The organism is Actinoplanes sp. NPDC049599 (assembly GCF_044465625.1).
GTDB lineage: Bacteria > Actinomycetota > Actinomycetes > Mycobacteriales > Micromonosporaceae > Actinoplanes.
This window is the reverse complement of sequence record NZ_JBITLX010000003.1, coordinates 1-55,595: the sequence shown is the minus strand read 5'-3', so window position 1 is coordinate 55,595 and position 55,595 is coordinate 1. Positions and strand designations below refer to the sequence as shown.

General features: G+C 72.1%; 55 protein-coding genes, 2 tRNA genes and 1 pseudogene (1 of these 58 running past the window's edge). 30 read left to right on the top strand and 28 right to left on the bottom strand.

All coding sequences use genetic code 11. The features are described from left to right. The 4 genes from ACIBQZ_RS06410 to ACIBQZ_RS06395 all read left to right on the top strand — a co-directional run. On the top strand, nt 1-193 hold the 3' portion of the coding sequence (locus ACIBQZ_RS06410; protein WP_396087421.1) for a PDZ domain-containing protein. It extends 836 nt beyond the left edge of the window; the window shows 193 of its 1,029 coding nt (coding positions 837-1,029); its start codon lies off the left edge, out of view; its stop codon occupies nt 191-193. 107 nt (nt 194-300) lie between these two features. Then, entirely contained in the window at nt 301-3,267 is a 2,967-nt protein-coding gene (locus tag ACIBQZ_RS06405; RefSeq protein WP_396087420.1) for a UPF0182 family protein, read from the top strand. Between the two features lie 117 nt (nt 3,268-3,384). Next, a tRNA-Met gene (locus ACIBQZ_RS06400) sits at nt 3,385-3,458 on the top strand. Between the two features lie 16 nt (nt 3,459-3,474). Continuing rightward, nucleotides 3,475-3,810 (top strand): hypothetical protein, encoded by a 336-nt coding sequence (locus tag ACIBQZ_RS06395; protein WP_396087419.1) that lies wholly within the window; start codon nt 3,475-3,477, stop codon nt 3,808-3,810. On the opposite strand, the gene ACIBQZ_RS06390 is transcribed toward ACIBQZ_RS06395, so the two are convergent. From ACIBQZ_RS06390 to ACIBQZ_RS06375, 4 genes are all read right to left on the bottom strand, one after another. After that, the gene (locus tag ACIBQZ_RS06390; RefSeq protein ID WP_396087418.1) at nt 3,807-4,700 is read right to left on the bottom strand and encodes an alpha/beta fold hydrolase; all 894 of its coding nucleotides are present in this window, start codon (nt 4,698-4,700) and stop codon (nt 3,807-3,809) included. The two genes, ACIBQZ_RS06395 and ACIBQZ_RS06390, sit on opposite strands and share 4 nt — an antisense overlap. 76 nt (nt 4,701-4,776) lie before the next feature. Next, a tRNA-Met gene (locus ACIBQZ_RS06385) sits at nt 4,777-4,850 on the bottom strand. Nucleotides 4,851-4,882: 32 nt separating this feature from the next. After that, complete coding sequence (locus ACIBQZ_RS06380) at nt 4,883-5,773, bottom strand: DUF2199 domain-containing protein (RefSeq protein WP_396087417.1); 891 nt, start codon at nt 5,771-5,773, stop codon at nt 4,883-4,885. A 67-nt stretch (nt 5,774-5,840) separates the two neighbouring features. After that, nucleotides 5,841-6,941 (bottom strand): lamin tail domain-containing protein, encoded by a 1,101-nt coding sequence (locus ACIBQZ_RS06375; RefSeq protein ID WP_396087416.1) that lies wholly within the window; start codon nt 6,939-6,941, stop codon nt 5,841-5,843. A gap of 211 nt (nt 6,942-7,152) precedes the next feature. On the opposite strand from ACIBQZ_RS06375, the gene ACIBQZ_RS06370 reads away from it, so the two are divergent. After that, nucleotides 7,153-7,947 (top strand): pentapeptide repeat-containing protein, encoded by a 795-nt coding sequence (locus ACIBQZ_RS06370; RefSeq protein ID WP_396087415.1) that lies wholly within the window; start codon nt 7,153-7,155, stop codon nt 7,945-7,947. 47 nt (nt 7,948-7,994) lie between these two features. Beyond that, nucleotides 7,995-8,975, top strand: a pseudogene (locus ACIBQZ_RS06365) (TerC family protein); the annotation flags it as partial. Between the two features lie 304 nt (nt 8,976-9,279). On the opposite strand, the gene ACIBQZ_RS06360 reads toward ACIBQZ_RS06365, so the two are convergent. Further along, complete coding sequence (locus ACIBQZ_RS06360) at nt 9,280-10,389, bottom strand: translation initiation factor 2 (protein WP_396087414.1); 1,110 nt, start codon at nt 10,387-10,389, stop codon at nt 9,280-9,282. Nucleotides 10,390-10,516: 127 nt separating this feature from the next. Next, nucleotides 10,517-11,368, bottom strand: a complete 852-nt coding sequence (locus tag ACIBQZ_RS06355) for a spermidine synthase (protein WP_396087413.1) — start codon at nt 11,366-11,368, stop codon at nt 10,517-10,519. Between the two features lie 81 nt (nt 11,369-11,449). Between ACIBQZ_RS06355 and ACIBQZ_RS06350 the strand changes: the two genes are divergently transcribed. Next, nucleotides 11,450-12,889 carry a DUF1800 domain-containing protein gene (locus tag ACIBQZ_RS06350; RefSeq protein ID WP_396087412.1) on the top strand — a complete coding sequence of 480 codons (1,440 nt, stop codon included), beginning with the start codon at nt 11,450-11,452 and terminating at the stop codon, nt 12,887-12,889. Nucleotides 12,890-12,891: 2 nt separating this feature from the next. Beyond that, the gene (locus ACIBQZ_RS06345) at nt 12,892-14,148 is read left to right on the top strand and encodes a DUF1501 domain-containing protein (RefSeq protein ID WP_396087411.1); all 1,257 of its coding nucleotides are present in this window, start codon (nt 12,892-12,894) and stop codon (nt 14,146-14,148) included. A 10-nt stretch (nt 14,149-14,158) separates the two neighbouring features. On the opposite strand, the gene ACIBQZ_RS06340 is transcribed toward ACIBQZ_RS06345, so the two are convergent. Then, on the bottom strand, nt 14,159-17,275 hold the full coding sequence (locus tag ACIBQZ_RS06340) for a KR domain-containing protein (protein ID WP_396087410.1): 3,117 nt from the start codon (nt 17,273-17,275) through the stop codon (nt 14,159-14,161). Nucleotides 17,276-17,365: 90 nt separating this feature from the next. Further along, on the bottom strand, nt 17,366-18,319 hold the full coding sequence (locus ACIBQZ_RS06335; protein ID WP_396087409.1) for an anti-sigma factor RsbA family regulatory protein: 954 nt from the start codon (nt 18,317-18,319) through the stop codon (nt 17,366-17,368). A 180-nt stretch (nt 18,320-18,499) separates the two neighbouring features. On the opposite strand from ACIBQZ_RS06335, the gene ACIBQZ_RS06330 reads away from it, so the two are divergent. After that, a complete protein-coding gene (locus tag ACIBQZ_RS06330) occupies nt 18,500-18,886 on the top strand; it encodes a hypothetical protein (protein ID WP_396087408.1) in 387 nt (128 codons plus the stop codon). 28 nt (nt 18,887-18,914) lie between these two features. On the opposite strand, the gene ACIBQZ_RS06325 is transcribed toward ACIBQZ_RS06330, so the two are convergent. The 3 genes from ACIBQZ_RS06325 to malQ are packed head-to-tail and all read right to left on the bottom strand — an operon-like array spanning nt 18,915 to nt 21,269. Then, nucleotides 18,915-19,094 (bottom strand): antitoxin, encoded by a 180-nt coding sequence (locus ACIBQZ_RS06325; protein WP_396087407.1) that lies wholly within the window; start codon nt 19,092-19,094, stop codon nt 18,915-18,917. Nucleotides 19,095-19,149: 55 nt separating this feature from the next. Continuing rightward, nucleotides 19,150-19,329 carry an antitoxin gene (locus ACIBQZ_RS06320; RefSeq protein ID WP_396087406.1) on the bottom strand — a complete coding sequence of 60 codons (180 nt, stop codon included), beginning with the start codon at nt 19,327-19,329 and terminating at the stop codon, nt 19,150-19,152. Continuing rightward, a complete protein-coding gene (gene malQ / locus ACIBQZ_RS06315) occupies nt 19,326-21,269 on the bottom strand; it encodes a 4-alpha-glucanotransferase (protein WP_396087405.1) in 1,944 nt (647 codons plus the stop codon). The genes ACIBQZ_RS06320 and malQ overlap by 4 nt, the downstream gene beginning before the upstream one ends. Before the next feature lie 94 nt (nt 21,270-21,363). Between malQ and ACIBQZ_RS06310 the strand changes: the two genes are divergently transcribed. Next, nucleotides 21,364-21,618, top strand: a complete 255-nt coding sequence (locus ACIBQZ_RS06310) for a hypothetical protein (protein ID WP_396087404.1) — start codon at nt 21,364-21,366, stop codon at nt 21,616-21,618. A 23-nt stretch (nt 21,619-21,641) separates the two neighbouring features. Continuing rightward, entirely contained in the window at nt 21,642-22,865 is a 1,224-nt protein-coding gene (locus tag ACIBQZ_RS06305) for a chitosanase (protein ID WP_396087403.1), read from the top strand. Here the strand turns inward: ACIBQZ_RS06305 and ACIBQZ_RS06300 are convergent, their stop codons facing one another. From ACIBQZ_RS06300 to ACIBQZ_RS06285, 4 genes are all read right to left on the bottom strand, one after another. Then, complete coding sequence (locus tag ACIBQZ_RS06300; RefSeq protein WP_396087402.1) at nt 22,866-25,226, bottom strand: transglycosylase domain-containing protein; 2,361 nt, start codon at nt 25,224-25,226, stop codon at nt 22,866-22,868. Between the two features lie 92 nt (nt 25,227-25,318). Then, nucleotides 25,319-26,560, bottom strand: coding sequence for a family 16 glycosylhydrolase (locus ACIBQZ_RS06295; RefSeq protein ID WP_396087401.1), 1,242 nt, complete (start codon nt 26,558-26,560; stop codon nt 25,319-25,321). Between the two features lie 108 nt (nt 26,561-26,668). Beyond that, nucleotides 26,669-27,745, bottom strand: a complete 1,077-nt coding sequence (locus ACIBQZ_RS06290; protein WP_396087400.1) for a carbohydrate-binding protein — start codon at nt 27,743-27,745, stop codon at nt 26,669-26,671. A gap of 99 nt (nt 27,746-27,844) precedes the next feature. Beyond that, complete coding sequence (locus ACIBQZ_RS06285) at nt 27,845-28,213, bottom strand: ATP-binding protein (RefSeq protein ID WP_396087399.1); 369 nt, start codon at nt 28,211-28,213, stop codon at nt 27,845-27,847. Nucleotides 28,214-28,290: 77 nt separating this feature from the next. Between ACIBQZ_RS06285 and macS the strand changes: the two genes are divergently transcribed. Further along, nucleotides 28,291-29,421, top strand: coding sequence for a MacS family sensor histidine kinase (gene macS / locus ACIBQZ_RS06280; RefSeq protein WP_396087398.1), 1,131 nt, complete (start codon nt 28,291-28,293; stop codon nt 29,419-29,421). 31 nt (nt 29,422-29,452) lie between these two features. Further along, nucleotides 29,453-30,082, top strand: coding sequence for a response regulator (locus tag ACIBQZ_RS06275; protein WP_396087912.1), 630 nt, complete (start codon nt 29,453-29,455; stop codon nt 30,080-30,082). On the opposite strand, the gene ACIBQZ_RS06270 is transcribed toward ACIBQZ_RS06275, so the two are convergent. The 6 genes from ACIBQZ_RS06270 to aroA all read right to left on the bottom strand — a co-directional run bounded on the left by ACIBQZ_RS06270 (nt 30,079) and on the right by aroA (nt 35,878). Next, complete coding sequence (locus tag ACIBQZ_RS06270) at nt 30,079-30,636, bottom strand: DUF5709 domain-containing protein (protein WP_396087397.1); 558 nt, start codon at nt 30,634-30,636, stop codon at nt 30,079-30,081. The genes ACIBQZ_RS06275 and ACIBQZ_RS06270 overlap by 4 nt on opposite strands. Nucleotides 30,637-30,646: 10 nt before the next feature. Next, the gene (locus ACIBQZ_RS06265; RefSeq protein WP_396087396.1) at nt 30,647-31,429 is read right to left on the bottom strand and encodes an ATP-binding protein; all 783 of its coding nucleotides are present in this window, start codon (nt 31,427-31,429) and stop codon (nt 30,647-30,649) included. 142 nt (nt 31,430-31,571) lie between these two features. Beyond that, on the bottom strand, nt 31,572-32,438 hold the full coding sequence (locus ACIBQZ_RS06260) for a hypothetical protein (RefSeq protein WP_396087911.1): 867 nt from the start codon (nt 32,436-32,438) through the stop codon (nt 31,572-31,574). Between the two features lie 70 nt (nt 32,439-32,508). Continuing rightward, the gene (gene hisN, locus ACIBQZ_RS06255; protein ID WP_396087395.1) at nt 32,509-33,324 is read right to left on the bottom strand and encodes a histidinol-phosphatase; all 816 of its coding nucleotides are present in this window, start codon (nt 33,322-33,324) and stop codon (nt 32,509-32,511) included. A 206-nt stretch (nt 33,325-33,530) separates the two neighbouring features. Beyond that, on the bottom strand, nt 33,531-34,583 hold the full coding sequence (gene rsgA, locus ACIBQZ_RS06250) for a ribosome small subunit-dependent GTPase A (protein ID WP_396087910.1): 1,053 nt from the start codon (nt 34,581-34,583) through the stop codon (nt 33,531-33,533). 2 nt (nt 34,584-34,585) lie between these two features. After that, nucleotides 34,586-35,878: a 3-phosphoshikimate 1-carboxyvinyltransferase gene (aroA, locus tag ACIBQZ_RS06245; RefSeq protein ID WP_396087394.1), complete on the bottom strand. Its 1,293-nt coding sequence runs from the start codon at nt 35,876-35,878 to the stop codon at nt 34,586-34,588. A gap of 68 nt (nt 35,879-35,946) precedes the next feature. On the opposite strand from aroA, the gene ACIBQZ_RS06240 reads away from it, so the two are divergent. From ACIBQZ_RS06240 to rsrA, 5 genes are all read left to right on the top strand, one after another. Further along, a complete protein-coding gene (locus tag ACIBQZ_RS06240) occupies nt 35,947-36,636 on the top strand; it encodes an SOS response-associated peptidase (RefSeq protein ID WP_396087393.1) in 690 nt (229 codons plus the stop codon). A gap of 230 nt (nt 36,637-36,866) precedes the next feature. Next, entirely contained in the window at nt 36,867-37,262 is a 396-nt protein-coding gene (locus ACIBQZ_RS06235; protein ID WP_396087392.1) for a WhiB family transcriptional regulator, read from the top strand. 11 nt (nt 37,263-37,273) lie between these two features. After that, the gene (locus ACIBQZ_RS06230; protein ID WP_396087391.1) at nt 37,274-37,873 is read left to right on the top strand and encodes an alpha/beta family hydrolase; all 600 of its coding nucleotides are present in this window, start codon (nt 37,274-37,276) and stop codon (nt 37,871-37,873) included. A 70-nt stretch (nt 37,874-37,943) separates the two neighbouring features. Further along, nucleotides 37,944-38,777 carry a sigma-70 family RNA polymerase sigma factor gene (locus ACIBQZ_RS06225; RefSeq protein WP_396087390.1) on the top strand — a complete coding sequence of 278 codons (834 nt, stop codon included), beginning with the start codon at nt 37,944-37,946 and terminating at the stop codon, nt 38,775-38,777. Continuing rightward, nucleotides 38,774-39,061: a mycothiol system anti-sigma-R factor gene (gene rsrA, locus ACIBQZ_RS06220; protein ID WP_396087389.1), complete on the top strand. Its 288-nt coding sequence runs from the start codon at nt 38,774-38,776 to the stop codon at nt 39,059-39,061. Before ACIBQZ_RS06225 ends, rsrA begins: the two co-directional genes overlap by 4 nt. A 66-nt stretch (nt 39,062-39,127) precedes the next feature. Here the strand turns inward: rsrA and ACIBQZ_RS06215 are convergent, their stop codons facing one another. Next, entirely contained in the window at nt 39,128-39,202 is a 75-nt protein-coding gene (locus tag ACIBQZ_RS06215; protein WP_369814844.1) for a 50S ribosomal protein bL37, read from the bottom strand. Nucleotides 39,203-39,344: 142 nt separating this feature from the next. Here ACIBQZ_RS06215 and ACIBQZ_RS06210 point away from each other — a divergent pair, with 142 nt between their 5' ends. Further along, on the top strand, nt 39,345-39,560 hold the full coding sequence (locus ACIBQZ_RS06210; RefSeq protein ID WP_396087388.1) for a biotin/lipoyl-binding carrier protein: 216 nt from the start codon (nt 39,345-39,347) through the stop codon (nt 39,558-39,560). Here ACIBQZ_RS06210 and ACIBQZ_RS06205 read toward each other — a convergent pair. Further along, the gene (locus ACIBQZ_RS06205; RefSeq protein WP_396087387.1) at nt 39,550-41,178 is read right to left on the bottom strand and encodes a tetratricopeptide repeat protein; all 1,629 of its coding nucleotides are present in this window, start codon (nt 41,176-41,178) and stop codon (nt 39,550-39,552) included. The genes ACIBQZ_RS06210 and ACIBQZ_RS06205 overlap by 11 nt on opposite strands. 196 nt (nt 41,179-41,374) lie before the next feature. Between ACIBQZ_RS06205 and ACIBQZ_RS06200 the strand changes: the two genes are divergently transcribed. From ACIBQZ_RS06200 to ACIBQZ_RS06175, 6 genes are all read left to right on the top strand, one after another. Next, nucleotides 41,375-42,409 (top strand): SIS domain-containing protein, encoded by a 1,035-nt coding sequence (locus ACIBQZ_RS06200; protein WP_396087909.1) that lies wholly within the window; start codon nt 41,375-41,377, stop codon nt 42,407-42,409. A 39-nt stretch (nt 42,410-42,448) separates the two neighbouring features. Continuing rightward, complete coding sequence (locus ACIBQZ_RS06195; RefSeq protein ID WP_396087386.1) at nt 42,449-43,996, top strand: sensor histidine kinase; 1,548 nt, start codon at nt 42,449-42,451, stop codon at nt 43,994-43,996. A gap of 37 nt (nt 43,997-44,033) precedes the next feature. Continuing rightward, on the top strand, nt 44,034-44,354 hold the full coding sequence (locus ACIBQZ_RS06190; RefSeq protein ID WP_396087385.1) for a hypothetical protein: 321 nt from the start codon (nt 44,034-44,036) through the stop codon (nt 44,352-44,354). A gap of 296 nt (nt 44,355-44,650) precedes the next feature. Continuing rightward, a complete protein-coding gene (locus tag ACIBQZ_RS06185) occupies nt 44,651-46,345 on the top strand; it encodes a nitrite/sulfite reductase (protein WP_396087384.1) in 1,695 nt (564 codons plus the stop codon). A 151-nt stretch (nt 46,346-46,496) separates the two neighbouring features. Further along, complete coding sequence (locus tag ACIBQZ_RS06180) at nt 46,497-47,252, top strand: phosphoadenylyl-sulfate reductase (protein ID WP_396087383.1); 756 nt, start codon at nt 46,497-46,499, stop codon at nt 47,250-47,252. Next, nucleotides 47,234-48,055: a sirohydrochlorin chelatase gene (locus ACIBQZ_RS06175; protein WP_396087382.1), complete on the top strand. Its 822-nt coding sequence runs from the start codon at nt 47,234-47,236 to the stop codon at nt 48,053-48,055. The genes ACIBQZ_RS06180 and ACIBQZ_RS06175 overlap by 19 nt, the downstream gene beginning before the upstream one ends. Before the next feature lie 317 nt (nt 48,056-48,372). Here ACIBQZ_RS06175 and ACIBQZ_RS06170 read toward each other — a convergent pair whose 3' ends face one another. Further along, complete coding sequence (locus ACIBQZ_RS06170; protein ID WP_023562201.1) at nt 48,373-48,627, bottom strand: WhiB family transcriptional regulator; 255 nt, start codon at nt 48,625-48,627, stop codon at nt 48,373-48,375. A gap of 407 nt (nt 48,628-49,034) precedes the next feature. After that, complete coding sequence (locus ACIBQZ_RS06165) at nt 49,035-49,985, bottom strand: diacylglycerol/lipid kinase family protein (protein WP_396087381.1); 951 nt, start codon at nt 49,983-49,985, stop codon at nt 49,035-49,037. A gap of 53 nt (nt 49,986-50,038) precedes the next feature. On the opposite strand from ACIBQZ_RS06165, the gene ACIBQZ_RS06160 reads away from it, so the two are divergent. Both ACIBQZ_RS06160 and ACIBQZ_RS06155 read left to right on the top strand, forming a co-directional pair. Continuing rightward, entirely contained in the window at nt 50,039-50,428 is a 390-nt protein-coding gene (locus tag ACIBQZ_RS06160) for a hypothetical protein (protein WP_396087380.1), read from the top strand. A 65-nt stretch (nt 50,429-50,493) separates the two neighbouring features. Then, nucleotides 50,494-51,189, top strand: a complete 696-nt coding sequence (locus tag ACIBQZ_RS06155) for a FadR/GntR family transcriptional regulator (RefSeq protein WP_396087379.1) — start codon at nt 50,494-50,496, stop codon at nt 51,187-51,189. A gap of 4 nt (nt 51,190-51,193) precedes the next feature. Here the strand turns inward: ACIBQZ_RS06155 and ACIBQZ_RS06150 are convergent, their stop codons facing one another. The 3 genes from ACIBQZ_RS06150 to sodN are packed head-to-tail and all read right to left on the bottom strand — an operon-like array spanning nt 51,194 to nt 52,537. After that, complete coding sequence (locus tag ACIBQZ_RS06150) at nt 51,194-51,607, bottom strand: ATP-binding protein (RefSeq protein WP_396087378.1); 414 nt, start codon at nt 51,605-51,607, stop codon at nt 51,194-51,196. A gap of 28 nt (nt 51,608-51,635) precedes the next feature. Next, nucleotides 51,636-52,079 (bottom strand): GNAT family N-acetyltransferase, encoded by a 444-nt coding sequence (locus ACIBQZ_RS06145; RefSeq protein WP_396087907.1) that lies wholly within the window; start codon nt 52,077-52,079, stop codon nt 51,636-51,638. A 53-nt stretch (nt 52,080-52,132) separates the two neighbouring features. Beyond that, on the bottom strand, nt 52,133-52,537 hold the full coding sequence (gene sodN / locus ACIBQZ_RS06140) for a superoxide dismutase, Ni (RefSeq protein WP_396087377.1): 405 nt from the start codon (nt 52,535-52,537) through the stop codon (nt 52,133-52,135). An 84-nt stretch (nt 52,538-52,621) separates the two neighbouring features. On the opposite strand from sodN, the gene ACIBQZ_RS06135 reads away from it, so the two are divergent. From ACIBQZ_RS06135 to ACIBQZ_RS06125, 3 genes are all read left to right on the top strand, one after another. Beyond that, nucleotides 52,622-52,930, top strand: coding sequence for a S26 family signal peptidase (locus ACIBQZ_RS06135; RefSeq protein ID WP_396087376.1), 309 nt, complete (start codon nt 52,622-52,624; stop codon nt 52,928-52,930). A gap of 134 nt (nt 52,931-53,064) precedes the next feature. After that, entirely contained in the window at nt 53,065-54,315 is a 1,251-nt protein-coding gene (locus ACIBQZ_RS06130) for an NADP-dependent malic enzyme (RefSeq protein ID WP_396087375.1), read from the top strand. Between the two features lie 238 nt (nt 54,316-54,553). After that, on the top strand, nt 54,554-55,504 hold the full coding sequence (locus tag ACIBQZ_RS06125; RefSeq protein WP_396087374.1) for a zinc-binding dehydrogenase: 951 nt from the start codon (nt 54,554-54,556) through the stop codon (nt 55,502-55,504). Nucleotides 55,505-55,595 lie beyond the last annotated feature (91 nt).

Genomic DNA, 55,595 nt, shown 5'->3' with positions numbered 1-55,595 from the left:
CCCGCAGAAGCTGGTCGGCGCGAAGGACGCGGGCGCCACGCTCTTCCTGGTGCCCGCCGACAACTGCGCCGAGGCCCTGCGCAACGCCGTGCCCGGGCTGACCATGGCGGAGGTGGCCACGGTGGACGACGCGCTCACCGCGCTGCAGACCTTCACCGGCGGCGGCACCCCGAAACCCTGCACCGCGAAATAACAATCGGCGCAGGTGCCCCAGACGGAACAGCGCAACACCGTAATGTGAAATACCGGTCCGACTTTGTGGGGTTCCCGTTGGTCATGCGTAACAGTCCTCTACCGAGGATGAGCCGGCGCGGTCGCGTGACCGTCGGCGTCCTGGTAGGGGTCTTCCTTCTGTTCACTCTGCTCGGCTGGGGCATCGACGCGTACACCGACTACCTGTGGTTCGACGAGGTCAACTTCACGGGTGTCTACACCGGCGTACTGGTGACCCGGCTGCTGCTCTTCCTCGCCATCGGGCTCGCGATGGCGCTGGTGATCGCAGCGAACCTCTACCTGGCCTATCGGCTCCGGCCGCTGCTCCGTCCGCACTCGGCCGAGCAGGCCACGCTCGAGCGCTACCGGATGGTCATCCAGCCCCGGCTGGGCACCTGGATCACCATCGTCTCGGTGGTCATCGGCTTCTTCGCCGGCCTGTCCGCGCAGAGCCGCTGGAAGGACTGGATGCTCTTCCAGAACTCCCAGTCGTTCGGCGTCAAGGACCCGCAGTTCAACGTGGACGTGGGCTTCTACATCTTCGACTACCCGCTGTGGCGCTACCTGCTCGGCGTGGGCTTCACCACCATCGTGCTGTCGGTGATCGGCGCGCTCGCCGTGCACTACATCTTCGGCGGCGTGCGGCTGCAGGGCGTCGGCGATCGGATGACCGCCGCTGCGCGGGCCCACCTGACCACTCTGGTGGCGTTCTTCGTGCTGCTCAAGGCGGTCGCCTACATCCTGGACCGGCGGGCCCTGCTGCTCGAGCAGCACGTCTCCCCGGGCCTGTACGGCGCCGGCTACACCGACGTCAACGCGCTGCTGCCGGCCAAGGAGATCCTGGCCTACATCTCCATCGTGGTGGCGATCGCGATCATCGTGTTCTCCAACGCGGTGATGCGAAACCTGGTGTGGCCCGGCGTCTCGCTGGCCCTGCTGGCGATCTCGGCGGTCGCGATCGGCGGCATCTACCCGCTCGCGGTGCAGAACTTCCAGGTCCAGCCGAGCCTGGCGGACAAGGAGGCGCCGTACATAGCCCGGTCGATCGAGGCCACCAGGGCGGCGTTCGGCCTGGCCGCGACCGAGGTACGGCCGTACGCGGCCTCGGTGACCGTGCCGCCGGCGACGCTGGCCTCCGACACCAGCGCCCAGAACGTGCGCCTGATCGACCCGCAGCTGGTCTCCGAGGCGTACACCCAGCAGCAGCAGGTCCGGGGCTTCTACGACTTCGGCCCCAAGCTGGACGTGGACAGGTACACGCTGGCCGACGACAAGCCGCAGGACTACGTGGTCGGCGTCCGCGAGATCAACGACAACGCGCTGACCACCCAGCAGCAGAACTGGCTGAACCGGCACACGGTCTTCACCCACGGCTACGGCATGGTGGCGGCTCCCGCCAACCAGGTCGTCTGCGGCGGTCTGCCGTACTTCGTCTCCGGCTTCCTCGGCGACGACCAGCAGCCCGGCTGTGCCTCGGAGACCGAGGAGATCAAGGTCGACCAGCCGCGGATCTACTTCGGCGAGCAGTCGACGGAGTACGCCATCGTCGGGCAGACCGACGAGAACAAGCGGACCGAGTTCGACCGCCCGCAGCCGAACGACAAAAACGCCGAGGAGCGTTACACGTACGCCGGCAGCGGCGGCGTGCCGATCGGCTCGTTCTTCCGCCGGCTGGTCTTCGCGATCAAGAACACCGAGAGCAACTTCCTGCTCTCCGACGCGGTCAACAACAAGTCGCGGCTGATGTACGTGCGTGACCCCCGCTCCCGCGTGGAGAAGGTGGCGCCGTTCCTGACCATCGACGGCGACCCGTACCCGGCCGTGGTCGACGGGCGGATCAAGTGGATCCTCGACGGGTACACGACCGCGGCGACGTACCCGTACGCGCAGCGGATCAACCTGCAGGAGGAGACGACCGACGAGCTCACCAACCGGGGCACGGTCGCGCTCGCCCGGGACAACATCAACTACATGCGCAACTCGGTGAAGGCGACCGTGGACGCGTACGACGGCACGGTGACGCTCTACGAGTTCGACGAGGGCGACCCGGTCCTCAAGGCCTGGAACCAGGCGTTCGGCGGCAAGCTCATCACGCCGAAGGCCCAGACGCCGGCGTCGCTGGCCGCGCACTTCCGCTACCCGGCGGACATGTTCAAGGTGCAGCGCAACCTGCTGGCCCGGTTCCACGTCACCACGCCGAGCGAGTACTTCAGCGGCCAGGACTTCTGGCAGGTGCCGAACGTGCCCGACGACCCGGACAGCGGCGTCAAGCAACCGCCGTTCTACCTGAACGTGGAGCTGCCGGGGCAGAAGGGCACCCGCTTCCAGCTCACCTCGGCGGTCACCCCGAACAACCGGGACAACCTGGCGGCGCTGATCTCCGGGTCGTACGTCGACAACAAGCCGGTCCTGGAGGTGCTGGAGCTGCCGGACCAGACCGCGATCCAGGGCCCGGTCCAGGTGCACCAGCGGATGACCAACAACACCACGGTCCGGTCCGAGCTGACCCTGCTGTCCAACAGCAACCAGTCCCAGGTGCTGTTCGGCAATCTGATCTCGCTGCCGGTCGGCCTCGGCATGCTGTACGTCGAGCCGGTGTACGTCAAGAGCGGGCAGCAGGACGCCGTACCGCTGTTGCAGAAGGTCCTGATGTCCTACGGCGACGGCGGCACGTACGTGGTGCTGGCGAACAGCCTCAAGGAGGGCCTGGACAAGCTGGTCGCCCAGGGCAAGAGCAACCAGCCCCCGACGACCACGCCGCCGGGAGGCACCACCCCGCCGGCCGGCACGGACCAGCCGCCGGCGCTGACCGGCCAGCTGGCCCAGGCGGCGGCGGCCCTGGACAAGGCCATCGCGGACGTGAAGACGGCCCAGGCGTCGGGCGACTTCGTGAAGTACGGCCAGGCCCTGCAGGCCCTGGAAACGGCGATGAACAACTTCCAGGCGGCGCAGAAGGCGGCGGGCACGGCGACACCGACGACGGGTCCCTCGGTCCCGCCATCGCAGGCGCCGTCCACGGCACCATCGGCGCCGGCCCCGACACCAAGCGGCTGACCTGGTGACACGGTGCGCGGCCCGTCGGGTTACCGGCGGGCCGCGCGCACGTGTGGGGGAGGTTACGGGGGGCCGTTTTGCATGTGGGGCAAGCCCCAGGCTAGGGTTGAGCTACGACGCGGGGTGGAGCAGCTCGGTAGCTCGCTGGGCTCATAACCCAGAGGTCGCAGGTTCAAATCCTGTCCCCGCTACGAGTCGAAGAGGTCCTTGTCCGCGGAAAGCGCGGACTGGGGCCTCTTCGCATTTCTGCCTGGGGGCCGAGCCCCCAGACCCCCACGGTGCGGTGGTTGCGGCGCTGCTGCTGTCGCGCTGCTCGCGCTGCCGCTGCCGCTGCCGCTGTCGCTGCCGTTGCCGTTGCCGCTGTCGCTGTCGCTGTCGCTGCCGTTGCCGCTGTCGCTGCCGCTGTCGTTGCCGCTGTCGCTGTCGCTGTCGCTGTCGTTGCCGCTCGCGCTGTCGCGCTGTCGCTGCTCGTTCTCGTGCTGCTCGTTTTCGTTTTTTTGTGATAGTTGTGCTTGCTTTTTGGTTTTTGCCCTTTTTGGTTAGGTGAGGGTTTTTTTGATGTGTTTGATTATTGCTTCTCTTGCGGGGCGGGCTTCTGGGACTGGGAGGAGGGGGTAGTCGTGGATTGCTTCCGGTTCTTCGTGGTATTCCAGGGGGGTTTCTGGGTGGAGGCGGTCTCGTAGGGCTCGGCAGTCCGGCAGGGTGATGTCTCTTGTGCCTACGAGTAGGTGGAGGGGTGGTAGGTCCTTCAGGGGGCCGTACAGGGGGCTCAGGCGGGGGTCTGTGCGGGGGATGGTGTCGGCCCAGGCGGCGGCGATCGGGTGGAGGCCTGCTCGGGTGAGCCAGGGGTCGGTGCGTTCTACCGCGGGGATTTCCGGGTTTGACATGGTCAGGTCCAGCCAGGGGGCGATCAGGGTCAGGCCCGCTACCGGGCGGCCCGGGTCGGCGGCGACTGCCTGGGCGGCCAGGAGGGCCAGGCCGCCGCCTGCGGAGTCGCCGGCCAGGTAGCAGCGGCGGCCTTCGGCGGTCTGGTCGGTGATGAGTTTGGTGATCAGGTCGAGGGCTTCCAGCGCGTGGTGCTGCGGGGCCAGGCCGTAGATCGGGACGTGGACGTCGTGGCCGGCGCGTTCGGCCAGGTGGGCGATCAGCGCCCAGTGCTCCTTGACGATCTCGCTGGTGTACGCCCCGCCGTGCAGGTAGATCACCGAGTGCTCGGACGGGCCGACGGCGGCGCGGCGGGACCGGACCACGTACACGTCCCGGCCGTTGACCTGGCGGTGCGCGACCACGCAGCGCTTGCGGATCCCCGGCGGTGGGGCCGACGGGCCCTTGGGCTTCGCCAGCACCGCCCGCCCGCCGGCCTCGGTGGCGTACCTGTGCTTGTAGGCGACGCGGACGAACGCCGCCACGCCCTTCATCTGCCAACTGGCCATGCCGACTCCCGGGAGCACGCGGACGGGTGATGCGAAACGGCCCGCCAGAGGAACTCTGACGGGCCGTTCTGCTTCGTAGCGGGGACAGGATTTGAACCTGCGACCTCTGGGTTATGAGCCCAGCGAGCTACCGAGCTGCTCCACCCCGCGTCGGCTGTGTAACGCTAGCACGGGGCGGGCCGTCAGCCCTTCTCGGGGCGGATCGAGCGCCACACGTGCTGGGCCCAGGGCAGGTCAGCCGGGTCGTCGAAGACCAGACCCACGTGCAGCACGTCACCTGGCACGGCGACGAAGCCGTGCAGGTTGTGCACGATCCGGCCGTCGCCCAGGGCGGGCCGCCAGAAGGCGTACCGGTGGGTCTCGCCCGCGGTCTCGGTCTGCTCGCCGTCGCGGTCCCGCGGGGCGTCCGCGGTCAGCTCGCGGATCACGTCGGCCGGCGTGGACTCCGGCGGGGTGCCCAGCGGATCCAGGTGCACCGTGCGGCCCGGGCCGCTGAAGTAGATGCGGTCCTCGTGCCGGCGCAGCTCCAGGCCCGCCGAGCGCTCCAGCGACCAGCGCGTGGTGATGCGCTGCCGCACCGGGGCCGGCAGCGCGTACGTGATCCGGCTCAGCACGTCGTCGCGGTCCCACTCCTCGTGCAGCACCCGGTGCACCAGCGTGCCCTCGTCGGCCGCCAGGTACGGGATCGCCTCCGGATCGCGCACCTCGGCCCGGGCCGGCGCGCCGACCAGGTCGGTCCAGGGCTGCACCGCGTTCGCCACCGTGCCCTCGAGGCGCAGCTCCGCATACTCCGGCGCCTCCCAGATCTCGCTCGCGTGCCGCACCGCCGGCTCGGGCACCCGCAGCCAGACCGAGTACTCCAGGGTGCCGCCGCCGGTCAGCCGCACCGGCATCAGGCAGCGGACGAACGCGCCCAGCCCGTCGGCGATCCGCAGGTGCTCGTTGCCCCAGGTGGCGTCGCGGTCCTCCGGTGCGAGCGCGAGCAGCGGGTCCGGCCAGGTCGAGCGGACCGCGAAGTCGACCGGCGAGAGGGCGCCGCCGCAGCACGGGCAGTCAGGCAGATGATCGGGCACTCGCGCACCCTACCCAGCACAACGGCCCTCCGGCAGGGGAGCCGGAGGGCCGTTGTGCCGGGGGTGCTCAGCAGTAGGTCAGGCTCTTGTTGCTGGTCCACTTGCAGGTGTCGATCGACTTGCCGCTCGGGCTGCGCAGGTACGCGGTGTCGCCCGAGTTGTTCCAGACGTAGCTGGTGCGGTTCCAGTACCGGTGCTTGCTGTCCGGCCGGCCGTTGGTGCCCTTGCCGGTGTGCAGGTACGCGGTCGCCCCGGCAGCCACCTTCTGGTCGGTCTTGACGGTGTAGAGGTTCCCGGCGACGTCCCGGACGGTCCAGCCCTTGAGGTTGACCGTCTTCTTGGTCTTGTTGGTCAGGCGCACGTACTCGGCGTTGAGGCTGGTGTTGCTGCGGTTGTCCACCCCGGGCGAGTTGTAGACGATCTTCGAGAACACCACGTCACCGGCCTTCGGCGCGGACGTGGCCGGCGTCGTGGGCGTTGTGGGGGTGGTCGGCGTTGTGGGGGTCGTGCCGCCACCGCTGCCGCTGCCGTTGCCGACGTCGAGCGTCACCGTCTCGGTGTGGCCGGCCAGCAGGTTGTTGTCGCTGTCGGCGTCGATCACCGCGCGGTAGGAGTGCGTGCCGGTGCCCTGCCCGGTCACCGTCGCGCTGAACAGCGCGGCGTCGCCGACGGTGTAGCCGCTCGCCACCTCGGTCCAGCTGCCGGAGGTGCTGCGCTGGATGTGCACCCGCAGGCCCGGCTGGGTCGGGTTGGCCGTCACCGAGACGCTGAGGGTGCCCGCCGAGGCGCTCATTGTCATCGTCGGCACGATGCCCATCGCCACCGAGATGCGGCTCGACGCCACGCCGCCGGCCACCACGTAGAAGCGGAAGCCGGAGTCCAGGACGCGGCTCAGCGTGTACTGGCCGGAGCTGGAGGCGGTGGTCGTCACGTAGCCGCCGTTGGAGTAGTCCGGCGACGGGTAGAAGTCGTTGAAGACGTACGCCGACTCGTACAGGGCGACCGTCGAGCCCGCGGGGGCCGTACCGGTGATGGTGATCGGGCCGAAGCCGTTGCGGCTGGCCGGCGCCGAGATGGTCGGGGCCGCCGCGGCGGCGGCCGGTGCGGCCAGGCCGAGGGCCGCCGCGCAGCCGATCGCGGTGAGGACCGCCGTCTTCCGTGCACGCATCAGCAAGTTCTCCTCGTAACTGTGGGGGATCAACGCAGCGTAGCGACAATGACCCAACGTAGTCAGCCCTACGGACGGGCGCGGTTCTCACCTGCTCGGATGAGGAATGACAACAACTGTGAGTTACTTTCGGTCAGGTGACGTCGTCACGACATGTAACTGGCATGTCGGACTCCGCGGCCGAAACGAGGCTCGGTATACGGTCGTGCCCGTGGGGGACCTCAAGCTGCTGCAGGCGGACTGCGGCCGATGTGCCGGGCTGTGCTGTGTCGCACCGGCATTCGCCAAGTCGTCCGATTTCGCCATCAACAAGCCGGCCGGCCGGCCCTGCCCGAACCTGGCCGAGGACTTCCGCTGCGGGATCCACGACCGGCTCCCCGAGCGCGGCTTCCCGGGCTGCGTCGTGTTCGACTGCTTCGGGGCCGGCCAGCAGGTCACCCAGGTGACCTTCGGCGGCCGCGAGTGGCGCGGCACGCCCGGCATCGCCGGGCAGATGTTCGCGGTGCTGCCGGTCATGCGCCGGCTGCACGAGCTGCTCTGGTACGTGACCGCGGCGCTGGAGCTGACCGCGGCGCGCCGGCTGCACCCGGGGCTGCGCGCGGCCCTCGACGAGACCACCGCGCTGGCCGCCGGCTCACCCGAGGAGTTGCTGGCGCTGGACGTCGACGCGCTCCGCAGCCGGGTCAACCCGCTGCTGCAACAGGCCAGCGAGCTGGCCCGGGCGGGAGTCGGCGGGCGCCGGCCGGACCACCGCGGCGCGAACCTCATCGGCCGCCGGCTGCGCGGCGCCGACCTGCGTGGCGCGAGCCTGCGCGGGGCCCTGCTGATCGGCGCGGACCTGCGCGGCGCCGACCTGCGGTCGGCCGACGTGACCGGCGCCGACCTGCGCGGTGCGGATCTTCGTGGCGCCGACCTGACCGGCGTCCTGTTCCTCACTCCGGCCCAGCTGAGGGCGGCCGTGACCGACGCCACGACGAAGGTCCGGCCCGGCCCGCACTCCCCCTAGGATGATGGATCTCGCTGATCGACCGAGACCTCCTGGAGAGTGCTGTCATGCAGGTGTCCGGTCTGGTCTGGACCTTGACCGTGGTGGGGATCCTGGGTCTGGTCCTCTTCGACTTCTACTTCCACGTCCGGCGCGCGCACATCCCGACGCTGAGGGAAGCGGCGGCCTGGTCGGCCGTCTACGTCGGCCTGGCGATCGTGTTCGGCCTCGGGGTGCTGGTGCTCGGCGGCACGGACATGGGGGCGGAGTACTTCGCCGGCTGGGTGACCGAGAAGGCGCTGTCGGTCGACAACCTCTTCGTCTTCCTGGTGCTGCTCAACAGCTTCAAGGTGCCCCGCGCGGACCAGCAGAAGGTGCTGCTGTTCGGCATCGTGTTCTCGCTGATCGCCCGGACCGGCTTCATCTTCCTGGGCGCCGCGCTGATCAACTCGTTCGCGTGGGTGTTCTACCTGTTCGGGCTGATCCTGCTGATCACCGCGGGCAACCTGCTCAAGGGTGACGACAGCGACGAACGGTCCGCGGACAACGTGATCATCCGGATCGCCCGGCGCTTCCTGCGCACCTCCGACGCCTACGACGGGGACAAGCTGTTCACCGTCGTGGACGGCAAGCGGGTGCTGACCCCGATGCTGCTGGTCATGGTGGCGATCGGCGGCACCGACATCCTGTTCGCGCTGGACTCGATCCCGGCCATCTTCGGCCTCACCCAGAGCGTCTACCTGGTCTTCACGGCCACCGCGTTCTCGCTGCTGGGCCTGCGCCAGCTCTACTTCCTGCTGGACGGGCTGCTGGACCGGCTCATCTACCTCTCCTACGGCCTCGCCGCGATCCTCGCCTTCATCGGGGTGAAGCTGATCCTGCATGCGATGCACGAGAACAACGTGCCGTTCATCAACGCCGGCGAGCAGATCGAGGTGGTCGAGATCAGCACCGGCGCGTCGCTGGGCTTCATCATCGGCGTGCTGATCATCACGGTGGTGGCGTCGCTGCTGAGCCCCAAGGGGCGGGCGCAGACGTACGTCGCCGCGGCTCGGCGGCACGCGTCCGAGTTCCTCGACATCGAGACCGACCCGCGGTACTGCGACGAGATCTACCACCGGCTGCTCGACGAGGAGACCCACCTGCGGAGCCTGCCGGAGAAGTACCGGGCCCGGATCCGCCAGCAGGACGAGCTGATGGCGCTGCTGGCCCGGGCGCACGAGGTGCACGACGAGCGGGTCACCGCCGGCGCCTGCTTCAAGGTGCCGGTCTGAGCGGGCCGGTCTGAGCGGCCGGTCTGAGCCGGCCGGTCTGAGCCGGCCGGGCTCAGTGGGCCGGTCTGAGCGGCCGGGCTCAGTGGGAGCGGTTGCCCCGGCTGGTCGAGCCGATCTCGGGCCCGCCGCGGCGGACCGGGGCCTTGCCCTTCGCCGAGTTGGCCGCGAAACGCGCGGCGGCGCGGCGCACGTTGGCGGCCCGGGCGGAGAGGTCGGTGGTCGGCTCCTCCTCGGCGGCCGGTTCCGCGGCGGCGTGTGCCGCTGAGACGGCTCGCTGCGCGGCGGCGGCAGCCTGCTCTGCGGCGGCGGCTGCTTGCGCGGCGGCTGCTTGCTCTGCGGCGGCGGCCTGCTCCTCGGTGACGGAGACCAGGCTGGCCACCCGGGCGGCGAGATCGGCCGCCCGCGAGGCGAGATCCGGGTGGGCGAGGTTGGTGGCCTGCTCGGCCGCGGCGGCCCGCAGCGCGCGTGCCTCGTCGGCGGCCAGACCCGGGCGCTGCCCGGGCAGGCGCAGGCCGCCGGCCTCGTGCCGGGCGGGTGCCGCGGGCTCGACGCGCACGGCCTCGAGCTGCGGCTCGGGCTGGGCCGGCCGGTGCACCGACAGGGCGCCGAGCAGGGACACGGTCTGGCCCGCGCCGCCGGCGTAGTTGCTGAACTCGGGGCCGATCAGCAGCCGCGACAGCATCCGCTCCTGCGGCGTCGACAGGCCCAGTTTCGCCGCGTTGTCGACCCGGAACCGGGCTATCGCGTGCCGGATCAGGTTGGCCAGCCGGTCGGCGTCGGCGACCGTGGCGAGCTCGCCGCCGGCGAACACCAGCGCCGGGAAGGACCCGTCGGCGGCGGCGCACACGAGCTGGACCTGGGCCGCGGCGGCCGCGCGGCTCGCGTTCGGGGCGCCGGGCTGCACGCGCAGGTGCTGCGGCCAGAGCCAGCGCAGCTCGCCCGAGGTGACCTCGAGGTCGTCGGGGGAGTCGGCACGGGTGTACGCGTACAGCACGCGGCGATCGGTGACGAGGACCTCGGTGGCTTCCGGCAGCGCCCAGCGGGGCAGGGACGCGGCCTCGTTGAATGCGTACTCGGCCACGGCGCAGCGGCCCTGCCAGAGGACGCGCTCACCGCCCTGCAACGGGCCGAAGACGTCGGTATGGCTGGCGGGAGGCGCACTGGCAGAGAGGAAATGCTGCTCCGGCATACCTCGATTAGATCGATATAGCTGAGGTCCGACAAGTCACGGGGAGAGGAATTCGCCGCATCCCGGAACGACGGCACCCCCGGCCGGAACGGCTGAACCATTTGGCCGAGGGCGGCCGTACTGCTGTCTAGGGCCGCGCGCTGAACAGACCCTCGGGTGGGGCCGGGGAGGGAAGCGCGTCGATGTCCGTTGCCGGTGCCCGGCCGGCGGTGAACCGGGTGAGATCCGTCTCGACCCGGCCCGGGAACCAGTCCCCGGCCGCCCGCCGGCTCAGCTCGGCGACCGGCGGCGGGGTCCGCCCGGCGAGCACCACCAGGTTGCCGAAGCGCCGGCCGCGCAGCACCGCGGCGTCCGCGACCAGGCAGGCCTGCGGCAGCGCCGCCCGGATGGTGGCCACCTGGGTACGGGCATAGTGCAGCGGCGGCCCGTCCGCCACGTTGGCGATCAGCCACCCGCCGGGCGCCAGCACCCGGGCCACCTCGTGCATGAACTCCACCGACGCCAGGTGCGCCGGGGTGCGCGAGCCCGCGAAGACGTCGACGACGACCAGGTCGTACCCGGCGTCCCGGATGCCGGTGACCGCCTCGCGGGCGTCACCGACGCGTACCCGGAGCTTGGCCCGGGGGTCCCACGGCAGGGCCTGGCGCACCAGCTCGACCAGCGGCCCGTCGATCTCCACCACCCGCTGCGGCGAGCCCGGCCGGGTCGCGGCCAGATAGCGCGGCAGTGTCAGCGCGCCGCCGCCCAGGTGCAGCGCGCGCAGCGGCGTGCCGGCCGGCGCGATCAGGTCGATGGCCGCGGCCATCCGGCGGATGTACTCGAACTCCAGGTGGGTCGGGTCGGCCAGGTCGACGTGTGACTGCGGCGCGCCGTCCAGCAGCAGCGTCCAGCCGGACGCCCGGTCCGGGTCGCCGACCAGCTCGGCGACGCCCGTGCCGACGGTCTCGACCCGCCGCTCACCCCGCCTGCGCTGCGCCATCGCAGCATTATGTCGGTTGCGGTTCGGTAGCAGGGCGGCGGGAACCCAGCGAAGTCCGGGCGCCCGGCCGACGTCGAGGGGGTGACGGTCACCGACTTCCTCCCCGGCGACCCGTTGCTGCACGTGCTGCGCCGCGCGACCTACGGCCCGACGCCGGCCGCGACGGCCGAGATCCGCCGGCTCGGCGCGCCGGCCTGGCTGGAACGCCAGCTCAAGCCCGCGGCCATCGCCGATCCGACGGCCGACGCGCTGGTCGCCCGGCTGCCGCTGAGCGGCCTGACCATCGACGGCGTCCGGGCCAAGGTGCGCAGCGGCGCCCTGCAGATGTACGGCTGGACCGCCATGTCCCAGCTCAGCTGCGCCACGGTCGCCCGCGCGGTCTGGAGTGAACGCCAGTTGCTGGAGGTGATGGTCGACTTCTGGTCCAACCACCTGAACGTCACCAACCCCTCCGGCGACGTGTGGGACAACCGGCCCGACTACGACCGGACGGTGATCCGGCCGTACGCGCTGGGCCGGTTCGCGGACCTGCTGAAGGCCTCCGCGCGGCATCCGGCGATGCTGACGTACCTGGACAACCGCTTCTCCACCCGGGCCGCGCCGAACGAGAACTACGGCCGCGAGCTGCTGGAGCTGCACACCGTCGGGCTGGGCTACACCGAAGCCGACGTCAAGAACGCCGCCCGGCTGCTCACCGGCATGACGGTCAGCTGGGACACCGGCCGCTACGTCTACGAGGCCGGCCGGCACGCCACCGGCGCCGTCAAGGTGCTCGGCTTCCGGCACGCCAACACCACCGCAGCCGGCGGCCAGGCGGCGGCGCTGGCCCTGCTGGACTATCTGGCCCTGCACCCGTCGACCGCGCGGCGCATCGCCACCAAGCTCTGCGTCCGCTTCGTCGCCGACGACCCGCCCGCCGCGCTGGTCACCCGGCTGGCGAAGGTCTACCTGAGCAACGGGACGGCCATCGCCCCGGTGCTGCGGGCGCTCTTCGGTTCCGCGGAGTTCGCCGCCTCGGTGGGTGCGAAGACCCGGACGCCGTACGAGGACGTCGTCGCGACGGTCCGCACGCTCGGCTACGCGCCGGAGAAGTCCGGCGCCAAGGCGCTGCAGGCGCTCGTCTGGATCGCCGAGTCGGCCGGGCAGGCGCCGATGGCCTGGGCACCGCCGAACGGCTATCCCGACGTCGCGAGCGCCTGGGCCTCCCCGTCGGGGCAGCTGATCCGGTGGAACGCGCACCTGAACATCGCCGCGGGCTGGTGGCCGAGCACGTTGCAGCGGCCGGCTTCGCTGGTCGCCGAGTTCGCCGGGACGGTGCCGGCCACGTACGGGGCGCTGATCGACGCGGTCGCCACCCGGCTGGTCGGCCGTACTCTCGCGCCGGCGCACACCACGGCGCTCGCCGCCTTCTACGGCAAGACGCCCGCCGCGGCCCTGCGGGCGAACGACGCAGCCGTCGGGTGGGCGTTCCCGTACCTGGTCGCGCTGCTGCTCAACTCTCCCTACTTCGCGCTGAGGTGACCATGTCCGTTGTCGAGGCCTGTGGCTGTGCCCCGGTCACCCGTCGCAAGCTGCTCGCCGCGGGCGCCGCCGGGGTCTTCGCCGGTCTGGTCGGCGACCAGCTCGCCACCCAGCTGGCCTTCGCCGCCGACGGCTCGTACGCCGGTGACGTGCTGGTGGTGCTGTCGCTGCGCGGCGGCTTCGACGGCCTGTCCGCCGTGGTGCCGGCCGGTGACGCCGGGTACTACGCCGCGCGGCCGGGCATCGCCGTGCCGACGTCCCGGCTCCTCGGCCGCAGCGGGATCTTCGGGCTGCACCCGGCGCTGGCGCCGCTGCTGCCGTTCTGGCAGGCGGGCACGTTCGGCGCGGTCCAGGCCGTCGGCCAGCCGGCGCCGAACCGCTCGCACTTCTCCGCGATGGAGGAGCTCGAACGGGCCGCACCCGGCACCACGCTGCGGACCGGATGGCTGGACCGGATGATCGGCGGGCTCGGTGCCGACCGGCCGTTCGACGCGGTCTCGCTCGGCAGCGCGTTGCCCGCGCGGTTGCTGGCCGGCCCGGCGCCGAACCTGGGCCTCACCGCGGTCGACGACTTCGAGCTCTCCGGCGAGGACCCGCACCGCCCGATGGCCGCGACCATGACCGCCCTGTACGCGGGCGCGCCCGACGCCCTGGCGCAGACCACGGCGATGACCACAGGTGCGCTGGCCACCACAGGCCGGCTCAGGGCCGCGGGGTATCGGCCGGCCGCCGGGGCCGCGTACCCGGACACCGAGCTGGGCGCCGCGTTGCGGGATGTGGCCCGGCTGGTCAAGGCCGAGGTCGGCCTGATGAGCGCGACCGTCGACTCCGGCGACTGGGACATGCACGAGAACCTGGGTACGGCCGCGCCCGGCAAGAAGATGTACGACCACCTGGCGGAGCTGGCGCGGGCGCTGGCGGCGTTCGCGACCGACCTCGGCCCGGCCGGGCTGGGCCGGGTCACCCTGGTCACGATCAGCGAGTTCGGCCGCCGGGTGGGCCAGAACGGCTCCGGCGGCCTGGACCACGGCTACGGCAACGCCATGCTCGTGCTCGGTGGCGGGGTCCGCGGCGGCAAGGTGCACGGTCGCTGGCCCGGCCTGGCCGCCGCCCAACTGGTGGACGGCGACCTGGCCGTGACGACCGACTATCGCGCGGTCATCGGGGAGATCCTGCGCGCCCGGTGCGGGGTCAGCGACCCGACCGGCGTCTTCCCCGGCGTCAAACCCAGCACCCTAGGGCTGGTCAGCGCCCGCTGAGCGGGGCCACTCAGCGCCCGCTGAGCGGGGCCACGAACTCGATGCCGAGCAGCTCGGCCCAGAGCTCGCCGTCCGGGCCGACCAGGGCCGCGTCGCAGCGCGCGCCGCGGTCGTCGCGGTGACCGTCGGCCACCACGCACAGGGCCGGACCCGGCAGCCGCCCCCAGCGGTGGATGCGGCACTCGGCCACCCCCATCGGCAGCACCGGGCGGTGCTCGTCCATCGCCCAGACGCCGCTGAGCTGGAGCGCGCCGTCCAGGGCGGCGAGATCCACCGGCAGGTCGTCGTCCGGCCAGCCCATCGCCCGGGCGCCCAGCACGGTGCCGACCACCCCGTCCGGGCCGATCTCGCCGAGCGAGCGGACCACGTGCAGCCGCGGGCCGTGGAACAGCGGCCGGCCCGCATACACCGAGCTGCCCGGGTAGCGGGCCGGGTCGCCGATGGGGCGCCAGTCCCGGTCCGGCCCGGGTGCGCCGAACCCGGCCCGGAAGCACGGCTCGCCCGAGTCGTTGCTCAGCCACACCTCGCGGCCGAACACCGTCACCCCGATCGTCTGCGGGTGCTCGGTGGTGACCGAGCGCAGCACCCGTACGCCGGTCAGCACGGCGTCCTGCTCGCGGACCCGGGCGGCCGCGGCCATCCAGCCCAGCCCGGCCGCCAGCGGCAGGATCGCCACGTCCTGCGGCCGGTGATCGGCCAGCCACGGATGGGTGCCGGCATCGACGGCGACGCTGGCCGGCTGGGCCCGGTCCGGCACCGTGGACCGCGGCGCCAGCACCACGTGGACGGGCCCGTCGACCGCCAGTTCGGCGACGAACGCGGCGGCCCGGGTGTGCACCGGGACGATCTCGGCGTGGCCGGGCTCCCCGCCCGCCGCCGGGACGGCGCCGTCCGCCGGGTCCCAGGCCAGCGACCGGACCAGGCAGCCGGGCCGGCGCCGCTGCTCGGCCTCGGCGATCCGGTCCAGGGTGGCGCCGACCAGCGCCTGCGGGCCCGGCCCGAGGTCACCGGACCAGCCGGCCACCGAGGAGAAGAGCATCAGGGTGTCGAGCTGATCCTGCGCCGTCGCCGCGAGCAGGGCGGGCAGGCCGGCGAGGTGGGTGCTCAGCGTGCGGTCCGCGTCGACCGCGGACCGCTCGCCGGTACGGCGTTCCACCACCACCTCGGCGCAGTGCAGCACGCCGGTGATCGGGCCCCAATCCGCGCGGATCTGGTCGAGTTCGGCGGTGAGGCGGTCGGCGTCGCGGTCGTCGGTGTGCACGTACCGGGCCTCGGCGCCGGCGGCCTCGCAGGCGGTGATGGTCTCGCGGATCTCCCGGGCGGCCAGCACCGCGCGGGCCCGGGTGCGCATCCCGGCCAGGCCGTCCGGCCCGCCGGTGCCGGCGGCGAACTTGCGCATCAGCGACACCTCGTCGGCCGCGCCGGCCAGGTGCTCGGGCTCGACGGCCAGCGGCGTGGGGCCGAGCAGCACCAGCCGGCACCGGGTGGACCGGGCCAGCTCCACCAGAGCCGCGCCGCAGAAGCCGCGCGCGTCGCCGGACGCGACGATCACCGACTCCGGGCCGATGACCCGCTCGCGCGGCGCCCCGGCCCCGGCGGACACCAGCCGGCCGACCGACCGGGTGCCGTCCGCGGCGACCCGGACCCGCTGCGCCCCGGCGCCCCGGGTGATCTCGTCGGCGATCAGGACCGCCACCGCGGCCGGATCGCGGTCGCCGCGCTCGCACTCGATGGCGATGGCGGACGCCGACGGCCGCTCCCGGCCGACCGCGCCGACCAGCCCGACCAGCCCGCCGAGCCAGGCGCCGGCCCGGCCGGTCACGGTGTCCGCGACGGTCACGAAGATCCCGCGGTCCTTGCCGTTGCGGGCCAGCCACAGCGCGGTGAGCTGAGCGGCGATCGCCTCGTCGGGCGGGGCGGGGCGGGCCATGCCGCCGAGGAAGATGACGCCGCCGAGGCCGGGGTGGGTGGCGACAGCGGCGGCCAGGCCGCGCGCGGTGAGCTCGGCGGCCACGGCCGCGCCGAGGCCGCTGCCGCCGTCGACGACGTGCACCGGGCCGGCGTGCAGGCCGGGCGGGGCGAGGCCGCCGAGCGGGGTCTGCGCCCAGGACATGGTCAGCCGGACCACGTCGACCTCGAGCGGGCCGTCGAGCTGGGGCGTGGTGGGGCGGGAGCCGGCGCCGGCCGGGTCGGCGGCCGCCGCATCCGGGTCCGTCGCGGTCTCGGCCCGGTCCAGGTCGGCCCGGTCCGGGCTGACCCAGTTCAAGCTGACACGGTCCAGGCCAGCACGGTCCAGCCCGGTCCGGTCGAAGCCCGCGCGGCCCAGGCCGGTCCGGCCCAGGCCGGCACGATCCACGCCGGCGGGCTCGGTGCCGGTCTCATCCGGGTCGGTGGAGTCGCGGTTGGTCGAGTCGCGGTCAGTCGAGGCGCGGTCGGTGGGGTCGCGGTCGGCGGAGGCGCGGTCAGTTGAAGCGCGGTTGGTGGAGCTCAGGTCGGTCGAGGCGCGGTCGGCTGGGTCGTGGTCGGTCGAGTGGCGGTCTCCCGGGGCTTGGCCGGTCGGGTCGTGGCTGGTCGGGTCGTGGTCGGTCAGGTCGCCGCTGGTCGGGGCCGCTGGATCGGTCCGGAGGTCGCGGTTGGTGGGGGCCGCGCCGGCGCTCGTCGCCGCGTGGTCCGGTGCCGGGCCGGTGGAGGCCTCGGCCGTCGTGCCGTGCCGGTCCGCCTGCGCCGGCACCGTCTGCTCACCCGCGGCGGGGAGGGGCGATTCGGCCCGGCCGTCGGCCGCCGGGCCCGCCGGTGCCTGCTCGGCCCGGCGGACCGGTCCGCCGGCCGGCCGGACGCCGCGGTTGGAGCCGGTACTCGGACCCGCCCAGCGGCCGGTAGCGGCGTTGGCGGCAGGTGTGCGCGGCGTGGCGGCGGCCCGGCCGGGCTCGGCCGGTCGGCCGGTCAGGGCCTCGATGACCCGCAGGTACTCCAGATGCGCCTCGGTCATCAGCCGCTGGAAGGTCGCGTGCGCTTCCGCGCTGTGCCGCGCCAGTTCCAGCGTCTCCCAGCCGGGGGCTTCGGCGGGCTGCGCCGGTACCGCCGATCCGGGTGGGGCGGACTGGGGGACGTGCGGGTGAGGGGGCACGGGAAGTCTCCTTGAATAGTACGGTCTTATCCGTACTATTCGGACACACGGCGGGCCGTCGCGCCGGGGAAACGGTGCGGGTTACCCCGGTCAGGCGGGGCTGCGGCGCAGCGCGAAGCGGGCCCGGGTGAGCCCGTCCGCCCGCCGGATCGCCATCGCGTCGCTCAGCTGCTGCACCAGCCAGATCCCCATGCCGCCGATCACGCCGGCCCGTGGCGGCAGGTAGCCGGCCAGCGGCCCGGGTGGCGTCGGGCCGTTGTCGGTGACCTCGCAGACCACCGCGTCGGCGGTCAGCCAGATCCGCAGCTCCCGCTGCTCGCCGCCGTGCCGGATGCCGTTGGTGGCGACTTCGCTCAGCGCCAGCAGCAGGTTCTCGACCCGCTCCGGCGCCAGCCAGCCCTCTGCGAGGGCCTGCGCCCGGACCTGCGCCCGCAGGTCCGCCACGGTGTCCTTGATCGGTACGGCGAGCACCGGCTCCCCGATCACCGGGTACGGCTGCTCCGGCAACTCGGCCAGCAACAGCTCCGGCGACTCGTACCGCGCGCTGTCCCGCCAGCCGTCGTCGTACAGCCGGGGGTGGGTGCGGGTGGCCGTCCGCACCGCGTCGGCCGGCAGGGCGGCCCGGTCGTACGGGCACAGCAGATGCCCCCGCAGCCCGGCCAGCGAGGAGTTCAGGGCGGACTCGAACCGCACCCAGGTCCGCGCGCCGTGCGCCGACGAGGTGTGCCCGACCAGCCGCATGAACGGCCGGCCGCTCGCCGCCGCGGCCCGCAGCAGCTGGGACCAGCCGGCGATGGTGCGCACCGGGCGGACGTACCACTCCTCGGCCGGCAGGAAGCGCACCTCGGCGGCATCGTCGGCGAGGTGGTCGCGCAGCAGCGCGGTGTGCCGGATGTTCGCCGCGACCGCGACCGCCTCGCCGCGGGCCAGACCCTCCCGGACGAACGTGGCGAGGGTGGCGCCATAGGCGGCGTCGGAGTCGTAGAAGAAAGCGGAGTGGAGGAACGGTGGGCGCGCATCGGCGGCTGTGCCGCTTGTCTGCACCTGCCACCTCCGAGCACGGCCGATCGACCACGGTAACACCGTTGCCGTGAGCAGGAGGATGCGGACTGTTCGGGGTGCATCACTGCGAGTGAACGACGCCTGCCTTATACGTGAAACCCGTCATACGGGTGGTGATCGCCGGTCCACACTGGGCCCGACCAATCAACGTGGAGGTGAGTGGTGTCGGGTACGGGGACCAGTGCGCTGGCCGAGATCATCGGCAGCGGGCCGTTGCGGACGGCCGGTCCGCCACCGGCGAACGACATGGCGGCCATCCTCGCCGCCGCGCAGCACCGGGCCGGGCCGCCGCTGCGGATCCGGCGGCACGAGTCCGAGGACGGCCCCGGCTACTGGCGCTGGGACTGCGAGAGCTGCGGCGAGTACGGCGGCGGCCGGCACCACACCGACGCGATCACCCGGGCCATGCGGCACTGCGGGGAGCACCCGGAGCACCGGTCCTCGTTGCTGCCGCCGACGCGCTGCCGCGAGCGGGACCACCGGCTGGCGGTGCACCCCATGCTCTTCGCGCTCGACGACGACCCGCCCCCGGAGCCGCTCGCCGGCTGAGCCTGCGGACGGCCCCGGGAAACGGCGGTCACTGCTGGGTGTCGCCGGCTCCGGTGCGGGCCTGAGCCTGGTCCACGCCCTTGTCGACGTGTTCGGAGTACTTGTTGCCGGTCCGGTCGTCGACCTGGTCACCGGCCTTGTCCAGAGCCTTGTCGACCTGCTCGTCGTGCTGGTCGGCGAGGTCCTTGGCCTTGTCCATGAAACCCATGTCGGTGTCCCTTCGTTGGTGACGACGGGATGCCCGGGCCGACCGGCGGCAAACCTCACACCCGGGTGTCACCCTCGCCCGTGCGCTTCTGTGCCTCGTCCACGCCCTTGTCGATGTGGGCCGAGTACTTGTGCCCGGTGCGCTTGTCGACCTCGTCACCGGCCTTCTCCAGCAGCTGGTCGACCTGCTTGTCGTGCTTGTCGGCGAATTCCTTCGCCTTGTCCAGGAAGCTCATCCGGCTGTCCCCTTCTTCGCGCTCAGCACCTCGGCGATCCGGGCCACCCGCGGGTCGGCCAGGATCTGCTCCAGGCTAGTCGTCAGCGGGATCCGCCAGTTCGGATACTGGTCGGTGGTGCCCGGCAGGTTCGGCTGCCGCAGCTCGCCGAGCACGTCGTAGAGCGACGCCGTGATGAACCGGCACGGCGTGCGGGCGAGGAACTCGTGCATCGCCACGATGATCTCCTCGGCCGGCGTGTCCGGGGTGATCAGGCCCTCCTCGGTGAGCCGGAGCAGCAGCTGGGCCCGGTCCTGGTCGGCGAACTCCCGCTCGTCCTCCACCGTCCCGGCCAGCTGGCCCAGCTCGGCGCGGACCCGGACCTGCTCGCCGACCAGGAAGCCGGCCGCCGTCGGCAGGTCATGGGTGGAAATGGTGGCCAGCGCGTTGCGCGGGTAGTCGGCGGCGGGCAGGTAGCCCTCCGCCGGGTCGTCGTAGTCGCGGGTGAACCACAGCACCGCCGAGCCCAGCATGTTCATGCGTTCCAGCGTCTCGGTGACCACCGGCAGCACCGTGCCGAGGTCCTCGCCGATCACCACCGCGCCGGCCCGGTGCGCCTCCAGCGCCAGGATGCCCAGCATCGCCTCCGGGTCGTAGTGCACGTACGTGCCGTCGGCCGCGCCCATGCCCGGCGGCACCCACCAGAGCCGCCACAGCCCGGCGACGTGGTCGACCCGCAGGCCGCCGGCCCGCCGGAAGATCCGCTCCAGCATGTCCCGGTACGCCGCGTAGCCGGTCTCGATGAGCTGGTCGGGCCGCCACGCCGCGAGCCCCCAGTCCTGCCCGAGCTGGTTGAACGCGTCCGGCGGCGCACCGGTGTGCACCCCGGCGGCGAGCACGTCCTGCAGCAGCCAGCCGTCCGCGCCGCTGGGGTCGATGCCGACGGCGAGGTCGTGCACGATGCCGACCGGCATCCCGGCCTCCCGGGCGGCCCGGTTGGCGGCGCCGAGCTGGGCCTCCAGCAGCTGCTGGAGCCAGACGTGGAAGGCGACCCGGTCGCCGCCGCGGGCGGCCAGCACCGCGGGCGAGTCCGGGCGGCGCAGCTCGGCCGGCCACTCCTGCCAGTTCGCCCCGTGCAGCTCGGCCAGCGCGCAGAACGTCGCGAAGTCCGTCAGCCCGGGGTCGGCGGTCAGGTCCACCTCGCCGGCCAGCGGCCAGAGCAGCTCCAGCGCGGCGCGCTTGGCCTGCCAGACCGCGGTGTAGTCGATCAGGCCGTCGGTGGTCGGGCGCGGCCGCAGGGCGTCGACCTGCTCGCGGACCGGCTGATCCGCCCGGCGGTACGCGTCTGTGTCGGCCACCCGCAGGTACAGCGGGTTGGCGAACCGGCGGCTGGACGGCGAGTACGGCGAGGCCGGCACCGGCAGCGTCGGGGTGATCGCGTGCAGCGGGTTGAGCAGGACCAGCCCGGCGCCGCGGCTGCCCCCGACGAAGTCGCGCAGGTCACCGAGGTCGCCGACGCCCCAGGAGGCGGCCGAGTGCAGCGCGTAGAGCTGGAGCATCCAGCCCCAGGCCTCCGGCGGCTCGGGCAGCTGGGTGGGCACCACGACCAGCGTGACCTCCTGGTCGTCGGTGACCAGCCGGTGCCAGCCCAGCGGCAGGTCGCGGGGGAGCCGGCCGTCGGCCCGCACCTGGGAGCCGTCCTCCAGGTGGACCGTGCCGGTCAGCGGCTCGGTGCTGCCGTGCCGGACGACCACCGTCCCGGGCAGCCGGTGCTGCTCCCGGGCGGTCCGGATCCGCGTCAGCTCGGCGCTGATCGCGGCCGGGGAGGTGGCGTCGACGCCGAGCAGCCCCAGCACGCCGATCACCGACTCGGCCGACACGTCCTTGCGTTGGCGATGCCAGTCCTCGTACCAGGTGGCCACCCCGTGCGCCTCGGCCAGAGCAGTCAGATCCGCGTCCATCCAGGTCCCCTCACTCGACTCTGGCTCCTAGCCTGCCCTGCCGGGCGGCGGTCCGGCGCGGCGGGCCTTGCGGCAGTCCGCCAAGATGGACTCCATGTCTTCCGCAGTGAAATGGTGGTCACGGCTCAGCGCCGCCGTGACGGGTGCCGTCCTGACGCTGGTCATCCCGGTGCACGCCTGGGCGGCGAGCAACGGTACGGCCGAACTCGCGGTCGAGGCGGCACGCTCGCGCCGGCGTCGCAGCGGCTTCGGATTCTTCCCGATCATCGGCGGCCTGTGCTGCCTGCTCGTGGTCGCCGGCATCGTGCTGGCGTTCGTCCTGATTTCCCGGAACCGTAAACGGCGCTGAGCCCGCCCACCTAGCTTTGAGGGGTGGGCATCCGGGCAAAGGCGGTCGCGCTGGGAACGGGCATCGCCGCCGTCTGCACCGTGCCGCTGGTCATCACCGTCACCGCCGACGCGGCGCCGGACGTGCTGCTCTCCAAGGGCCGTCCGGCCGTCGCGTCGGCCGGCAACGACGCCACCAAAGCGGTGGACGGGTTCGGCGGCACCCGCTGGATCACCGGGTCGGCCGGCACCCAGTGGCTCCGCGTCGACCTGGGCCAGGCGCAGGACGTCAGCCGGGTCCGGCTGCGCTGGCCGGACGCGTACGCGACGGCCTACCGCGTGCAGATCTCCGGCGACGGCAGCAGCTGGCGTGACCTCTACCGCACGTCCCGCGGTGACGGCGGCACGGACGACCTCAGGAAGCTCCACGGCACCGGCCGCTACCTGCGCGTGCTCGCCACTCAACCGGCCACCGGAACCGGCTACTCGCTGTACGAGGCGCAGGTCTTCGGGCCCGGTCCGGCCGCCCCGGTTGCGGAGAACACCCCCGCGGTGACCGGTTCCTCGCTCGCCGCCGGGCTCACCGACGCCCGGAAGAAGGCCTTCGCGCTCCAACTCGTCTCCAGCGCGGAGAACTCGACGCTGAACTGGCGCGGCGAGTACGGCTACCTGGAGGACATCGGCGACGGGCGCGGCTACACCGGTGGCATCGTCGGCTTCTGCTCCGGCACCTCCGACATGCTGGCGCTGGTCACCGAGTACACCCGCCGCGTACCGGGGAACAAGCTGGCGCGGTACCTGCCGGCCCTGCGCGCGGTCGACGGCTCGGACTCGCACGCCGGGCTTGATCCCGGCTTCCCGGCCGCCTGGAAGGCGGCCGCGGCGGACCCGATGTTCCAGCGGACGCAGGAGGACGAGCGGGACCGGATGTACTTCGCACCCGCGGTCGCCCTGGCCACCGCCGACCGGGTCCGCGCGCTCGGGCAGTTCGCCTACTACGACGCGGCCGTGATGCACGGCCAGTCCGGGCTGCGCGCCATCCGCGCCGACGCCATGCGCACGGCGCGGACGCCCAAGCAGGGTGGCGACGAGACGGTGTGGCTCAACGCGTTCCTGGACGCCCGGGTCGCGGAGATGCGCACCGAGGAGGCGCACAGCGACGTGACCCGGGTGGAGACCGCCCAGCGCGTCTTCCTGCGGTCCAGCAACCTGGACCTGAACGGGCCGCTGAGCTGGCGCGTCTACGGCGACAGCTTCACGGCCCGCTGATCAGCCGCCGCCGGGCTTGGCCTTGTCCTTCTTCGGCTTGTCCGGACCCTGGCTGATCTGGATGCTCACGAAGCCGCCCTTGATGGTCCGGCCGTCCGGTGCGGTGCCCGCGGCCTGACCCTTCGGGCAGCTCGACGCGACCTCGGTGCCCACCCCGACGGTGAAGCCGGCGTTCTTGACCTTGCTGGTGGCCGCGGCGACGCTCAGGCACTCCACGTCCGGGATCGAGCGCTGCTCACCCTCGGCGATCTTGTTGCCGGAGGGCTTCTTGAACTGGTCCTTCGGCTTGCCCTTCATGATGTCGCGCACGGTCTCCCAGACCGCCGGGTTCACGTTGTCGTGGCTCAGCCGGTACGGGTGGTTCTGGTAGTCCGGGTTCACCAGATAGCCGGCGACGGTGATCGAGGTGGTGCTGATGATCAGCGACGCCGTCTTGTCGTGGTCGGTGGTGCCGGTCTTGCCGAAGATCGGGTGCCCGATGATGCCGCGTGCGCTGCCCGCCGTCCGGCCGCTGCAGCTGCCCAGCTGGGCGTAGTCGCCGACCGGGCAGCGGGCCGCGTCGATCGCCGCGCGGGCCACGTCCGGCTTGGTGGCCTGCCGGCAGTGCGGCTTGCCGACGTCGAGCTTCTCGCCCTTGAGCGTGGTGATCTGCTGGACCGGCGTCGGCGCGCAGTACTTGCCGTCGGCGGCCAGCGTGGCGTACGCGTTGGCCATGTCCAGCGGGGTCGAGGCCGACACGCCGAGGGTGAACGCACCCCAGTCCTTCGCGTGCTTGGTGGCCATGTCCAGCTCCGTGGGCTCGCGGAACTGCACACCGAACCGCTGGGCCACGTCGACCACCTTCTCGGCGCCGACGCTCTCCTCCAGCGGCACGAAGTACGTGTTCACCGACGCGCCGAACCCGGTCCACATGTTGAAGGAGCCCTGCTCGCCCTTCGCCGCGTTGGTCGGGCACCAGTAGCCGCCGCCGCACGAGGCCTGCCCGTTGTCCCGGTAGCCGGACTTGTAGCGGTACGTGGTGTTGATCGGGTACGCCAGCGGGTAGCCGTTCTCCAGCGCCGCCACCATGGTGAACATCTTGAACACCGAGCCGGCCTGGTAGCCCTTGATGTCGCCACCGCCGGAGAGCAGCGGGTTGGTGGTGTTCGGGTAGGTGGCGCGGACTTTCTTGGCCGCCTTCTTCGGGTCCGAGGACCACTCGTTCTTCTCGGTGTCCAGGCTGTAGCGCCGGTTGGCGGCCAGCGCGCGGACCCGTCCGGTGCCCGGCTGGACCGCGGCGATCAGCAGCGCGTCGCGGTCGTCGGTGCCGAGCCGGTCGGCCACGTTCTTCCGGGCCGCCTTCTGCGCCTTGATGTCCAGCGAGCTCTGGATCCGGTAACCGCCGCTCTTCAGGCGCCGCTCCCGGTCGTACGGGGTCTGCCCGAACTCCGGCCGGCTGAGCCACCACCGGTAGAAGTAGTCGCAGAAGAAGCCCCAGTTGTTGGCCTTCACGGCCGCGCAGCCGTTCCCCGCCCGCTGCGCGGTCCGGGCGAGCTTGACCTTGGTGGCGGCGGTCGCCTGCTCCGGGGTGATGTAGGCGAGGTCCCGCATGTTGCCGATCACCCAGTTGCGCCGTTCCAGCGCCTTGGGGTAGCCGCGGGTCGTCGTCGGGTCGAAGCCGCTGGGCGCCTTGACCATGCTGGCGAGCAGGGCGGCCTCGGCGACACTGAGGTCCTTGGGGGTTTTCTTGAAGTAGACCTGGCTGGCCGCGTAGATGCCGTACGAGCCGTTGCCGAAGGGCGCCGCGTTGAGGTAGCGCTCGAGGATCTGCGGCTTGGTGAGTTCCTTCTCCAGCTGCATGGCGTACTTCATCTCGGTGACCTTGCGGGTCGGGGTGTCCTCGGTGGCGTCCACGACCTCCTGCGGGCTGGTCGCCGAGTACGCCAGCGACATCTTCACCAGCTGCATGGTCAGGGTCGAGGCGCCCTGCTTGTCGCCGCCGTTGTTGTTGTTCACCAGCGCCCGGACCGAGCCCTTGAGGTCAACGCCGTTGTGCTTGAAGAACTGGTGGTCCTCGGCGGCCACGATGGCGTTCTGCATGGTGAGGGCGATGTCCTTGAGCGGGACGTCGCTGCGGAACTCGTCGTAGAACACCGCGATGGGCGTCTTGTTGTCGGCGGCGAAGACCCGGGTCAGCTGCGGCGCGGTGGCCTGCTTGAGCTGGCTCGGCAGGCTCGCGAACGCCTCGCTGCCGGCCTTGGCAGCGAGGCCGGACATGCCGACCGCGGGGAAGGCGGCCGCGGCCACCGCGACCCCGGCCAACAGGCCGCAGACCAGGAGCGAGGACACGTTCGTGACGAAGTGGTGATCGCGTCCGCGCATCAAGGAGATCCGTTCGGGGTGAGATGACAATCAATACCGCCCGGGTCGCCGAAGCGGCCCGGGCGGCAGAGTAACGGTCGTACGCAAACAGGTCAGACCTTGGTCCACTTCTGGTTCGTGGTGCCGCCGCAGTCCCACAGCTGCAACTGGGCGCCGTTGGCGCTGTTCCAGTCCTTCACATCGACGCACTTGTTGGCGGAGACGTTCACCAGGTCGCCCGCGCCGGACAGGGTGAACCGCTGCACCGGGTTGCCGTTGCAGGTGACCAGCTGGATCGGCGTGCCGTTGGTCAGCGCGCCGCCGGCCGGGTCCATGCACTTGCCCAGGCCCCGCAGCGTGCCGTCGCCGTTCGGCGTCCACTTCTGCGCGGTGGTGCCGTTGCAGTCCCAGAGCTGGAGCCGGGCGCCGTCCGCGGCGTTGCCGCCGGGGATGTCGATGCAGCGGTTGCTGAAGTTGGACCGCAGCGCGTTGCCGCCGGTGCTGGGCGGCGGCGTGGTGCCGCCGTCGGTCCACGCCGAGACCCGGACGTAGTCGACGAGCATCGTCTGCGGGAACTGCGTGGTGCCGTCGGGGTAGCCGGGCCAGTAGCCGCCCACGGCCACGTTCAGGATCATGAAGAACGCGTGGTCGAACACCCACTGGTCGCCGCCGAGGCTGGCCGGGGTGACCCGGAAGTACTCGGAGCCGTCGACGAACCAGACGATCAGGTTGGGCGACCACTCCACGGAGTAGTTGTGGAACGCGTCGCTGAGCGGGGCGCCCAGGTTGCGGTTGCCGCCGATGCCCTCGGCGCCGGAGTAGCCCGGGCCGTGCACCGTGCCGTACAGGGTGTTCGGGTCCTTGCCGACGTTCTCCATGATGTCGATCTCGCCGGTGGTCGGCCAGTTGCTGCCGCCGAGCATCCAGAACGCCGGCCAGATGCCCTGACCCTTCGGCACCTTGATGCTGGCCTCGAAGCGGCCGTACCGCTGGCTGAACTTGTCGGCGGTCAGGATCCGGCCGGAGGTGTACTGGCAGGTGCCGTAGTGGCACTGGTAGTTGGCCGGGTTCTCCTTGCGGGCGGTGATCGCCAGGTGACCCTGCCCGTCCTGCCGGACGTTGCTCGTGGAGTTCGTGTAGTACTGCTGCTCGTTGTTGCCCCAGCCGCTGCCGCCGATGTCGAACTTCCACTTGCTGGCGTCAACCGGGGCGTTGGCCGCGCCGTTGAACTCGTCCTGCCAGGTGATGCCGCCGATGGCGGCGTCCGCGGCGTCGTTGCGGGAGGCGGCCACCAGGCCGCCGGTGAGGGTCACGGCGACCACGGCAGCCGCGAGCAGTATCCGGGTTTTACGCATGGGGATGGAGCCTCCGGGGGAAGAGGTTGTTAACACTTTTAGCAGTGTTTACAGATAGACCGGTTTCAGTCAAGGGAGACTGGTTCCGGAACCCCGGATAACCCTTTTCTAGATCTTTTTGAAGAGCGCCGGCAGTGCGGTCGGCTCCCAGCCCGGCAGCGACGTGTGCGTCTCCAGCACCTGGTACTCGACACCCTTGAAGGTGACCAGCTGGCCGGCCACGTAGTCGGTGAACGGCGCCCAGGCCTTGGCAGCCGGCGGCGCGGTCGTCGGCGGAGTGGTCGGCTCGGCCGGCGGAGTGGTCGTCGGTGCCGTCGTCGGAGCGGTGGTCGGCGGCTCGCTGGTGGGCGGGTCCTCGGCCGGCGGCTCGGTGGTGGGAGCCGTGGTGGGGGCGGGGGCCGGCGGGGTCGTGGCCGGCGGCGCGGTCGGCTCGGCCGAGGCGTCGGCGCCGGAGAAGCTCACCGAGTCGACGGCCATCCGCGCGGGCAGGTCGGCCCGGGACCGGTTGTCGTCCACGCCCAGGGTCAGCGCCAGCCGGAACGCCCGGCCGGTGTCCAGGCCCTCCAGCGCCTCCCGCTTGACCGGCGCGCCGTCCACCGACACCACGGCCTCGCCGGGCTTCCACTCCACCGCGTACGTGTGGAACTCGCCGTCGGTGACCGGCTCGGCGAGCACGTTGAACGCGCCGGAACCCGGCCGCTCGGCATCCACGAGCTCGAACGCCGGCTGCACACCCTCGCCCGCGGGTGCCTTGATCCGCGCCTCGACGCGGCCGGTGGTGCCGCGCAGGGCGCTCTTGCTGTAGAGGCGTGCGGTGGAGAGGGAGTTGTTGTCCTCCCCGCGCAGCACGATCACCAGGTTGCCCTCGCCGTCCAGCCGGGCGTTCCGCACGCTCTCGCTGAACTGCAGGTTGTCGTTGACCCGGTCGGTGCGCAGCGCCCACTTGGCCGGGTCCACCGTGCTGCCGCGCTGGCCGGAGAAATCGTCGGCGAACGCGGGCAGCGACCGCACCCGCTCCCGGTCCCGGCGGCTGTCGTTGCTGCGGTTGCGCTCCGCGGCGTCCGCGCTGTCGTTGCGGGTGGGTAGCCAGACGGCGGTCACCAGTCCGGCGGTCGCGACCACGAATGCGACGACTAGTCGGGGGCGCAGCCACGAGGGCTGCTGCGGCGCGCTGTGTCGCGGCACGGGGGAACCTCCGGGGGCAATGGTGCACAAGCGTCAGCAGTGACATAAGAAGATCGGGAGCCAAAGGTCAAGTTCGGGACGGGAAAATTAAAAAAAGTTTCAGGATTTCGAGCCGGTCCGGCTGGAAATGCGCACGGCCGTACCGTCGGGTCCGGTTTTGATCTCACATGTGTCCGTCAGTTCCCGGACCAGTAAAAGGCCCCAGCCGCCCGGTTCGTCCGGTGCCGGGCGAGCCCCGTCCAGGCCGGCGCCGTGGTCGCTCACCTCGCACACGACAAACCCGTCCGCGGCGGAGAGCGTGAGATGCCCGACCCCGCCGCCATGCCGTACGGCGTTGGTGAGCAACTCGTTGACGGCCACCACAAAATCGTCGAGCCGGCCACCGGACAGGCCCGCCGCGCCGGCCCGGGCCGCGACGGTGTGCCGCAGCGGGGTGACCCCGTCACGGTCGAACGCCTCGGAGAGCAATGCCGTACCGATGCCTCCGACGGTAGGCGACGTCTGATCATTCCGCTGGGCGAGCGGGTTTGTGGGATGGTCTGCGCATGGCGCAAGCGAGTGGGCTGCAGAACCCCCTGTGGCGCGCGATCGCGGTGTACCGGATCGCGGCCCTGGTCTATGTGGCGATCCTGGTGGTCCGCAACGTCGGTGCCTACGAGCGGCCGATGCTGGCCTGGCCGGTGCTCGCGGTGACCGCGGCGTGGACGGTCTGCACCACGTACGCGTATGCCGTGCCGGCCCGGCGCCGGGCCCCGCTGCTGGTGGCCGACCTGCTCGTCACGATGGGCGTGATGACCGCCAGCCTCTGGGTGGTCGGCCGGTCCGCGCTCGAGGAGGGCCGCCCGACCCTGGCCGTGGCCTGGCACGTCGCCCCGGTCATCGCCTGGGCGGTGGCCGGCGGCCGGCGCTGGGGCATCGTGGCGGCGCTCGCGATGGGCGCCACCGACCTGACCGTGCGCGCGCACTACGACCAGGCGGCGTTCACCGGCACGGTGCTGATGGTGCTCGCCGCGACCGCGGTCGGTTACCTGGTCGGCATCGCCGAGGTCTCCCAGCGACGCCTGGCACGGGCCATCCAGCTGGAGGCGACGATCCGCGAGCGGGAACGGCTGGCCCGCGACATCCACGACTCGGTGCTCCAGGTGCTCGCCCTGGTCAAGCGGCGCGGCGCGGGGCTGGACGGGGAGGCCGGCGAGCTGGCCCGGCTGGCCGGCGAGCAGGAGGCGGCGCTGCGCACGCTGGTCACCGGGCGCACCGCGGAACCGGTCGACGAGCACGCCGAGGTCGACCTGATCGCGTTGCTCGACCCGTACGCGTCGGCCACGGTGTCGGTCGCCGCGCCGGCCGGCGCGGTCCGGCTGCCCTCGCGGGTGGCCACCGAGCTGGCGGCCGCCGTGGGCGCCGCGCTGGACAACGTGGTGCGGCACTGCGAGCCGGGCACCAAGGCCTGGGTGCTGGTCGAGGACGAGCCCGCCGAGGTGACCGTGAGCGTGCGCGACGAGGGCTGCGGCGTGCCGCCGGAACGGTTCGCCCAGGCCGAGCAGCAGGGCCGGCTCGGCGTCGCCCAGTCCATCCGCGGCCGGATCGCCGACCTGCGCGGCACGGTGCGGATCACCTCCGCGCCCGGGCAGGGCACCGAGGTGGAACTCACCGTGCCGCGCGCCTCGATAGGCTGAGGCCGTGACAGAGGCACCCAGGACCCGGGTCATGGTCGTCGACGATCATCCGATGTGGCGCGAGGGGGTCAGCCGCGACCTGACCGCGGCCGGCTACGACGTGGTCGCCACCACCGGCGAGGGCCGTCAGGCGGTCCGGATCGCCGCGGCCGCCCGCCCCGACGTGGTGGTGCTCGACCTTCAGCTGCCGGACGTGTCCGGCGTCGAGGTGATCAACGGGCTGCTGGAGGCGGTGCCCGGCGTGCGGGTGCTGATGCTCTCGGCCAGCGGCGAGCAGCAGAGCGTGCTGGACGCGGTCAAGGCCGGCGCCAGCGGCTACCTGCTGAAGTCGGCGGCCCAGGCCGAATTCCTCGAGGCGGTCGGCCGCACCGCCGCCGGCGACACCGTCTTCACGGCCGGGCTGGCCGGGCTGGTGCTCGGCGAGTTCCGCCGGCTGGCGGTCGAGCCGCCGCCCGCGGACGGGATGACGCCGAAGCTGACCGAGCGCGAGACCGAGGTGCTGCGGCTGGTGGCCAAGGGGCTGTCGTACCGGCAGATCGCCGACCGGCTCGTCCTCAGCCACCGCACCGTGCAGAACCACGTGCAGAACACGCTCGGCAAGCTCCAGCTGCACAACCGGGTGGAGCTCACCCGCTACGCCATCGAGCAGGGCCTGGACTAGCGGTAGTCCGGCGCGGTGGTCTCGTGCATGGCCAGCTCCTCCGCGCTGGCGCCGCCGCCGGCCGCACCCGCGTCGTAGGCGACGCTGTCCGCCTCGTCGTCGGTGCCGTAGCCCTCGTCGGTCGCCACGATCCGGCCCACCGGCCGCGGGCTGTCCGCGTCGAGCTGGCCGTCGTCGTAGAGCGAGATCGCCGAGTTCGGGTCCGAGGTCGGGCCGGCGCCCCACACGTCCGCGTCGAACTGCCGCTGCTCGGAGGAGTCGACGGTCTCGTCGATCGGGTCGCGGCCGGGCGGCAGCGGGTCCTCGGCGCCGACGTCGGGTTCCTCCTGGCGCAGCCGGGAGTCGAACGGCTCGCCCTGGCGGGCCTCCTCGGCGGTGTCGCCGAAGCGGTTGGAGCCGCCCGGGCCGACACCCGGGAGCGCGGCCGGGTCGGCCCCGTCGGCCCACCGGCTGCTCTCCACCGAGTCGTACGCGTTCGAGTCGGCGTCCGCGGTCTCGGGCAGCCCGGAGGCCTCCGGGTCGGACACCTCGGTCGGGTAGTCGTTGTCTCGCATGACCTGCTGACTACCCGCGCGCCTGGCCCGCCATGCCTGTGCTGGGGAGTTCCTTGCCCACCTGGTCGTACGGGTCCAGCAGCGCCCAGACCACCTTGCCGTCGGCCAGCACCAGGCTGCCCCAGCGCTGCGCCACCGAGTCGATGAGCAGCAGCCCGCGGCCGCCGTACGAGGTGACCGGCACCGGCCCGCCGGCGAAGTGCGGGACATGGGTGGACCGGTCGCGGACGGCCACCGACACGCTCCTGCTGTGCCGGGCCAGCATGACCGTCATCGGGGTCCGCGCGTGCGCCACCACGTTGTTGACCATCTCGGTGACCACGATGCAGGCCGGGCCGGCGAGGTCGGGCAGATCCCAGCGCCCGCAGGCCTCGGTGACCAGCTCGCGGGAGCGCCGGGCGGTGCCGACCACGGGTTCCAGGGCGGCCTGGAGGAAGAGCTGGGGCTCCGGGGCGCCGAGGGCGGCGATGGCGTCACCGGGCGTCGGCCAGAGCGGCAGCCCGGCGTGCCGCCAGCCGGCGGCATCCGCCTCCGCTCCGCCGGTGGCCAGCAGGAGGTGGCAGCCGGGCCAGAGGGCGGCGTCCCGGGCCACCTCGCTCAGGACGGTGGCCGCGGCGGGGTCCTCGACGGTCAGCTCCCGGACGTCGACGACGACGGCCTCGGGCTGCCCGGCGAGCAGGTCGAGCAGCCAGGACCGGATGCTCGGGGCGGTGCCGGCGTCGAGCACCCCGGCCAGCCGGCAGACCGGATAGGTCTGCCCGCCGTCCACCTGGTGTCGGACCTCGCTCAGCATGATCACTCCATTGTGCCTAACGCGTGTGGATCTCGCATGCGGGCGCGATCCTGCCCACTTTAGGCCCGATTGGGGCACGTGCCTGTTATGAGGCAGATGGGCATGTCTGGGGAATACCCCAGGAACGGCGGCTCATGCGCGATCACCGGCCGGCGGGGTGCAGCCGTACGCCGTCCGGGCGCCGGCCTGCGGCGGAGCGGGCGGTCGCGTGGTGGTGCTGCGGCTCGGCGTACCGGGTCATCGCGATCACCGCGCCCAGCGTGACCACGAACCCGACCGCGGCCAGCCACTCCCGGCCCGGATGGATCCGGTCGCCGAGCAGCAGCAGCCCCACGATCGCCGCGGGCACCGCGCCGGCGGCGTCCATCGCGGCCACCGCCGCCGTGGTCGACCCGCGCTGCATGGCCAGCCCGAGCAGCAACTGACCGACGATCGAGTGGGCGATCAGCAGGTACAGCAGGGGGTTGGTGCAGTAGCCGGCGAACGAGTGCTCGAGGGCCAGCGGGCGCGCCGCGATGGCCGCGGCCGAGAAGGCGATGCCGGCCAGCGAGCCGAGCGCGACCGAGCCGAGGGCGCCGTGCAGCCGGACCGCGAAGAAGCCCAGCACGGCGATGACCAGCACGGTCACCGCGAGACCGACGACGCCGGCGGGACCGAGCTGGCGGGCGTGGGCGGGCTGGGCGGACAGCACCAGCGCGGTGATCCCGCCGAGCAGCAGCACGAGCAGCGCGACCTCCGCAACCGGCAAGGTCCACTTCAGCACCAGGACGCCGAGCAGGGCCGTCACGCCGAGCCCGGCGGCGACGCTGGCCTGCACCAGGAACAGCGGCAGATCACGCCGGGCGATGAAGGCCAGGACAAAACCCAGGACCTGACAGACCAACCCCAGAAGATACGTACGGTGACAGGCCAGTCGCACCAGCAACTGCGGGTCGAAGGTGTGGTGCACGCTCGTGCGGGCCGCCGCCATCGACTGCAACAGGTTGGCGACACCGTACGCGGCAATCATCGCGGCGAGATAGAACCAGCCCGACGACATCACCCGGCGAGAATAGACCAGGTTCGGCGCAGCCCGGAGACTAACGGTGCGTCAACGGGGCACCGGCGGCCAGCCGGCCCAGGATCTCCCGGTGCAGGTGACTGTTGGTAGCGATGGCGCTCCCGTCGCCGGGCGCCCGCTCACCGGCGAGATCGGTGAACGAGCCGCCGGCCTCGGTCACGATCGGGATCAGCGCGGCCACGTCCCACAGCGACAGCTCGGGCTCGACCATGACGTCCACCGCGCCCTCGGCGAGCAGCATGTAACCGTAGAAGTCACCGTAGGCCCGGCTGCGCCAGGAATCCCGCATGATCTGCAGCATCGGCTCCAGCCGGCCGGCCTCCTCCCAGCTGGGCAGGCTGGCGTAGCAGAAGCTGGCGTCCTCGATCCGGCGCACCGCGGAGACCGAGATCCGGCTGGCGGCCCGCTGGTGCTTGCCGGCGTAGGAGCCGTGGCCCAGCGCGCCCCACCAGCGGCGGCCCAGCGCGGGCGCGGAGACCAGCCCGGCGACCGGCCGCTCGCCGTCCAGCAGGGCGATCAGGGTGCCCCAGACCGGCACGCCGCGGATGAAATTCTTGGTGCCGTCGATCGGGTCGATCACCCAGTGCCGGTTGCCCTGCCCGGCGGGCGGCGTGGACATGCCGAACTCCTCACCGAGCACCCCGTCCCGCGGCCGGGCCCGGGCCAGCGTCGATCGGATCGCCTGCTCGACCGCGGTGTCGGCGTCCGAGACCGGGGTGAGGTCGGGCTTGGCCTCGACCCGCAGGTCCAGGGACCGGAACCGGGCCATGGAGATCGAGTCCGCGGTGTCGGCGAGCAAGTGGGCGAGGGCGAGGTCATCGGCATACGAGGCCATGCGGGCACGCTAGCCGATCCACCCACCCGAGCCGGTCCGGGCCGCGCCGGTCCGCGCCGCGCCGGGTCGCGCCGGGCTGCGCCGGGCCGGTCCGCGTCGCGCCGGTCCGCGCCGCGCCGGTCCGCGCCGTGCCGTGCCGGGTCGCGCCGGGCCGCGCCGGGCCGGGCCGCGCCAACCCGGGCCGCGTGAACGCGCCGGGCCGGGTGTTACTCGCTCTGGTCGCGGGAGTTGTCCTCGCCGGCGCGCGAGCTCAGCAGCCGCCGGTAGGACGCCAGCCGCCGCGGGTCCGCCTTGCCCGCCGCCACCCACGCGTCCAGCTTGCAGTCGCTGTCGCCGACCGTGTGGCCGCAGTTCGGCGGGCAGTCGATCGTGCCCTCGACCAGGTCCGGGAAGCCGTGCAGCAGGCTTTCGGCGCTCACGTGCGCCAGCCCGAAGCTGCGGATGCCCGGCGTGTCGATGATCCAGCCGGGGTCGCCCTTCTTGCGCACCCGGGGCAGCCGCAGCGCCACCGCGCTGGTCGAGGTGTGCCGGCCCTTGCCGATCGCGCTGACCACGCCCACCGCGCGCAGCGCGTCCGGGACCAGCCGGTTGACCAGCGTGGATTTGCCCACCCCGGAGTGGCCCACCATGACCGAGATGCGGCCGGCCAGCCGGTCGCGCACCTCGGTCAGGTCGCTCTCCGGCTTGACCAGCACGTAGCGCAGGTCCAGCTCGGCGTAGTAGTCCAGCACCCCGGCCGGCCCGGCCAGGTCGGCCTTGGTCAGGCAGAGCAGCGGCTCGATGTCGGCGTCGTAGGCCGCCACCAGGCAGCGGTCGATGAACCCGGTGCGCGGCTGCGGGTCGGCCAGCGCGCTCACAATGACCAGCTGGTCGGCGTTGGCCACCACGACGCGTTCGAGCCGGCCCTCGGGGGTGGTGTCGTCGTCGTCCGCGGTGCGGCGCAGCACCGACGTGCGTTCGGCGATCCGGACGATCCGGGCCAGCGCGCCGGGCGCCCCGGAGGTGTCGCCGACCAGCGCCACCCGGTCGCCGACGACTACGGACTTGCGGCCCAGCTCGCGGGCTCGCATCGCCGTGATCAGCTCGTCGAGGTGCTCGGCGTCCTCGCGGATGCAGCCGTACCGGCCGCGGTCCACGGTGATCACGAGCGCGTCGACGGCGTCCTCGTGCTTCGGTCGCGTGCGGGTACGGGGACGCGACGACCGCCCGGGTCTGATCCGGACGTCATCCTCGTCGTACTCGCGCTTCTTGCCCGGCAGCTTCAGCTCCCTGTCACGAGGTCTGCCCAGAGCTCGGGGAATTCCGGCAGGGTCTTGGAGGTACACGCTACGTCGGTGAGGCGGACGCCCTCGACGGCGAGGCCCAGCACCGCCGCGAAGTGCGCCATCCGATGGTCGGCGTAGGTCTCGAGGACGGCGGCCCGCAGCGGCCCGGGAGTGATCTCCAGGCCGTCGGGATGCTCGACCACCTGGGCGCCGGTCTTGCCCAGCTCGGTGGCGAGCGCGGTGATCCGGTCGGTCTCGTGGCCGCGGATGTGTGCCACCCCGCGCAGCTCGCTCGGGCCGTCGGCGAGCGCGCACAGCGCCGCCACGACCGGGGTCAGCTCGCTCACCTCGGACAGGTCCGCCGTGATGCCGTGCAGCGCGCCCGTGCCCCGCACCGTGAGCCCGGCGTCGTCCTGGGTGACCTCGGCACCGAGGGCGGTCAGCAGCTCGGTCAGCCGCCCCACCGGCTGCCAGCTGTCGCGCGGCCAGCCGGCCAGCGTGACCGTGCCGCCGGTGACCATCGCCGCCGCGAAGAACGGGGCCGCGCCGGAGAGGTCCGGCTCGATCTCCCAGTCGCGGCCGCGCAGCCCGCCCGGCTCGACCGCCCACACGTCGGGCACGCTCTCGTCGACCGTGGCGCCCGCGGCGCGCAGCATGTGCGTGGTCATCCGCAGGTGTGGCGCGGACGGCACCGGCGGGCCCTCGTGCCGCAGCACCAGGCCCTTGGCGAAGCGCGGCGCGGAGAGCAGCAGCCCGGAGACGAACTGGCTGGACCCGGACGCGTCGATGACCACCTCGCCGCCGGCGACCAGGCCGGTGCCGCGGATCACCAGCGGCAGCCCGCCGGTGGGCGAGGCGTCGATGTCGACGCCCAGCGCGCGCAGACCCTCGACGATCGGGCGCAGCGGCCGGTTGCGGGCGTGCGGGTCGCCGTCGAAGGTGACCGTGCCGTCGGCCAGCGCGGCCAGCGGGGGCGCGAACCGCATGATGGTGCCGGCCAGCCCGACGTCGACCCGGGCCGGCCCGCGCAGCGGACCGGGCTCGACCGTCCACACCTCGTCGGCGGTGGTGTCCACCGCGACGCCGAGGGCGCGCAGCCCGGCGGCCATCAGCGTGGTGTCGCGGGCCCGCAGCGGCCGGCGGATCTCGGACGGCCCGTCGGCGAGCGCGCTCAGCACCAGCGCCCGGGCGGTCATCGACTTGGAGCCGGGCAACCGCACGGTGGCGGTGACCGGCCGGCTGCTGACGGGGGCCGTCCAGGGGCGCTCTTGGGCTGTCACGGCACCCATTCTGCCGTTCGGGTACGACAGCCCGCGCGGGGCAACACGAACGCGTCCCCCGGCGTAGGGTCGGCCCCATGTGCGGGCGGTACGCGACAACGCGGAACGAAGCCGACCTCAGCCTGCTGTTCGACGCCACGAGCGTCACCGAGGCGCTGGGGCCGAGCTGGAACGTCGCCCCCACCGACCCCGTTCCGCTGGTCCGGATGTCGCAGCGGCACGCCGGCCGGGTGGTGGATTCCGCCCGCTGGGGCCTGGTCCCGCCGTGGGCCGACGACCCGCGCGCCGGCGCCCGGATGATCAACGCGCGGGCCGAGACCGTGGCCACCTCGCGCGCCTTCGCGTCGTCGTTCCAGAAGCGCCGCTGCCTGGTCCCGGCCGACGGCTGGTTCGAGTGGGTCCGCGACGGCAAGCGCAAGCAGGCCTACTACATGACCCCGCGCGACTCCTCGGTGCTGGCGTTCGCCGGCATCTGGACGATGTGGCGCGAGCAGCTGCTGACGTGCAGCGTGCTGACCACGGCGGCGCTGGGCGGGCTGGCCGAGGTGCACGACCGGATGCCGCTGATCCTGCCGCCGGAGCGCTGGCCGCAGTGGCTGGCCGGCGACGCCGATCCGGCCGCGCTGCTGCAGCCGATGTCGCCCGCCGGGCTCGCGGCGATCGAGGTCCGGCCGGTCCGTCCGGACGTGGGAAACGTGCGGAACAACGGGCCGGAGTTGCTGACCCCGGCCGTGCCGTTGACCGAGGCCGAGGTGACGCTGTTCTGAGCCGCGACCAGAGATCATCACGGGTGTCCGAATTGCCGCTTCGCTGACAAACGCGAAGAGGTTTCTCCCCTTATGCAATCGTTTGTAATTGCCAACTTTGTTGCGAGATAGATAAGACCCTTGTTCTGATCTTCCTCCGTGCGATAGAAACCAGCGCCGGTGTGATGTCGATCCGTACGGTGCGGACCGCCCATCACGGCTTTACCGGTACCCACGGGGGAGGTGGGCTGATGACACGTGCTCGAATGCCGCGTCCACATGAGGTCGCCATTGCCAGGCGCGACCCACGGCTGCTCAGCGCGATCGACGAACGCCGCAGTGATGAAGCGTGGCGCACCCGCGGCGCCTGCCGCACAGTCGATCCGGAAACGTTCTTCCCGGCTCCGAACGAGCCGTCCGAAAGCGCGGTCGCGCTCTGCGGCCGTTGTGAGGTCCAAGGGCCGTGCCTGGCCTGGGCCCTGCAGGTGGGCGACTGTCACGGAGTCTGGGGCGGCACGACGCCCCGCGAGCGGCGGGCCATGCTCGTCGCCTGGCGGGAACGCGTGCAGCCGGACGGCGAGGAAGTGAACGACGGGCCGGACGAAGAAGACCGCCGCTTGCTCACACTGGTGCCGATAAGCCGCTAGACATAGGAGCTGTGCGCAGCTTCCCGATCGAAACACCGCGCGGGCCGGCGGGGATCCGGATCACGGACCCCGCCGGCCCGCCGGTCTGTCAGCTTGTTCTCGGTCACGGCGCGGGCGGCGACGTCGACGCGCCCGACCTGACGGCGGTGCACGACGCGGCCGTGGCCGCGGGCGCCCGGGTGGTGCTGGTGACCCAGCCCTACCGGGTCGCCGGCCGCCGAGCCCCCGCGCCCGCCAACCACCTGGACGAGGCCTGGACCGCCGTGGTGACCGGGCTCACCGGCGGCCTGCCGCTGGTCGTCGGCGGCCGGTCCAGCGGGGCCCGGGTGGCCTGCCGGACGGCGGGGCAGCTCGGCGCGGCCGGGGTGCTCGCGCTGGCCTTCCCGCTGCACCCGCCGGGTAAGCCGGAGCGCAGCCGCGCCGCCGAGCTGCCCACCCGGATCCCGACGCTGGTGGTCAACGGCGACCGGGACCCGTTCGGCGTGCCCGAGCCGGGCGGCGCCGTGGAGGTGGCCGTACGCCCCGGGGCGGTCCACGATCTGCGCCGCGACCTGCCCGGCACGGCCGAGATCGTCGTCTCGTGGCTGCGGGCCCACAGCTGGGCCCGCTGAGTCGGAATGCGGACACCCCCGAGGTCGTTGCACCACCCGGAAGGCTGTACGTCGGAAGGGGTACCCCAAAGTGCATGCCGGAACCGGATTTGCCGAGCGTGGCGGTCTCCAGGCGCGCCAGGTGCAGCACCTGCTGCACGCGCCTGAGTGGCCCGCCGCTGTCCCGGCACCCGTCACGTCCTCGGTGAGCGTCAGCACACCGGCGGTTTTTGAATCTGCGGACGGGGCACTACCCGTATCCTCGGCGGGGCGGTCGAGGGGAGACGTGCGGGTGACGCCAGCAGAGCGGACGGAACGGACGGAACGCAGCGAGAAGACCGAGGTGCGCCGGGCGCGCTTCGAGCGTGACGCGCTGCCCTTCGTCGACCAGCTGTATGCGGCGGCGCTGCGGATGACGCGCAACCCCGCCGACGCCGAGGACCTCGTGCAGGAGACCTTCCTGAAGGCGTTCTCCGCGTTCCACCAGTTCGAGGAGGGTACGAACCTCAAGGCGTGGCTGTACCGCATCCTCACCAACACCTACATCAACTCGTACCGGCGTAAGCAGCGGCAGCCCGTGCAGGCGCCCACCGAGGAGATCTCGGACTGGCAGCTCGCCTCGTCGGAGTCGCACACGTCCGCCGGGCTGCGCTCGGCCGAGACCGAGGCGCTGGACCGGCTGCCGGACAGCGACATCAAGGACGCCTTGCAGCAGCTGCCGGAGGACTTCCGGTTGGCCGTCTACCTCGCCGATGTCGAGGGTTTCTCGTACAAGGAGATCGCCGACATCATGGGAACGCCGATCGGCACCGTCATGTCCCGGCTGCACCGCGGCCGGCGGAACCTGCGCAAGCTGCTGGAGCAGTACGCAGTGGACCGTGGCATCACGCGTAGCTCCGGCGCGACCGCCGCACAGGAGGCGTGAGCGACGTGAACGACGAAGCCCAGAAGACCGACTGCAGCGTCGTGATCGGCGAGGTCTACCTGTATCTCGATCTGGAGTGCAGCGACGACCGGCGCGAGCTGATCCAGCGGCACCTCGACGACTGCTCCGACTGCCTGCGCGAGTACGGCATCGAGCACGAGGTGAAGGCGCTCGTCGCCCGCTGCTGCGGCGACGAGATCGCGCCGAAGGAGCTGCGCGAGCGGCTCCGGACCAAGCTCAGCGAGTACGTGGTCGAGGCGGAGAGCCACGAGTACCTGCCCTGATCCCTGGGCTCGACGTGCGAAGAAGGGCCGGTAGCGCGAGCTACCGGCCCTTCTTGTCGTCCACGGTCAGGAGTTGGGACGCTTGCCGTGGTTCGCAGCGCTCTTCTTCCGGGCCTTCTTCTTGCGTGACTTCTTCGCCATGTCGATCTCCGTTCGTCTCCGCGGTCAACCCGCCGATGGTAGACGCTCCGGCCCCGACGGCCCGGCACGCCCCATATGCCCACGCGGCCGGACCGTGATTGGATACCGTCACCCGAGTAGCGCCGACGAGGAGGACTTCACCATGGCCGACGAGATCCGAGCCGAGATGGTGGCCAACGTGTGGAAGATCGTGGCCGCCGCCGGCGCCGAGGTCGAGGAGGGCGACACCCTGGTGATCCTCGAGTCGATGAAGATGGAGATCCCGGTGCTCGCCGAGTCCGACGGGGTCGTCTCCCAGCTGGCGGTCAACGAGGGTGACGTGGTGCAGGAAGGCGACCTGATCGCCGTCATCGAGTAGTGCGGCCGGAGAGCCAGCGCCGCAGCCGCTCGCCGCGCCGGCGCTGGCGGGGCAGGACCGGCGCCGCGTGCTCCTCCTCGGCGCGCACCACGGCCGCGGCCTGCTCCCGCACCGCCGCCGGCAGCTCCGGGGTGGCCAGCGCGAGCTGCGCCACCGACCAGGAGATCGGGTGCCGCGCCGCGGCGCTCGCGGCCAGCCGCCGGGTGATCAGCTCTGCCACGTCGGCGCGCGCGGACGGCTCCACCCACGCGGCGGTGACCAGCGCGAACAGCGCCGCCTCGGCGATCTGGTCGAGCCCGCCGGAGGCCAGCTCGACGAGCAGCCGGCGGCGCTCCGAGCCCGCCCACGGCTCGTCGGTGCGCTGGTGCAGCAGCCCGAGACAGGCCCAGACCTGCGCGCAGCGCGTCCACAGCGCCGGGTCGTGGGTGGCCAGCGCCTGACCCACCTCGTTGTCCGGGGCCGGCGGCGGGGCGGCGATCAGGGCCAGCAGGTCGGCCGGCTCGAGCAGCACCATGCCGAGGGCGGCGTCGTAGGCCGCCGGCGGGTGCGGCCAGAGCGGGTGGGCGACCCGGTGCAGCCGCTGCACGGCGGCCTCCGTCGGCGGGCCCACGACGAACGGTTCGCGGCCCGGGTCGGTCGCGGTGCCGGGCCCGGACGGTACGCGACTGAGCCACGGCTGGTCGGCGCAGCAGTCGGCCAGGTCGGCGTGCTCGTGGGTGTCGTCCGGGTGGTCGCGCTGGAAGTCGGCGAGCCGGATCAGGTGGGTCAGGTCGCCGTCGGCGCGGTACCGCAGCCGGTGTGCGGTGTGCACGGCGCAGTCGAACTCGGGGTCCTTGGCCAGCGCCCGTTCGGCCCAGGCCAGCGCGTCGTCGAGGCGCCCGTGGTCGGCCAGGGTGCCGGCGATGTCGGCGTAGACGGAGAGGTCCTCGGGGTCGTACATGACCGCGCGGCGGAGTGCGGCCAGGGACTCCGGGATGCGGCCGGCGCTGCGGTAGGCGTACCCCAGCCAGATCTCGGCCAGCTTGGACGGCCGCAGCCGCGCGCCGCGGACGGCCCACTCCACCGCCAGCGTGGGTTCGCCGAGGCGGCGGGCGAGCGCGGACCCCGCGCCGAGCAGCATGGCCTGCTCGGGGTGGGCGGCCACGGCGTGCCGGACCAGCGTCAGATAGGGCAGCAGCGCCTCGCGCCCGGCCTCCGGCGCCGGGTCGCCGATCGTCGTGCACAGCTGCATGACGATCTGCGCGAGCAGTCCGGGCTCCATCCGGGCACCCAGCTCGGGGTCGCTGACCCACGGCACGCCGGCCCAGTCGACGCCGGGGGTGTGCCCGGTCGCGGCGACCAGCAGCGGCAGCCCGTCCTCCGGGCGGCCGGCCGCGGCCAGCAGGTGCGCCCGGGCGACCACGGTGCCGACGAAGGCGTGCTGCTCCAGCGGGAAGAGCTCCAGGCCGCCGTCGGCGCGGGCGGCGAGCCGGCTGAGCAGCTCGTGCGTCTCGGGCAGGGTCGGCGCGTGCGCGATGGCGCCGGCCAGGTGATCGGCGGCGTGGTGCATCTCGCCGCGCTCGAGCGCCGCGCGGGCCTGCTCGAGGTCGCGATCGGCGGAGCGCCGGGAGTCTTCCATGGCCACGCCTTCCTCCGGTGGCACGCCGTGTGCCACCGACGCGAGCCTAGGCGACGAGTGTGGATATGTCAGTCCGCATTTCCTGCGCATCCGTGCTCGAAACGTTGCGATTATCGGCTCTAAAGTGCAAGACTGCGCATGGAATGAGCGGTACCGCGCACGAAGGGGACGATCAGTGACGCAACTCGGCCAGGGGATGGCAGCCGACATCGCAGAGCAGCCGGAGGGTTACGCACGGCTGCTGGAAGGTGAGCCGGCGAAGGCGATCGCGGCGGTCGCGGCCCGGGTGGCCGAGCGGCGCCCCCGGCACGTCGTGTTCGTCGGCCGGGGCACCTCGGACCACGCGGCCCTCTACGCCGCCTACCTGACCGAGATCCGCCTGGGCCTCCCGGTCGGCCTCGCCTCACCCAGCGCCATCACCCTCTACGGCGCCCGTCCCGACCTGGCCGGCGCGCTGGTCGTGGGCGTCAGCCAGAGCGGCGGCTCGCCGGACCTCACCGAGGTGCTCAAGGTCGCCCGGGGCAGCGGCGCGCTCACCCTCGCGGTGACCAACAACCCCGACTCCACGCTGGCCCGCACCGCCGAGCTGTCGGTGGACGTGGCGGCCGGCCACGAGCGCGCGGTGGCGGCCACCAAGACCTACACGGCCGAGCTGTTCGCCCTGCTCCTGCTCATCGAGGGCATCCGCAACGGCGACGGCGCCCTGCCCGCCGAGGAGCGGACCGCGCTGGCGAAGCTGCCCGGGCTCGCCGAGGAGGCGCTCGCCGGCCACGGCGCGGACGAGCTCGCGCAGCGCTACCGCTTCGCGTCGCGCCTGGTCACGACCGGCCGGGGGTACGCGTACCCGACCGCCCGGGAGACCGCCCTCAAGCTGATGGAGACCTCGTACCTGCCGGCGCTGGCGTTCTCGGGCGCCGACCTGCTGCACGGCCCGCTCGCGATGACCGACCCGGACGTGCCCGTGCTCGCGATCGTCGGCACCGGGCCCGGTGGCGCCTCCATGACCGAGGTGGTGACCCGCCTCGGTGAGCGGCGCGCCGACGTCGTCACCGTGGGCGCCACCGACATCCCCGGCGCCGCCGGCCGGCTGGCCGTGCCGGCGGTCGACGAGCGGTACGCGCCGCTGCTCGACATCCTGCCGTTGCAGCGGCTGGCGCTGGCCCTGGCGCTCGCCCGCGGCGAGGACCCGGACGCGCCCCGCGGTCTCAAGAAGATCACCTCGACCCTCTGATCGTGGGAGTGCCCGGCGTGGGCATGGCACGCTTGTGCCGTGTCCACGCTGCGCGATCTCGCCGAAGAGCACACCAGCCTCGGTCCCCCCGACATCGACCACCTCACCCGGCTCGCCGGGGACTGGCAGCTGCTCTCCGACCTCTCCTTCGCCGACCTGCTGCTCTGGGTGCCGCTGCGGCCCGAGGAGGGCAAGCCGCGCGAGTTCCTCTGCGTCGCCCAGGTGCGGCCGAACACGTCCTCGACGGCGTACCAGGACGATCAGGTGGGCAAGAAGGTCGGCGGCCCCGAGGTGGCCCACCTGGACATCGCGTTCACCCAGGGCCGGATCTGGCGCGAGGGCGACCCGGTCTGGTACGGCGACACCCCGGCCCGGCACGAGGCGATCCCGGTGCGGCTCCGCGGCCCGGACGAGAACATCGAGGTCATCGCGGTGATCGGCCGCGACACCAACCTGTCCACCGCGCGCACGCCCAGCCAGCTGGAGCTGAACTACCTGACCACCGCCGACGACCTGGCCCAGATGGTCGCCGACGGCACCTTCCCGCCCCCCGCGCACCCCGGTGAGACCACGTCCGCCCCGCGCGTCGGTGACGGCCTGATCCGCCTCGACGCCGGCGGCAAGGTCACCTACGCCAGCCCGAACGCGCAGTCCGCGTACCGGCGGCTCGGCTTCAACGCCCATCTGGTCGGCGAGGAGCTGTCCGTACTCTCCAGCCGGCTGGCCGCCGATCCGCTGGAGGGCACCGACGCGGCCGAGCGCATCCTCACCTCGCTGCGGGGCGAGGCCCCGCCACGCAAGGAGGTCGAGGCCCGGGGCGCGACCGTGCTGATCCGGGCGCTGCCGCTGATGCCGGCGGGCGTGCCGATCGGCGCGCTGGTGCTGGCCCGCGACGTCACCGAGGTGCGCCGCCGGGACCGCGCGCTGATGACCAAGGACGCGACGATCCGGGAGATCCATCACCGGGTGAAGAACAACCTGCAGACGGTCGCCGCACTGCTGCGCCTGCAGGCCCGCCGGGTCAACGCCCCGGAGGCCCGGATGGCCCTGCAGGAATCGGTGCGCCGGGTCGCGTCGATCGCGCTGGTGCACGAGACATTGTCGATGTCGAGCGACGAGGCGGTCGACTTCGACGGCATCGTGGACCGGGTGGCCACCGCCGCCACCGAGGTCGCGGCCACCGAGATCACCGTGAAGATGCGCCGCGAAGGCACCTTCGGCGTGCTGCCGGCCGAGATCGCCACCTCGCTGGTGATGGTCCTCAACGAGCTGCTGATCAACGCGGTGGAGCACGGCTTCCCGGCGCCGGACGAGGACGCCCCGCCGGCCGAGCCGTCGCTGGTCCCGCCGATGCCGACCGCCGAGGTCGTGGTCTCGGCGCACCGGTTCCGCAAGCAGTTGCACGTCACGGTCGCCGACAACGGCCAGGGCCTGCCCGCCGACTTCCACGCGGACACCAGCAAGCGGCTGGGCCTGCAGATCGTCCGGGCGCTGGCCACGGGCGAGCTGCGCGGCAGCATCGAGCTGCGCAACCGGGCCGGCGGCGGCACCGAGGCGGTGCTGGTGGTTCCGCTCGGCAAGCGCTGAATCGTCGGGAACTGCCCGGCTGTGTGAAGATCGTCCCATGTCGGTGCGCAGCGAGGTTCTTCGATTCGCCCAGCTGGGCCCGTTACCGCCGGAGTCGGACGACGCCGAGGCGGGTGACGAGGCCTTCGGTGAGCTGGAGCGGTCGCTGCGTGCCGTGCGCTGGCCGGTGAGCGACGACGAGGCCCGGCTGCTGGCCCAGGGCTTCGGCGTGGACGAGTGCTTCGGGCTGGCCTGGACGCTGCTCCAGCTGGTCGAGACCGCGCCGACGCCGGTGCCCGCCGCGGAGCCGCCGGCGACCGCCAACGAGTGGCTGCGGCTGCTCTGGCGCCGGCAGCAGCATCCCGCGCCGAGCCTCTGACGGACGGTGTCCGCCGCCACACTCCCGGAATCTGGACCGGGCTGGCCGTAAATGGCCTCGCGTGAGAGGCTTACCGGCATGACCGCTGCAGTTGACCGCCGCTTCGTGGCCCGGCGCCACGTTGATTACGGCCGTGTCCGCAGCGCGATGTGTCCGGCTTCCTGACGCCGCCCGATCTCTTTTTCTCGGGCGCGCAAGACGCGCCGGCCCTCGCCAGACACTGAAGTCGCGAGCCCTCACAGGAGCCGACCGCGTACCGCGCGCTCACCGGCTGAAATACCTGGAGGAACGCCGACATGGCGCTGGACAGCACCCCGGCCACCAAGCCCGCCGCTCGCCCCCGTAAGGCGCGTGGCGAGGGCCAGTGGGCGCTCGGACACCGCGAACCGCTGAACCCGAACGAGCGGATCAAGAAGGACGACAACCCGCTCAACGTCCGGGCCCGGATCGAGAACATCTACGCGCACACCGGCTTCGCGGGCATCGACCCGCAGGACCTGCGCGGCCGGTTCCGCTGGTGGGGCCTCTACACCCAGCGCAAGGCGGGGATCGACGGCGGCCGCACGGCGGTGCTCGAGCCGCACGAGCTCGAGGACGAGTACTTCATGCTCCGCGTCCGCATCGACGGCGGCACGCTGAACCTCGCGCAGCTGCGCACGATCGCGGAGATCTCCACCGAGTTCGGCCGCGACAGCGCCGACATCACCGACCGGCAGAACATCCAGCTGCACTGGATCCGGGTCGAGGACATGCCGGAGATCTGGCGCCGGCTGGAGGCCGTGGGCCTGCAGACCACCGAGGCGTGCGGCGACTGCCCCCGCATCGTGCTCGGCAGCCCGGTCGCCGGCGTCTCGCCGGCCGAGGTCGTCGACCCCACTTGGGCCATCGACGAGATCCTGCGCCGCTACATCGGCGACCCGCGCTACTCGAACCTGCCCCGCAAGTTCAAGACGTCGATCTCCTGGCTGGCGGACACGCCGCACGAGGTCAACGACATCTCACTGCTGGGCGTCGTGCACCCGGTGCACGGGCCGGGCTTCGACCTCTGGGTCGGCGGTGGCCTGTCCACCAACCCGCGGCTGGCCGAGCGGCTCGGCGTCTGGGTGCCGCTGGAGGAGATCCCGGACGTCTGGGAGGGCGTCGTCGGCATCTTCCGCGACTACGGCTACCGGCGGCTGCGCAACCGGGCCCGGCTGAAGTTCCTGCTGGCCGACTGGGGCGTGGCGAAGTTCCGCGAGGTGCTGGAGAAGGAATACCTGGGCCGGGCGCTGGTGGACGGGCCGCCGCCCGAGCTGCCCGCCAAGCCGATCGACCACATCGGCGTGCACAAGCAGCGCGACGGGCGGAACTACGTGGGCGCGGCGCCGGTCGTCGGGCGCTCCTCCGGCAAGCAGCTCAGCCAGCTGGCCGACCTGGTGCAGGAGCACGGTTCCGACCGGGTGCGGCTCACCCCGTACCAGAAGCTCCTGGTCCTGGACATCGCCGACGACCAGGTGGAAGCGCTGGTCGCCGGCCTGCGCGGGATCGGGCTGGAGGCCCGGCCGTCGGCCTGGCGGCGCGGCACCATGGCCTGCACCGGCATCGAGTACTGCAAGCTCGCCATCGTCGAGACCAAGGCCCGCGGCGAGGAGCTGGTCGCCCGGATGGAGGAGCGGCTGCGCGAGTTCGACGCCGACATCTCGATCCACATCAACGGCTGCCCGAACGCCTGCGCCCGCACCCAGGTCGCCGACATCGGCCTCAAGGGCATGCTCGTGATGAACGCGCACGGGGAGCAGGTCGAAGGCTTCCAGGTGCACCTCGGCGGCGGCCTCGGGATGGCACAGGGCCAGACCGCCGGCTTCGGCCGCAAGCTGCGCGGCCTCAAGGCCACGGCGGAGGAGCTCCCCGGGTACGTGGAGCGCATCGCCCGCCACTACCTCGCCGGTCGCCACGACGGTGAGACCTTCGCCGACTGGGTGGTCCGAGCGGACGAGGAGCTTCTCAAATGAGCGACGCCCGATCAGCCCCGCTGTACTGCCCGTACTGCGGGGAAGAGGATCTGCGCCCCAACGAGGTTTCGCACGGCGCGTGGGAGTGCCACTCCTGCGCTCGCGTGTTCACGGTCAAGTTCAACGGACTGCTCGCCAAGGGAGTGAACCGATGACTGTGGTAACCGCCGCCGGCCTGGGACTGGTGTCCCTCACCGCCCCGGTCGACCCCACCCGCCGCGACCCCTTGGAGTTGAAGGCGCTGGCAGACGCTGCCGGCGTCGCTCTGGAGGGCGCCCCCGCCGAGGAGATCGCGCGGTGGGCGACCAGCACCTTCGGCGACCGCTTCTGCGTCACCAGCTCGATGGCGGACGCGGTAGTCGCGCACCTGTTCTCCCGGGTGGCGCCCGGTGTCGACGTGGTGTTCCTCGACACCGGCCTGCACTTCCCGGAGACGCTGAAGATCCGCGACACCGTCGCCCGCACGATGGACGTCACCGTGCGGTCGATCCGCCCGCGGATGACGGTCGGCCAGCAGGACGGCGAGTTCGGGCCCCGGCTCTTCGCCCGCAGCCCGGACGAGTGCTGCTTCCTGCGCAAGGTCGAGCCGCTCGAGCGCGCGCTGAGCGACTACGACTCCTGGGCCACCGGCCTGCGCCGGGACGAGTCGCCGACCCGGGCCAACACTCCCGTCGTGGCGTTCGACGCCAGGAAGGGCAAGGTCAAGGTCAACCCGATCGCGGCGTGGACCCAGGCCGATGTGGACCGCTACATCGCGCGGTGGAACGTGCCGGTCAACGAGCTCTTCAAGAAGGGGTACGGCTCGATCGGCTGCTGGCCGTGCACCCGGCGCACCAAGGCCGGCGAGGACCCGCGCGCGGGCCGCTGGGCGATGTTCGAGAAGACCGAATGCGGCCTGCACATCTAGCCGTCACGCTGACCGCCCACGGCAGCCGTGACCCGCGCGCGGCCCGGGCGACCGAGGCGCTGACCCGGGCTGTCGCGGCCCGGCAGCCGGCCTGGGAGGTACGCGCGTCGTACCTCGACCATGCCGGTCCCCGCCCGCGGGAGGTGCTGGCCTCGTTCGCCGAGGCCGGCCATCGGCGCGCGGTGCTGGTGCCGTTGCTGCTGACCGCGGCCTACCACGGCCGGGTCGACGTGCCGGGGGAGATCACCGCCGCCCGGGCGCAGTTCCCGGGCCTGGCGGTCACCCAGGCGGACGTCCTGGGCCCGGTCGACGGCCGGGTGCCCGAGCTGCTCCTGGACGGCCTGACGACACGCCTGGGCGCGGCCGGCGGGCTGGACGGCCTACCGTCGCGCTTGGGCGCGGCCGGCGTGACCTCGCGTTCGGGCGTCGCTGCCGGGCTGGATGCGGTGGTGCTGGCGGCCGCCGGGACGCGGAATGCGAGCGCGCGGGCGACGGTGGAGCAGGCCGCGGCGGCCCTGAGTGCCCGGCTGGGGCTCCCGTGCCGGGTCGCCTATGCCTCGGCCGCCCCGCCGCTGTCCGGGGACGTCGTTCGTGATCTCCGTGCCGAGGGGCACGAGCGGATCGGGCTGGCCTCGTACTTCCTCGCCCCCGGGCTGCTGTGGGACGCGGCGGTGGCCTCGGCGCGGGCGGCGGGAGCCGGCGTGGTGGCCGAGCCGCTGACCGACGTCCCGGCCGTCGCGGAGCTGGTGTCGGCCCGGGTGCACGCGGCGCGGGTGGCGCCGGTCACCGTCCTCGCCGCCTGAGCACGATCGCTACGCGGCGTCACACCATCGTGCGCCCCCTGTCGCGCCATGCCGAGTGACCACATTGAGTGATCGACCGGCTGCCCGGACCGTCCCTTGCGGACGGTGTGCGGGCATCGACGAATAGTGGCTTCGATAACGGTAATTTCGAGATCATTTCGCGAAGTCCGGTGATGGCATTCATGCCGTGCGTCACCATTGCGTGGCGTAATCACGTCGAAACAGCGCATGATCGGACTCGGTCGGCGCCCGGCCCCGGACAGCACGACGCCCCGGAGCCGAAGCGGGCCGGGGCGTGAATGCTGTGAGGGGATTGTTCAGGCGGTAGGGGCACTGACCCGAAGGCCTCCGCGACGCTTCACGGCACGCCGTTCGTCTTCGCTCATACCGCCCCAGACGCCGGCATCCTGTCCGGACTCGAGCGCCCAGGAGAGGCACGACTCGGTCACGGTGCACCGCCGGCAGACGGCCTTGGCCTGCTCGACCTGCAGGAGTGCGGGGCCAGACGTCCCGATCGGGAAGAACAGCTCCGGGTCCTCGTCGCGGCAGATCGCATGGTGACGCCAGTCCATGGCGGCAACACTCCTTGTTTCGGATTGAGTAGAGAATGGTGCTACTTACTTCTATCTGCATCCGCTCCGGGCCGACGGACTGCGTTCGTCGGATCACCGGTGCGTGAGCAAGCTTTGTTCGCGATGCCTTACGCGCTTCTGGATTAAGGAACGTGCGCGAGCGGCATCGGGTTACTTCTTATCGCTTGTGAATGCTTTCACGAACTCCTGCGATGTCAAGGGTAGCGCTCGGAAATTCTCCCAGCGGGTGAGCTAGCTCACGACCCCTTTGTCCGGTTCTGGGGGAACTTCCAAGACCGGCGGACGGGCGCTCCCATCAATGTAGTACGGTACCGGCCGCGTTGCCGACCTTTTGCCCGTCTTTCTGTAACAGATCGTGAGGACGTTCCGATCGCGGTACCCGATCCTCAGCAGATCACACGCAAGGCCTCGGGAACGGACAGGAAGTGCACCTTCTGACGCTCGCCCAGGTAGTCGCCGTCGAGCTGGAAGGGCTGGGGGCGGCTGGCGACCACGGTGAACTCGGGCTGGTCGTGCAGCCGGAGCACGTGCTTGCCGTGCGGATCGGCGTTCTTGGAGACCATCTGCGTCACTGTCCGTGTTGTACTGGCGATGTACAGGTTACGAACCGCCAGCACGTCAAGCCCCCGGTCGAAGGAGGCCTCGGGGTTGGGGTTGATCGCGCGGTCGCCGACGTACGTCCACGGCGCGGTGTTCTGGATGATGACGGTGCCCAGACCGGCCTCCGGCTCCTCGCCGGGTCGCTCGATCGAGAGCGGTGGCGACTTGCGGTCCTCGCCGGAGAAGATCTGCCCGATCATCGAGCGGACATAGAGCGCGGGGGTCGACGTCCGGCCGCGCAGCCGGGCCTGCTCGACCCGGCGCACCACGGCCGCGTCCAGGCCCATCCCGGCGGTGAAGGTGAAGTAGCGGTCGTCGGCCCGGCCGAGCCCGATCACCCGGTGCCGGCCGGAGCGCAGCCCGTCGAGGATCACGCTGGTGCCGTCGGCCCAGTCACGCGGCAGGCCCAGGGCGCGGGCGAAGACGTTGGTCGAACCTCCCGGGACCACGGCCAGCGCCGGCAGCCGGAACGCGGGCGCCGTGCCGCGGGCGGCCAGCCCGGGATCGGCGGTCATCAGCCCGTTCACGGCCTCGTTCACCGTGCCGTCGCCGCCGAGCGTGACCACCAGGTCGACGCCGCTCTCGGCCGCCGCCCGGGCCAGCCCCGCCGCGTGACCTCGCTTGCGGGTGTACTCGACGGTCAGGTCGACCTCGCTGCGCAGGGCCCGGACCAGGACGTCGCGGCTGCGCTCATTCGTCGTGGTGGCTTTGGGGTTGACCACGAGTAACGCTCGCATGGGCGGCACTGTACCTCTCAGGAAGGCGCTGAGCTGGCCGGTATCGTACAGCGGTGACCCCCCGAGAACTCGACTCCCCGGTGACCCTGGTCTGGGCCGTACGCCTGCTCTTCGCCGAGGCCGTCGCGCTGGTGGTGCTCGCCGCGTACCTGGTGGTGCTGGACTTCACCGCCGACGCGACCAGCGTCGTGGTGGCCGTCGCGCTGACCGGCTTCGCCGTTGTCGCGGCCGTCGCCGTGGTCCTCGTCGCCCGCGCGCTGGCCCGCCGCTCGTCGCACGCCCGCGGCCCGGCCATCGTGGTGCAGCTCTTTGTCATCGCCTCCGGCGGCTTCGTGCTGCAGACCGGCACGGCCTGGATCGGCGCGCTGCTGATGCTCTTCGGGATCGGGGTGGGCCTGCTCTGCGTCGTGCCGCCGACGACCCGCGCGCTCGGACTCGACTGAACCCCCCTTCCCACCCGCGTGTGAAGGCCTACTCTGAGTGGACGGATCACGAGGGGGTGAGGGCCGTGACCGGATCGACGGTGCGTCCACCGGCGTACCAGCTCTTGGCTGACGAACTGCGCGACGAGATCACCTCGGGGCGACTGCAGCCCGGTGAGCGACTACCGCCGGAGCCCGTGCTCTGCGTCCGGTCCGGGGTGAGCCGCAGCACGGTCCGCGAGGCGTTACGCCTGCTGGCCAGCCAGCACCTCATCGTCACCACCCGGGGCGTCACCGGCGGCAGCTTCGTCGCCCATCCCGACGCCGAGCAGCTCTCCGAGGCGCTCTCCACCGGCCTGACCCTGCTCAGCAACTCCGCCGAGGTCGGCCTGGCCGATCTGCTGGAGCTGCGCCGGGCGCTGGAGGTGCCGGCCGCCGGGCTCGCGGCGCGGCGCCGCACCGACGCGAACCTGATCGAGATGCGCGGCGCGATGTTCGACCCGGACCTGGACGAGCTGGAGACGATGCTGGCCGCGCACGCCGCCTTCCACGCGGCGGTCGCCTCGGCCACCGGCAACCCGCTCTTCGAGCTGGTCACCCGCCCGCTCTACCACGTCACGTACGGCGAGGAGATCGTCGAGAACCTGCCCGACGACTACTGGAGCCGCATCGACACCGACCACCGGGACCTGTTGAGCTGCGTGAAGGCCGGCGACGCCGATTCCGCCATGGAGGTCGGCCGGCGCCACCTCGACTACATCACGGTGGCCACCGCGCGCTGAGCGCTCAGCTCTCGGTGCGGCGGGTGAGCAGCCGGATCGTCGCGTGCCGGCCGGTGGCCTCCGCGGACGCCGAGGTGGTCAGCGCGGTCAGCACCTTCCACGCGAAAGAGGACTCGGACGGCAGCCGCGCGCCGCGCACCGTCGACACTGTCACCTCGACCGTGAGCGCGTCGTCGGTGACGGCGAACCGGCACTCGAGCTCGGCGCCGCGGGTGGCGATGGCGAGCAGCATCGCGCAGGCCTCGTCGACCGCGATGCGCAGGTCCTCGATCTCGTCAAGCGCGAAGTGCAGGCGGGCCGCGAGGCCGGCCGTGGCTGTGCGGAGCACGCCGAGATACCCGCCGTCGGCGGGCACGGTCAGCAGCACGACGTCGTCACCGAACGCCGGCTCCGGATGCGTTGTCTGCAGCTGAGTCACCGACCCCATCCTCCCAATGGACGGAACTCTAGTCCCTGACGGGGGAGGCCCGCTCAGCGAGTTGGGTCAGGGCCGCACCGGACAACCGGTACGGCAGCCAGTCCTCCACGACCTTGGCGCCGATCGCGGCGTAGAAGTCCGCGGCCGGGTTCCAGTCCAGCATCACCCACTCGAGTCGCCGGTAGCCGCGTTCCACACAGACCTGGGCCAGGGTGGCGAGCAGCGCGCCGCCCGCACCGGTGCCCCGGGCGTGCGGCCGGACGTAGAGGTCCTCGAGGTGGATGCCGTGCGTGCCTTCCCAGGTGGAGAAGTTCAGATACCACAGGGCGAAGCCGTACGGGGTGTCGTCGGCGTCCACCGCCACGTGCCCGAAGACGGCGGGGTGCTCGGCGAACAGGCTGGTCAGCAGCTGGTCGTCGGTGAGGTGGCAGGACTCCGGCGCGCGTTCGAACTCGGCCAGCTCGTGCACCATCGCGACAACGGCCGGCACGTCTGCACGACGTACCGGCCGGATCGTTGCGGAACTCACGCCTGCTTGGTCTCCCAGAAGATCTTGGAGATCTCCTCGATCTTGCCGAGCAGCTGCTCGCCGACCGCCGGGTCCATCGAGCCCTTGGCGCCTGACGCGCCCGCGAGCTTGGTGGCCTCGTTGAAGAGCTGGTTGAGGTTCGGGTACTTCTCGAAGTGCGGCGCCTTGAAGTAGTCGGTCCACAGCACCCACAGGTGGTGCTTGACCAGCTCGGCGCGCTGCTCCTTGACCAGGATGGCGCGGGTGCGGAACTCGGGGTCGGTGTTCGCCTGGTACTTCTCAGCGATGGCCTTCACCGACTCCGCCTCGATACGCGCCTGCGCCGGGTCGTACACCCCACAGGGCAGGTCGCAGTGCGCGCTGACAACAGTGCGCGGCGTGAAAATGCGCGGAAGTCGCATCAGGACCCCTCCATACGTTTGCGATGATCCGATGCTGACACTACCCCTTACCGCTTTACCCAACCTCGACGCGGGATTGATGCCATGAGTTGGCAATTGCCGCTCTTCGCCGTACTGGTGCAAGGGCCCTCGATGGCACCCACCCTGCACGGCGGAGACGCCCTGCTGGTGCGGCGGGTCCGCCGGGTCCGGCCGCACTCGGTCGTGGTCGCCCGGTTCCGCGCCCGGCCGGAGCTGCTGGTGGTCAAGCGGGCCATCCGTGAGCAGGACGGCGGCTGGTGGGTCCAGGGTGACAACGAGTTCGTGACCGACGACTCCCGCGCCTACGGGGTGGCGGATGTCATCGGACAAGTAGTGTTTCGCTACTGGCCGCAACCCCGTCGGCTAAGTTAACCTGCGTTAACCGCAGCACACCTGAATCTTGCGGTTGCTTGTCCCGGGTGACCCCCGCATCGCACGTCGGTCCGCGCAGACTCGCGCGAAGGCCGGCTGGCACACCGACGTACCGATGCGTGTCTGGAGTTCCTTTGTCCTTCTTCAGTTTTGAGCTCGACCCTGCCCTGGCCGCGGACCCCGTCTTCGACCTGCACAAGCGGGGCAAGATGGCGATCTCGTGCACCGTCCCGCTGTCCAGCCGCGACGATCTGTCGCTGGCGTACACCCCCGGCGTGGCCCGGGTCTGCGAGGCGATCGCCGCCGACCCGGAGCTGGCCGCCGACTACACCTGGACGGCCAACACGGTCGCGGTGGTCACCGACGGCTCCGCGGTCCTCGGGCTCGGCAACATCGGCCCGAAGGCCGCGATGCCGGTCATGGAGGGCAAGGCCGTGCTGTTCAAGCAGTTCGGCGGCGTCGACGCCATCCCGATCTGCCTGGACACCCAGGACGTCGAGGGCATCATCGCGGTCGTCAAGGCGCTCGGCCCCTCCTTCGGCGGGATCAACCTGGAGGACATCAGCGCGCCGCGCTGCTTCGAGATCGAACGCCGCCTCGACGAGGCGCTGGACATCCCGGTGTTCCACGACGACCAGCACGGCACCGCGATCGTCGTGCTCGCCGCGCTGCGCAACGCGGTCGCCCTGCTCGGCCGCCGCTTCGCCGACCTGCGAGTGGTGATCAGCGGCGCGGGCGCGGCCGGCGTCGCGATCACGAACACCCTGATCGCGGCCGGCATCCAGGGCGAGAACGTCATCGTCTGCGACTCCCGGGGCATCATCCACGCGGACCGGCCCGGCCTGACCGGGACCAAGGCCGCGCTGGCCGAGGCGACCAACGTCTCCGGGCGTACCGGTGCCATCAAGGAGGCGCTGATCGGCGCCGACGTGCTGATCGGGGTCTCCGGCGGGCAGATCGAGGAGAGCGCGCTGGCCGGGATGGCGCCGGGCGGCATCATCTTCGCGCTGGCCAACCCGACCCCGGAGGTGCCGCCGGCGCTGGCCCACAAGTACGCGGCGATCGTCGCCACCGGCCGCAGCGACTTCCCCAACCAGATCAACAACGTGCTGGCGTTCCCGGGCATCTTCCGGGGCGCGCTGGACGCCCGGGCGACCCGGATCACCGAGCGGATGAAGATGGCGGCGGCCGAGGCGATCGCCGAGGTCGTGGCCGGCGAACTGCGGGCGGATGCGATCGTGCCGTCGGCGCTGGATCCGCGGGTGGCTCCGGCGGTGGCTGAGGCGGTCGCTCGCGCGGCGGAGCGGGATGGGGTGGCGCGGTTTGTTGCGGCGCCTCAGCCGCCTTCAGCTACCACGCCGACTACTCCGGCGGCTTTGGTCTGAGCGGTTGGGCGGGGCCGGGGCGCTTCCATGCGTCCCGGCTCGGCCTGGCGTCCGGCTCGGCCTGGGGCGGCCTCGGGTTGGCCCGGCTTGACGTGCGGCCCGGCTTGACGTGCGGCCCGGCTTGCCGTGCGGCCCGGCTTGCCGTGCGGCCCGGCTTGCCGTTCGCTTCGGGGTCCGGTGGGGCACGGACCCTGGTTCGTGAGGGCAAGATCGGCGGGACCGGCCTAAGCTGCGAGGTATGCGAGCCGCCTTTGCCAGTGCGACGAAGCCCGACGAGCCGCTAGCAGGACTGACGGTCGGCGACCTTCCGGAGCCGTCCCCGCCGGAGGGCTGGGTGACAGTTGATGTGCGCGCCAGTTCGCTCAACCATCACGAGATCTGGTCGCTGCGCGGCGTCGGCCTGCCCGCCGACCGGCTGCCGATGATTCTCGGCTGCGACGCGTCCGGTGTGGACACCGCTGGCCACGAGGTCGTCGTCTATCCGGTGATCCGGGACCCCGAGGACCCGCGTGGCTACTCCCTGCTCTCCGAGCGCTGGCCGGGCACGCTGGCCGAACGGGTGGCCGTACCGGCGGAGAACCTGGTGCCCAAGCCGGCCGGCCTGTCGTTCCTGGACGCGGCCTGCCTGCCGACGGCTTGGCTGACCGCGTACCACATGCTCACCGCGCGCGGTCGCATCGCCGACGCCGAATCGGTTCTGGTGCAGGGCGCCGGCGGCGGCGTGGCGACGGCAGCGGTCGCGCTCGCGCTCGCACTCGGCAAGCGCGTGTACGCGACCAGCCGCGACGCCACCAAGCGCGAACGGATCGCCGAACTGGGCGCCACCGCGGTCGAACCCGGCGCTCGCCTGCCCGAACGGGTCGACGTGGTGATCGAATCGGTGGGCGCACCGACCTTCGAGCACTCGCTGAAGTGCTCGGCGCCCGGCGCCCGCATCGTGGTCTGCGGCGCGACCGGCGGCCCGTTCCCGAAGATCGACCTGCGCCGGGTGTTCATGATGCAGCTGGAGATCCTCGGCAGCACCATGGGCACAGCCGAGGAGCTGAAGGCCCTGCTGGAGCTCTGCGTGGCCCGCGACATCCGCCCGGTGATCGACTCCACCTACGGCTTCTCCGCGGTCGGCGACGCCTTCGCCCGGCTGAACTCAGGCGACGTCTTCGGCAAGGTGGCGATCGACCACCTGCACTAGGCCGTGTTTAGGAAGTGGTGGTGGCCTGGTCAGGTCACAGGCGGCGTGTCGGTGATCGAAAAGTAGGGAGGTCTCCGGTAGATCGTTCATC

Bases quoted from the DNA above. Each gene is read 5' to 3' on its own strand.
- ACIBQZ_RS06405 (WP_396087420.1), top strand. From the start codon at position 301: ATGAGCCGGCGCGGTCGCGTGACCGTCGGCGTCCTGGTAGGGGTCTTC.
- ACIBQZ_RS06390 (WP_396087418.1), bottom strand. From the start codon at position 4,700: ATGGCCAGTTGGCAGATGAAGGGCGTGGCGGCGTTCGTCCGCGTCGCC.
- ACIBQZ_RS06375 (WP_396087416.1), bottom strand. From the start codon at position 6,941: ATGCGTGCACGGAAGACGGCGGTCCTCACCGCGATCGGCTGCGCGGCG.
- ACIBQZ_RS06360 (WP_396087414.1), bottom strand. From the start codon at position 10,389: ATGCCGGAGCAGCATTTCCTCTCTGCCAGTGCGCCTCCCGCCAGCCAT.
- ACIBQZ_RS06355 (WP_396087413.1), bottom strand. From the start codon at position 11,368: ATGGCGCAGCGCAGGCGGGGTGAGCGGCGGGTCGAGACCGTCGGCACG.
- ACIBQZ_RS06345 (WP_396087411.1), top strand. From the start codon at position 12,892: ATGTCCGTTGTCGAGGCCTGTGGCTGTGCCCCGGTCACCCGTCGCAAG.
- ACIBQZ_RS06325 (WP_396087407.1), bottom strand. From the start codon at position 19,094: ATGGGTTTCATGGACAAGGCCAAGGACCTCGCCGACCAGCACGACGAG.
- ACIBQZ_RS06320 (WP_396087406.1), bottom strand. From the start codon at position 19,329: ATGAGCTTCCTGGACAAGGCGAAGGAATTCGCCGACAAGCACGACAAG.
- malQ (WP_396087405.1), bottom strand. From the start codon at position 21,269: ATGGACGCGGATCTGACTGCTCTGGCCGAGGCGCACGGGGTGGCCACC.
- ACIBQZ_RS06310 (WP_396087404.1), top strand. From the start codon at position 21,364: ATGTCTTCCGCAGTGAAATGGTGGTCACGGCTCAGCGCCGCCGTGACG.
- ACIBQZ_RS06300 (WP_396087402.1), bottom strand. From the start codon at position 25,226: ATGCGCGGACGCGATCACCACTTCGTCACGAACGTGTCCTCGCTCCTG.
- ACIBQZ_RS06295 (WP_396087401.1), bottom strand. From the start codon at position 26,560: ATGCGTAAAACCCGGATACTGCTCGCGGCTGCCGTGGTCGCCGTGACC.
- macS (WP_396087398.1), top strand. From the start codon at position 28,291: ATGGCGCAAGCGAGTGGGCTGCAGAACCCCCTGTGGCGCGCGATCGCG.
- ACIBQZ_RS06275 (WP_396087912.1), top strand. From the start codon at position 29,453: ATGGTCGTCGACGATCATCCGATGTGGCGCGAGGGGGTCAGCCGCGAC.
- ACIBQZ_RS06270 (WP_396087397.1), bottom strand. From the start codon at position 30,636: ATGCGAGACAACGACTACCCGACCGAGGTGTCCGACCCGGAGGCCTCC.
- ACIBQZ_RS06265 (WP_396087396.1), bottom strand. From the start codon at position 31,429: ATGCTGAGCGAGGTCCGACACCAGGTGGACGGCGGGCAGACCTATCCG.
- ACIBQZ_RS06260 (WP_396087911.1), bottom strand. From the start codon at position 32,438: ATGATTGCCGCGTACGGTGTCGCCAACCTGTTGCAGTCGATGGCGGCG.
- hisN (WP_396087395.1), bottom strand. From the start codon at position 33,324: ATGGCCTCGTATGCCGATGACCTCGCCCTCGCCCACTTGCTCGCCGAC.
- aroA (WP_396087394.1), bottom strand. From the start codon at position 35,878: ATGGGTGCCGTGACAGCCCAAGAGCGCCCCTGGACGGCCCCCGTCAGC.
- ACIBQZ_RS06240 (WP_396087393.1), top strand. From the start codon at position 35,947: ATGTGCGGGCGGTACGCGACAACGCGGAACGAAGCCGACCTCAGCCTG.
- ACIBQZ_RS06235 (WP_396087392.1), top strand. From the start codon at position 36,867: ATGACACGTGCTCGAATGCCGCGTCCACATGAGGTCGCCATTGCCAGG.
- ACIBQZ_RS06210 (WP_396087388.1), top strand. From the start codon at position 39,345: ATGGCCGACGAGATCCGAGCCGAGATGGTGGCCAACGTGTGGAAGATC.
- ACIBQZ_RS06205 (WP_396087387.1), bottom strand. From the start codon at position 41,178: ATGGAAGACTCCCGGCGCTCCGCCGATCGCGACCTCGAGCAGGCCCGC.
- ACIBQZ_RS06200 (WP_396087909.1), top strand. From the start codon at position 41,375: ATGGCAGCCGACATCGCAGAGCAGCCGGAGGGTTACGCACGGCTGCTG.
- ACIBQZ_RS06190 (WP_396087385.1), top strand. From the start codon at position 44,034: ATGTCGGTGCGCAGCGAGGTTCTTCGATTCGCCCAGCTGGGCCCGTTA.
- ACIBQZ_RS06185 (WP_396087384.1), top strand. From the start codon at position 44,651: ATGGCGCTGGACAGCACCCCGGCCACCAAGCCCGCCGCTCGCCCCCGT.
- ACIBQZ_RS06180 (WP_396087383.1), top strand. From the start codon at position 46,497: ATGACTGTGGTAACCGCCGCCGGCCTGGGACTGGTGTCCCTCACCGCC.
- ACIBQZ_RS06175 (WP_396087382.1), top strand. From the start codon at position 47,234: ATGCGGCCTGCACATCTAGCCGTCACGCTGACCGCCCACGGCAGCCGT.
- ACIBQZ_RS06170 (WP_023562201.1), bottom strand. From the start codon at position 48,627: ATGGACTGGCGTCACCATGCGATCTGCCGCGACGAGGACCCGGAGCTG.
- ACIBQZ_RS06165 (WP_396087381.1), bottom strand. From the start codon at position 49,985: ATGCGAGCGTTACTCGTGGTCAACCCCAAAGCCACCACGACGAATGAG.
- ACIBQZ_RS06145 (WP_396087907.1), bottom strand. From the start codon at position 52,079: ATGGTGCACGAGCTGGCCGAGTTCGAACGCGCGCCGGAGTCCTGCCAC.
- sodN (WP_396087377.1), bottom strand. From the start codon at position 52,537: ATGCGACTTCCGCGCATTTTCACGCCGCGCACTGTTGTCAGCGCGCAC.
- ACIBQZ_RS06135 (WP_396087376.1), top strand. From the start codon at position 52,622: ATGAGTTGGCAATTGCCGCTCTTCGCCGTACTGGTGCAAGGGCCCTCG.
- ACIBQZ_RS06125 (WP_396087374.1), top strand. From the start codon at position 54,554: ATGCGAGCCGCCTTTGCCAGTGCGACGAAGCCCGACGAGCCGCTAGCA.